General features: G+C 68.7%; 57 protein-coding genes (1 of these 57 cut by a window edge). 27 read left to right on the plus strand and 30 right to left on the minus strand.

Annotated features, from left to right (window positions below):
• Nucleotides 1–81: 81 nt before the first annotated feature.
• From LOZ83_RS19270 to LOZ83_RS19305, 8 genes are all read right to left on the minus strand, one after another.
• Entirely contained in the window at nt 82–1386 is a 1305-nt protein-coding gene (locus tag LOZ83_RS19270; RefSeq protein ID WP_236792235.1) for an MFS transporter, read from the minus strand.
• Nucleotides 1387–1455: 69 nt separating this feature from the next.
• Entirely contained in the window at nt 1456–1947 is a 492-nt protein-coding gene (locus LOZ83_RS19275; protein ID WP_236792236.1) for a (2Fe-2S)-binding protein, read from the minus strand.
• The gene (locus LOZ83_RS19280; RefSeq protein ID WP_236792237.1) at nt 1944–2771 is read right to left on the minus strand and encodes a xanthine dehydrogenase family protein subunit M; all 828 of its coding nucleotides are present in this window, start codon (nt 2769–2771) and stop codon (nt 1944–1946) included. The genes LOZ83_RS19275 and LOZ83_RS19280 overlap by 4 nt, the downstream gene beginning before the upstream one ends.
• The gene (locus LOZ83_RS19285) at nt 2768–4972 is read right to left on the minus strand and encodes a xanthine dehydrogenase family protein molybdopterin-binding subunit (RefSeq protein ID WP_236792238.1); all 2205 of its coding nucleotides are present in this window, start codon (nt 4970–4972) and stop codon (nt 2768–2770) included. The genes LOZ83_RS19280 and LOZ83_RS19285 overlap by 4 nt, the downstream gene beginning before the upstream one ends.
• A 36-nt stretch (nt 4973–5008) precedes the next feature.
• Entirely contained in the window at nt 5009–5815 is an 807-nt protein-coding gene (locus LOZ83_RS19290; RefSeq protein ID WP_236792239.1) for an enoyl-CoA hydratase/isomerase family protein, read from the minus strand.
• Nucleotides 5812–6606, minus strand: a complete 795-nt coding sequence (locus LOZ83_RS19295) for a cyclase family protein (protein ID WP_236792240.1) — start codon at nt 6604–6606, stop codon at nt 5812–5814. The genes LOZ83_RS19290 and LOZ83_RS19295 overlap by 4 nt, the downstream gene beginning before the upstream one ends.
• Before the next feature lie 82 nt (nt 6607–6688).
• Complete coding sequence (locus LOZ83_RS19300) at nt 6689–7705, minus strand: LacI family DNA-binding transcriptional regulator (protein WP_236792241.1); 1017 nt, start codon at nt 7703–7705, stop codon at nt 6689–6691.
• Between the two features lie 63 nt (nt 7706–7768).
• Nucleotides 7769–8695, minus strand: coding sequence for an NADP-dependent oxidoreductase (locus LOZ83_RS19305; RefSeq protein ID WP_236792242.1), 927 nt, complete (start codon nt 8693–8695; stop codon nt 7769–7771).
• A 157-nt stretch (nt 8696–8852) separates the two neighbouring features.
• Between LOZ83_RS19305 and LOZ83_RS19310 the strand changes: the two genes are divergently transcribed.
• Nucleotides 8853–9752 (plus strand): aldo/keto reductase, encoded by a 900-nt coding sequence (locus LOZ83_RS19310; RefSeq protein ID WP_308190278.1) that lies wholly within the window; start codon nt 8853–8855, stop codon nt 9750–9752.
• A gap of 3 nt (nt 9753–9755) precedes the next feature.
• Here the strand turns inward: LOZ83_RS19310 and LOZ83_RS19315 are convergent, their stop codons facing one another.
• On the minus strand, nt 9756–10610 hold the full coding sequence (locus tag LOZ83_RS19315; RefSeq protein ID WP_236792243.1) for a helix-turn-helix domain-containing protein: 855 nt from the start codon (nt 10608–10610) through the stop codon (nt 9756–9758).
• A 108-nt stretch (nt 10611–10718) separates the two neighbouring features.
• Here LOZ83_RS19315 and LOZ83_RS19320 point away from each other — a divergent pair, with 108 nt between their 5' ends.
• From LOZ83_RS19320 to LOZ83_RS19345, 6 genes are all read left to right on the plus strand, one after another.
• A complete protein-coding gene (locus tag LOZ83_RS19320; protein WP_236792244.1) occupies nt 10719–11690 on the plus strand; it encodes a hypothetical protein in 972 nt (323 codons plus the stop codon).
• On the plus strand, nt 11675–12463 hold the full coding sequence (locus LOZ83_RS19325; RefSeq protein ID WP_236792245.1) for an ABC transporter ATP-binding protein: 789 nt from the start codon (nt 11675–11677) through the stop codon (nt 12461–12463). The genes LOZ83_RS19320 and LOZ83_RS19325 overlap by 16 nt, the downstream gene beginning before the upstream one ends.
• Complete coding sequence (locus LOZ83_RS19330) at nt 12438–13307, plus strand: ABC transporter permease (RefSeq protein WP_236792246.1); 870 nt, start codon at nt 12438–12440, stop codon at nt 13305–13307. Before LOZ83_RS19325 ends, LOZ83_RS19330 begins: the two co-directional genes overlap by 26 nt.
• A 69-nt stretch (nt 13308–13376) precedes the next feature.
• Nucleotides 13377–14438 (plus strand): ABC transporter substrate-binding protein, encoded by a 1062-nt coding sequence (locus LOZ83_RS19335; RefSeq protein WP_236792247.1) that lies wholly within the window; start codon nt 13377–13379, stop codon nt 14436–14438.
• Nucleotides 14435–15664 (plus strand): CaiB/BaiF CoA-transferase family protein, encoded by a 1230-nt coding sequence (locus tag LOZ83_RS19340; RefSeq protein ID WP_236792248.1) that lies wholly within the window; start codon nt 14435–14437, stop codon nt 15662–15664. Before LOZ83_RS19335 ends, LOZ83_RS19340 begins: the two co-directional genes overlap by 4 nt.
• Before the next feature lie 12 nt (nt 15665–15676).
• Complete coding sequence (locus tag LOZ83_RS19345) at nt 15677–16285, plus strand: TetR/AcrR family transcriptional regulator (protein ID WP_236792249.1); 609 nt, start codon at nt 15677–15679, stop codon at nt 16283–16285.
• Nucleotides 16286–16402: 117 nt separating this feature from the next.
• On the opposite strand, the gene LOZ83_RS19350 is transcribed toward LOZ83_RS19345, so the two are convergent.
• Genes LOZ83_RS19350 through LOZ83_RS19365 form a run of 4 tightly spaced genes read right to left on the minus strand, consistent with a single transcriptional unit; the run spans nt 16403 to nt 19339 of the window.
• On the minus strand, nt 16403–16663 hold the full coding sequence (locus tag LOZ83_RS19350) for a hypothetical protein (protein WP_236792250.1): 261 nt from the start codon (nt 16661–16663) through the stop codon (nt 16403–16405).
• A 34-nt stretch (nt 16664–16697) separates the two neighbouring features.
• A complete protein-coding gene (locus tag LOZ83_RS19355; protein ID WP_236792251.1) occupies nt 16698–17717 on the minus strand; it encodes an ornithine cyclodeaminase family protein in 1020 nt (339 codons plus the stop codon).
• Nucleotides 17718–17726: 9 nt separating this feature from the next.
• Nucleotides 17727–18641, minus strand: coding sequence for an ABC transporter substrate-binding protein (locus LOZ83_RS19360; RefSeq protein WP_236792252.1), 915 nt, complete (start codon nt 18639–18641; stop codon nt 17727–17729).
• The gene (locus LOZ83_RS19365; protein WP_236792253.1) at nt 18638–19339 is read right to left on the minus strand and encodes a GntR family transcriptional regulator; all 702 of its coding nucleotides are present in this window, start codon (nt 19337–19339) and stop codon (nt 18638–18640) included. The genes LOZ83_RS19360 and LOZ83_RS19365 overlap by 4 nt, the downstream gene beginning before the upstream one ends.
• Before the next feature lie 203 nt (nt 19340–19542).
• On the opposite strand from LOZ83_RS19365, the gene LOZ83_RS19370 reads away from it, so the two are divergent.
• Entirely contained in the window at nt 19543–20982 is a 1440-nt protein-coding gene (locus tag LOZ83_RS19370; RefSeq protein WP_236792254.1) for an MFS transporter, read from the plus strand.
• On the opposite strand, the gene LOZ83_RS19375 is transcribed toward LOZ83_RS19370, so the two are convergent.
• Entirely contained in the window at nt 20950–21807 is an 858-nt protein-coding gene (locus LOZ83_RS19375; RefSeq protein WP_236792255.1) for a LysR family transcriptional regulator, read from the minus strand. The genes LOZ83_RS19370 and LOZ83_RS19375 overlap by 33 nt on opposite strands.
• 93 nt (nt 21808–21900) lie before the next feature.
• Here LOZ83_RS19375 and LOZ83_RS19380 point away from each other — a divergent pair, with 93 nt between their 5' ends.
• A complete protein-coding gene (locus tag LOZ83_RS19380; protein ID WP_236792256.1) occupies nt 21901–22644 on the plus strand; it encodes an SDR family oxidoreductase in 744 nt (247 codons plus the stop codon).
• 60 nt (nt 22645–22704) lie between these two features.
• On the opposite strand, the gene LOZ83_RS19385 is transcribed toward LOZ83_RS19380, so the two are convergent.
• Entirely contained in the window at nt 22705–23418 is a 714-nt protein-coding gene (locus LOZ83_RS19385) for an SDR family oxidoreductase (RefSeq protein ID WP_236792257.1), read from the minus strand.
• 84 nt (nt 23419–23502) lie between these two features.
• Here LOZ83_RS19385 and LOZ83_RS19390 point away from each other — a divergent pair, with 84 nt between their 5' ends.
• Both LOZ83_RS19390 and LOZ83_RS19395 read left to right on the plus strand, forming a co-directional pair.
• Entirely contained in the window at nt 23503–23931 is a 429-nt protein-coding gene (locus tag LOZ83_RS19390; protein ID WP_308190279.1) for a MerR family transcriptional regulator, read from the plus strand.
• 75 nt (nt 23932–24006) lie between these two features.
• The gene (locus LOZ83_RS19395) at nt 24007–24660 is read left to right on the plus strand and encodes a TetR/AcrR family transcriptional regulator (protein WP_236792258.1); all 654 of its coding nucleotides are present in this window, start codon (nt 24007–24009) and stop codon (nt 24658–24660) included.
• Between the two features lie 20 nt (nt 24661–24680).
• On the opposite strand, the gene LOZ83_RS19400 is transcribed toward LOZ83_RS19395, so the two are convergent.
• The 6 genes from LOZ83_RS19400 to LOZ83_RS19425 form a co-directional block, all read right to left on the minus strand.
• Nucleotides 24681–25232 (minus strand): 3-phenylpropionate/cinnamic acid dioxygenase subunit beta, encoded by a 552-nt coding sequence (locus LOZ83_RS19400; protein ID WP_236792259.1) that lies wholly within the window; start codon nt 25230–25232, stop codon nt 24681–24683.
• Between the two features lie 16 nt (nt 25233–25248).
• Complete coding sequence (locus tag LOZ83_RS19405; protein WP_236792260.1) at nt 25249–26613, minus strand: Rieske 2Fe-2S domain-containing protein; 1365 nt, start codon at nt 26611–26613, stop codon at nt 25249–25251.
• A gap of 46 nt (nt 26614–26659) precedes the next feature.
• A complete protein-coding gene (locus LOZ83_RS19410; protein ID WP_236792261.1) occupies nt 26660–27553 on the minus strand; it encodes a VOC family protein in 894 nt (297 codons plus the stop codon).
• 91 nt (nt 27554–27644) lie between these two features.
• On the minus strand, nt 27645–28442 hold the full coding sequence (hcaB, locus tag LOZ83_RS19415) for a 3-(cis-5,6-dihydroxycyclohexa-1,3-dien-1-yl)propanoate dehydrogenase (RefSeq protein ID WP_236792262.1): 798 nt from the start codon (nt 28440–28442) through the stop codon (nt 27645–27647).
• Nucleotides 28442–29302, minus strand: a complete 861-nt coding sequence (locus tag LOZ83_RS19420) for an alpha/beta fold hydrolase (RefSeq protein WP_236792263.1) — start codon at nt 29300–29302, stop codon at nt 28442–28444. The genes hcaB and LOZ83_RS19420 overlap by 1 nt, the downstream gene beginning before the upstream one ends.
• On the minus strand, nt 29299–29622 hold the full coding sequence (locus tag LOZ83_RS19425; RefSeq protein WP_236792264.1) for a non-heme iron oxygenase ferredoxin subunit: 324 nt from the start codon (nt 29620–29622) through the stop codon (nt 29299–29301). Before LOZ83_RS19425 ends, LOZ83_RS19420 begins: the two co-directional genes overlap by 4 nt.
• 188 nt (nt 29623–29810) lie before the next feature.
• Here LOZ83_RS19425 and LOZ83_RS19430 point away from each other — a divergent pair, with 188 nt between their 5' ends.
• A complete protein-coding gene (locus tag LOZ83_RS19430) occupies nt 29811–30560 on the plus strand; it encodes an SDR family NAD(P)-dependent oxidoreductase (protein ID WP_236792265.1) in 750 nt (249 codons plus the stop codon).
• Nucleotides 30561–30591: 31 nt separating this feature from the next.
• On the opposite strand, the gene LOZ83_RS19435 is transcribed toward LOZ83_RS19430, so the two are convergent.
• Nucleotides 30592–31836 carry an FAD-dependent oxidoreductase gene (locus LOZ83_RS19435; protein WP_236792266.1) on the minus strand — a complete coding sequence of 415 codons (1245 nt, stop codon included), beginning with the start codon at nt 31834–31836 and terminating at the stop codon, nt 30592–30594.
• A 155-nt stretch (nt 31837–31991) separates the two neighbouring features.
• Between LOZ83_RS19435 and LOZ83_RS19440 the strand changes: the two genes are divergently transcribed.
• The 10 genes from LOZ83_RS19440 (at nt 31992) to LOZ83_RS19485 (ending at nt 43461) form a co-directional block, all read left to right on the plus strand.
• Nucleotides 31992–32801, plus strand: coding sequence for an IclR family transcriptional regulator (locus tag LOZ83_RS19440; RefSeq protein WP_236792267.1), 810 nt, complete (start codon nt 31992–31994; stop codon nt 32799–32801).
• A gap of 79 nt (nt 32802–32880) precedes the next feature.
• The gene (locus tag LOZ83_RS19445) at nt 32881–33762 is read left to right on the plus strand and encodes an alpha/beta fold hydrolase (protein WP_236792268.1); all 882 of its coding nucleotides are present in this window, start codon (nt 32881–32883) and stop codon (nt 33760–33762) included.
• A gap of 18 nt (nt 33763–33780) precedes the next feature.
• Nucleotides 33781–34578, plus strand: a complete 798-nt coding sequence (locus LOZ83_RS19450; RefSeq protein ID WP_236792269.1) for a 3-ketoacyl-ACP reductase — start codon at nt 33781–33783, stop codon at nt 34576–34578.
• Between the two features lie 29 nt (nt 34579–34607).
• The gene (locus tag LOZ83_RS19455; protein WP_236792270.1) at nt 34608–35459 is read left to right on the plus strand and encodes an alpha/beta fold hydrolase; all 852 of its coding nucleotides are present in this window, start codon (nt 34608–34610) and stop codon (nt 35457–35459) included.
• A 9-nt stretch (nt 35460–35468) separates the two neighbouring features.
• The gene (locus LOZ83_RS19460) at nt 35469–36959 is read left to right on the plus strand and encodes an NAD(P)/FAD-dependent oxidoreductase (RefSeq protein WP_236792271.1); all 1491 of its coding nucleotides are present in this window, start codon (nt 35469–35471) and stop codon (nt 36957–36959) included.
• Between the two features lie 10 nt (nt 36960–36969).
• Nucleotides 36970–38049, plus strand: coding sequence for an alcohol dehydrogenase (locus tag LOZ83_RS19465; RefSeq protein ID WP_236792272.1), 1080 nt, complete (start codon nt 36970–36972; stop codon nt 38047–38049).
• Between the two features lie 104 nt (nt 38050–38153).
• Complete coding sequence (locus LOZ83_RS19470; protein ID WP_236792273.1) at nt 38154–39950, plus strand: NAD(P)/FAD-dependent oxidoreductase; 1797 nt, start codon at nt 38154–38156, stop codon at nt 39948–39950.
• Nucleotides 39947–41095, plus strand: a complete 1149-nt coding sequence (locus LOZ83_RS19475) for a CaiB/BaiF CoA-transferase family protein (protein WP_236792274.1) — start codon at nt 39947–39949, stop codon at nt 41093–41095. Before LOZ83_RS19470 ends, LOZ83_RS19475 begins: the two co-directional genes overlap by 4 nt.
• Entirely contained in the window at nt 41088–42308 is a 1221-nt protein-coding gene (locus tag LOZ83_RS19480; RefSeq protein ID WP_236792275.1) for an acetyl-CoA C-acetyltransferase, read from the plus strand. Before LOZ83_RS19475 ends, LOZ83_RS19480 begins: the two co-directional genes overlap by 8 nt.
• Before the next feature lies 1 nt (nt 42309).
• Nucleotides 42310–43461 carry an acyl-CoA dehydrogenase family protein gene (locus LOZ83_RS19485; RefSeq protein WP_236792276.1) on the plus strand — a complete coding sequence of 384 codons (1152 nt, stop codon included), beginning with the start codon at nt 42310–42312 and terminating at the stop codon, nt 43459–43461.
• A gap of 24 nt (nt 43462–43485) precedes the next feature.
• Here LOZ83_RS19485 and LOZ83_RS40435 read toward each other — a convergent pair whose 3' ends face one another.
• Nucleotides 43486–44715 (minus strand): acyl-CoA dehydrogenase family protein, encoded by a 1230-nt coding sequence (locus LOZ83_RS40435; protein WP_236792277.1) that lies wholly within the window; start codon nt 44713–44715, stop codon nt 43486–43488.
• A 54-nt stretch (nt 44716–44769) separates the two neighbouring features.
• Between LOZ83_RS40435 and LOZ83_RS19495 the strand changes: the two genes are divergently transcribed.
• From LOZ83_RS19495 to LOZ83_RS19510, 4 genes are all read left to right on the plus strand, one after another.
• Nucleotides 44770–45426, plus strand: coding sequence for a TetR/AcrR family transcriptional regulator (locus LOZ83_RS19495; protein ID WP_236792278.1), 657 nt, complete (start codon nt 44770–44772; stop codon nt 45424–45426).
• 66 nt (nt 45427–45492) lie between these two features.
• The gene (locus LOZ83_RS19500) at nt 45493–46083 is read left to right on the plus strand and encodes a TetR/AcrR family transcriptional regulator (RefSeq protein ID WP_236792279.1); all 591 of its coding nucleotides are present in this window, start codon (nt 45493–45495) and stop codon (nt 46081–46083) included.
• Between the two features lie 53 nt (nt 46084–46136).
• Nucleotides 46137–47423, plus strand: a complete 1287-nt coding sequence (locus LOZ83_RS19505; RefSeq protein WP_236792280.1) for a hypothetical protein — start codon at nt 46137–46139, stop codon at nt 47421–47423.
• Between the two features lie 32 nt (nt 47424–47455).
• Nucleotides 47456–48373: an SDR family NAD(P)-dependent oxidoreductase gene (locus LOZ83_RS19510; protein ID WP_236792281.1), complete on the plus strand. Its 918-nt coding sequence runs from the start codon at nt 47456–47458 to the stop codon at nt 48371–48373.
• Between the two features lie 42 nt (nt 48374–48415).
• Here the strand turns inward: LOZ83_RS19510 and LOZ83_RS19515 are convergent, their stop codons facing one another.
• The 7 genes from LOZ83_RS19515 to LOZ83_RS19545 all read right to left on the minus strand — a co-directional run bounded on the left by LOZ83_RS19515 (nt 48416) and on the right by LOZ83_RS19545 (nt 54644).
• The gene (locus LOZ83_RS19515) at nt 48416–48772 is read right to left on the minus strand and encodes a putative quinol monooxygenase (RefSeq protein WP_236792282.1); all 357 of its coding nucleotides are present in this window, start codon (nt 48770–48772) and stop codon (nt 48416–48418) included.
• A 3-nt stretch (nt 48773–48775) separates the two neighbouring features.
• Nucleotides 48776–49864: a VOC family protein gene (locus LOZ83_RS19520; RefSeq protein WP_236792283.1), complete on the minus strand. Its 1089-nt coding sequence runs from the start codon at nt 49862–49864 to the stop codon at nt 48776–48778.
• 126 nt (nt 49865–49990) lie between these two features.
• Nucleotides 49991–51277 carry an LLM class flavin-dependent oxidoreductase gene (locus tag LOZ83_RS19525; protein WP_236792284.1) on the minus strand — a complete coding sequence of 429 codons (1287 nt, stop codon included), beginning with the start codon at nt 51275–51277 and terminating at the stop codon, nt 49991–49993.
• A gap of 34 nt (nt 51278–51311) precedes the next feature.
• Nucleotides 51312–52226: an LLM class F420-dependent oxidoreductase gene (locus tag LOZ83_RS19530; protein WP_236792285.1), complete on the minus strand. Its 915-nt coding sequence runs from the start codon at nt 52224–52226 to the stop codon at nt 51312–51314.
• Nucleotides 52223–52837: a nitroreductase family protein gene (locus LOZ83_RS19535; RefSeq protein WP_236792286.1), complete on the minus strand. Its 615-nt coding sequence runs from the start codon at nt 52835–52837 to the stop codon at nt 52223–52225. The genes LOZ83_RS19530 and LOZ83_RS19535 overlap by 4 nt, the downstream gene beginning before the upstream one ends.
• Before the next feature lie 15 nt (nt 52838–52852).
• Nucleotides 52853–53635, minus strand: coding sequence for a cupin domain-containing protein (locus LOZ83_RS19540; protein WP_236792287.1), 783 nt, complete (start codon nt 53633–53635; stop codon nt 52853–52855).
• Nucleotides 53636–53708: 73 nt separating this feature from the next.
• Nucleotides 53709–54644 (minus strand): TIGR03620 family F420-dependent LLM class oxidoreductase, encoded by a 936-nt coding sequence (locus LOZ83_RS19545; RefSeq protein WP_236792288.1) that lies wholly within the window; start codon nt 54642–54644, stop codon nt 53709–53711.
• 179 nt (nt 54645–54823) lie between these two features.
• Here LOZ83_RS19545 and LOZ83_RS19550 point away from each other — a divergent pair, with 179 nt between their 5' ends.
• Nucleotides 54824–55826 carry the 5' portion of an ABC transporter substrate-binding protein gene (locus LOZ83_RS19550; RefSeq protein ID WP_236792289.1) on the plus strand. The gene runs 266 nt beyond the window's last position, so 1003 of the gene's 1269 nt are visible here — the first part of the coding sequence; its start codon is at nt 54824–54826; its stop codon lies off the right edge, out of view.

A 55826-nucleotide genomic window follows, 5' to 3' on the forward strand; every position in this document is an offset into this window, starting at 1 on the left:
GGGCGTTCCCCAACTGGTCAAACCGGCGGGGTTTACCGGTGGGGCGCCCCCGCGGGGGGGGCCCCCACCACGTGTCCGTCGTCAGGTCAGGTCGCGGCCCTTTGTTTCCGGTGTGAGCAGGGTCGTGACCACGCCGATGGCGACGAGGACGACCATGTACAGCGCGAAGACCCACTGCAGGTGCTTGCTGCTCAGGTAGGTCAGCAGGTACGGCGCGGTGCCGCCGAAGATCGCGACGATGAACGAGTACGGCACACCGATCCCGGACGCACGGACCGCGGTCGGGAACAACTCGGCGAAGTAGGCCGGCATGATCCCGACGAACGCACCCAGGAACAGCAGCGCGATCACCATGATCAGCGCGAGCCGCACCGTGGAGCCGGTGATGCCCAGCAGCAGCGGGAACGACAGCAGCAGGAAGGCCACACCGTAGGTCAGGAACACCGGCTTGCGGCCGAACCTGTCGGAGATCTTGCCCCACATGGGCAGCGTGGCCATGAAAACGAGGTTGGCGAACACGGTGACCCACAGCGCGTGTGAGGCGGGGATTCCGCGGCTGCTTATCGCGTACGTGGAGATACCGATGGCCCAGGTGTAATAGACGACCGTGCTCGCGAGGCTGAAACCGAGGATCCGGAACAGGCTGGCGCGGTTGGCGGCCAGGCCGCGCAACAGGTCGCGTGTGGACCGGCGGGTGCTCGCGTTTTCGTTGTAGGCGTCGGTTTCGGGCAGGGTGCGCCGCAGGTACAGCCCCATCAGGCCGAGCAGGCCGCCGATGAGGAACGGGATCCGCCACGCCCAGTCCTTCACGGTCTGGGCGCCGAGCACGCTGCTCGACCCCGCGCCGATCAGCGAGGCCAGCACGATCCCGGCGGTCACCGAGACGTACAGGCTGCTCGACCACAAGCCGCGCCGGGCGCGCGGGGCGATCTCGGCGATATAGGTGTAGGAGGCGGCGATCTCCCCGCCGTGCGCCAATCCCTGGGCGAGCCGGGCGACCACGAGGATGACGGTGGCGCCCAAGCCGATCTGGCTGTGGGTGGGGGAAATGCCGATCACGAGACTGCCGGCGGCCATCAGCAGCATCGACGTGGTCATGGAGAAGCGGCGCCCGCGGCGGTCGGCGAGCCAGCCGAACACGAAACCACCGATGGGGCGCATGATGAATCCCACGGCGAACACGGCCAAAGTGGACAGTAGGGCGCTGGTGGCGCTGCCGCCGACGAAGAACTTGGCGGCGAAGAACGGGGCGAAGAGGGCGTAGACACTCCAGTCGTACCACTCCAGTGCGTTGCCCACGCCCGCGCCGGCCAGCGTCCGGAAGCGGTGCTCCGAAGGCGCTCCGGCGGTGGTGCCGGACGTTGAATTCTGGCTGGGAGCCGACATTGGCCCTCCTTGGGGTAGGGATTGCCGACCGCGACGGAAGTCGTGGCGGCCTGAGAAAGGGGCGAAGAGTCAGCCGGCGGTCTCGCGCATCAGCCGGCTCGCGCGGCGGACGCCACGCACGAAGTTCTCGTAACCCGTGCAGCGGCACAGGTTTCCACTCAGCGCGTCGCGGATCTGCGCGTCGGTGGGGTCGGGGGTGTGTTCGAGGAGCGTGATGGCGGCGAAGGTCATGCCGGGTAGGCAGAACCCGCACTGGAACGAGTAGCACTCGAGAAACGCTCGTTGCACCGGATGTGGGTGGTCCGGTGTCCCGATGCTTTCCAAGGTCTGGACATCCGCGCCGTGGATCCGGCCGGGAAGCTGCAGACAGGTCTTGACGCTGCGCCCGTCGACGAGGGCCGTGCAGGTTCCACAGTCACCGTTGCGGCACCCGGCTCGCACGCCGGTCACACCGAATTCCTCGCGGAGTACGTCGACGACCGTGGCGTCGGCGTCGACGGTGGCACTGACCTCCTTACCGTTCAACACAAGCGTGAGGGGCAGCTCGGGTAGCTCTGTCATGGCTGGTCTCCTCGCGCTGCCAGTGCCTGCCGGACCGCCCGGCAGGCGATCTCTCCCGCGACCCGCGCCCGGTAACGGGCGTCGGCACGCAGGTCGGACCATCGCCGTTCGGTGGGGATTGCGGAAATCCGCTCGGCGACGGTGTGCTCGGTCCGGTTCGTCTCGGGGAGCGTGATTCGCAGCGGCACGTCCGCCACTCCGCCGATGGTCACCTCGGCCGAACCGGCCGGTGGGAGCACACACGCCGCCGTGACCACCGGCCAGGACGACTCGGCGAACTTGAGCTTGTAGTACCCCGTAGTCCAGCCGGGAGGCGTACTGGGCACGGCGATCTCAGTGAGAAACTCGCCGCGCCGGAGGTCGGCACGTTCGGCGCCGAGGAAGAACTCGTCGACCGGAACTCGCCTGGTCCCGGCGGGCGACCGGAGCAGCATTTCGGCTCGCATCGCGACGAGCACGGCGGGGACGTCGGAGTTGGGGCGTGCCGCGCAGGCGGAGCCGCCCACGGTGCCCTGGTGGCGGATCTGGATGCCGCCGGTGATCCCGGATGCCATCCGGTGCGGCATCGGCAGCCGTTCGGCGACCAGCGCCGACGTGATGAGCTGCTGGTAGCTGACCATCGCGCCGAGCCGGATCACCGTGCCGTCCGGCACGATCTCGTCGAGGCCGAGCCTGCCGAGATCGACCACATGCGCGGTGTTCAGCTCGCCCCGGGTGAGTGCCGGCACGGTGAGGGTGCCGCCGCCGACGATCACCGCGTCGGTCTGGAGGAGACCGGCGGCTTCGTCCGCCGTTGTGGGGTAGGCGACGTGGAAGCGTTTCATGGCTGCCTCCCTCGGGTTTCGAGGAGGTCGAGCACTGTGGGCGGGGTCAACGGGACCGTTGTCACGGCGGCACCCTGCCCTGCCAGGGCGTCGTCCACGGCGTTCGCCACCGCCGCCATCGCACCGCCGACACCGGCCTCACCGGCGCCCTTCGCGCCCAGGAGTGTTCCCGGCGCCGGGGTCTCATGGTGTTCGATGGTGAAGGAGGGCAGGTCGTTGGCGCGGGGGATCAGGTACTCCTTGAACGAGCTGGTGCGCAAGGCGCCGTCGGCGCCGAACTGGCTCGACTCCGACACCGCGAGTCCGATACCCATCGCGATCGCGCCCTGCAACTGTCCTTCGACGAGCACCTCGTCGATGACGCGGCCGCAGTCGTGAACCGCGGTGAGTCCCAGCACCCGCACCACACCCGTGGCCGGGTCCACGCTGACCCGGGCGACATAGGCGCCACTGGAGAAGTAGGGGTAGCTGTGCCGATAGGCGACTGTCTCTTGTGGACTCCGCAACGTTTCCGGCCGGTAGGTCCGGGTGCAGGAAAGGGCTTCCGTCCGTTCGGCGCCTTCCGTTTCGCGCAGCTTCTGGGCGAGGTCCCGGGCCGCGAGGACAACGGCCGCGCCGCCCACCGCGGTACCACGGCTGCTGGCGTTGCCGGTGCCTGGCGGGCAGAGGTCCGTGTCGCCCTGGATCACCGTGACCCGGCCGCGATCGACACCCAATTCGGCAGCCGCGAGACGGGCAAGGCTGGTTTCGTTGCCACCGCCCGGATTCGTGACGCTACTCAGGACCACCACGCGCCCGTCGGGCTCGATGCGGACGGTGGCCGCCTCCGGCACGGCGGCGGTCGGTTGCCGACCATTTAACGGGCCGGACGCGTGGCCGCCGCCTTCAGGGGTGACCTCGACCGCGATCCCGAGCCCGTGCAGCAGGCCGTCCTCGCTGGGACTGACGATGCTCGCTCGCTGCTGCTCGTAGTCCGCCGCGTGCAGGACTTTTGTTAGCAGGGCTGGAAAATCGCCACTGTCCACAAGGTACCCGGACGGCATGCGGTGCGGTAAGGACTCGGTCGTCAGCAGGTTGCGGCGCCGTACCTCGGCGGGATCGAGGCCGACGTGGCGTGCCACCAGGTCCATCGTGCGCTCCATGACCAGCACGGCGGTTTCTTTGCCGTAGCCGCGGCAGGACTGCCAGGGCGGCTGGTGGGTGGCGAGCACCCGGGAGCGGATTTCGACGTTGGGCACGGCGTAGGCGGTCGGCAGCGTGGCCGCCGTGACGTAGGCCTGCCGCCAGCCCGGGGTGGCGCCCTCGGCGCCGACCGGGATCGTGATGTCGTCGCGGAACACCACGACCTGTCCGTCCGCGTCGAATCCGGCCCGCACGTGGTGGACCTGCTCACGCGCGCCGCCCAGCATGGTTTCCGCGCGGGTTTCGATCCACTTGACCGGACGTCGGCACAGCAGGCTCATCAGGCACACCAGCGGTTCCTCGGGCTGCCCGGCCATCTTGATCCCGAAGGCGCCGCCGACCGGCGGGACGACGACGCGGATCGCGGTCTCCGGCATGCCGAGCACCTCGGCCAGTGTGGCGCGCAGCGCGAACGGCTGTTGGTGCGACGCGTGCACCGTCAGCTTGTGCGTGTCCTCGTCCCACGACGCGAGGTAGCCACGGGGTTCCAGCGGCGCACCGGTGCTGCGCGCGATCGGGAACGTGACTTCGAGCTCGTGCGGTGCCGAGGCGAACGCGGCTTCCGGATCGCCGGCCCGGAAATGGTTCTCGGCAAGGACTTCCGGCTCGTCGTCGGGCAGATCCCGGTAGTCGCCCGACACCGCCGCCGCGCCGGCACGAGCCGCCCGTGGACTCTCCGCCACCACGACCGCGATGGGTTCCCCCGGGTAGTGCACTTGGTCGACGGCCACGGCAAACGGATGTCCGCGCCGGGCGCCGATGAGTTCCGGATCGCCCATCGCGTACGGGATCGGCTTCAGATGCGTCGAAGCTTCCCGGCCGTCCAGCACGCGCACCACACCCGCCACGCGCTCCGCCTCCGCCGTGTTCACCTTGGCGAGCCGGGCATGAGCGCGGGTGCTGCGGGCAACAGCCATGTGCAGCAGACCGTCCGGGCGCAGATCGTCCACAAAGGACGCCGTGCCGCCCGCGTAGGCGAACCCGTCGGTCTTGGGCCAGGGCTGGGTGGTGCCGGACATCTGTACTCCTCGTCGAGCCAGGAAAACGCGGGAAGGTCAGCTCGTCTTCATCCGCGCCATCCCTTCCAGCGCCAGGCCGTAGCCGAGCAGGCCGTGGAGGCGCTGGCGGAGGTCCTCGGTGAGCACGGTGCGCGTGTACCGGCGGACGAGGCGTGGCTGGAGGATGAGCACGCGGGCGAGTTCCCGGGCCCGTTCCAGCACGTCACCGGCGGGCAGGACCTCGTTCACCAGCCCGATCGTCTGCGCTTCCGCCGCGGTGAGCTTTTGCCCGGTCAACAGGAAGTAGCGGCCGCGGTTCGCGCCCATCAGCAGCGGCATCACGATGTGCATGCCGTCGCCGGGCACCATCCCGCCGGGAAAATGGGCCGTGTCCTGGAAGTAGGTGTCCTCGGAGGCCAGCACGATGTCGGACACGAGCGGGATTTCCGCGTGCCGCACCGCGGGGCCGTTGATGGCGGCGATGACCGGGGCTTCGATCGACAGCAGGTTGGGCAGCAGGTGCTTGCCTTCCCACTGGATCGGGTCGTAGTGCTCCGGCGTCATCGTGTTGCGGTTCGGGTGCCGGCCCGGCTCGATCGCGGGTCCGCTGAACTGGTCGCCCGTGCCGGTCAGGATGATCACGTCGTTCTCGCGGTCGCGGCCGACCTGCAGGAAGGCGTCCTCGAGTTCGTTGTGCGCCAGCAGGCTCCAGTGCAGCGGGCCGTTCTCGGTGTGGAACCGCATCTCCAGGATGCCGTCCTCGCGCGTCATCTCGATCGTCTCGTACCGGTCGCGGTACTGGTCGAACGCCGACGGCGCGCGGACGAGGTCGGTCATGCTGCGGGCTTCGGTTCCGCTGGTCACTGGTCGTGCTCCGTTTCGTTGTCGTCGAAAATGGCCACCGCACGGGTCCAGCCCGCGGACGCGGCGTGGATCTTGACCGGGAAACAGGCGACGGTGAAGCCGTGCGCGGGCAGCTGGTCGAGGTAACGCAGCTTCTCGATCTGGCAGTACTCGGTCTTGCGGCCCGCCTTGTGGCCTTCCCAGATGATCGAGGCGTCGCGATCCCGCGCGTAGCGCTCGGCCACGTAGCTGAACGGCGCGTCCCAGCTCCACGCGTCGGTGCCCACCACCCGAACGCCCTGGTCGCACAGGTACAGCGTCGCTTCCCGGCCCATACCGCAGCCGCTCTGCGCGTACTCCTGGGTACCGAACCGGGCGCCTGCCGAGGTGTTGACGACCACGATGTCCAGCGGCCGCAACGTGTACTCGATGCGCTTGAGTTCCTGCTCGATATCGCTCGCGGTGACGATGTAGCCGTCGTCGAAATGGCGGAAGTCCAGCTTCACGCCCGGGTTGAGAAACCAGTTCAGCGGCATCTCGTCGATCGTGCGTGGCCGGGAGCCATCCTCCATCATCGAGGAGTAATGCCAGGGAGCGTCCACATGGGTCCCGTTGTGGGTGGACAGATGGACGGTTTCCAGCGCGAACGCTTCGCTGTTGGGCAGTTCCTCCGGCCGCAGGCCCTCGTAGCGGCGCTGCAGCATCGGGACCGTGTCCTGATGGCTGGTGTACTCGATCTGGAACTCGTAACCCGGGGGATCGGCCGGAACGCCGTTCTCCAGGTTCATCGAAATATCGAGGAATCGTGGCATGGCCGCAGTTCATTCCAATCATGCGACAGGCTGGTGAACTCCGACGCTAAGCACTCCGCGATACCGGGTCAAACGTTTGATATCAAATCCGCGCTGGTCCTGCGGTCGAATCCCGGGCGATCAGCTCGGGCGGGTCCGGCACGACGACCCGCCGCGCGGCGCCGCCGGCGGTCAGCACCAGCGCGAGTTCGACCGCTTCCGCGCCGAGGCGTTTCGTGGGCATGGACACCGTGGTGAGGCGTGGTGTCAGGTAGTCGGCCAACTGGTCATTGTGGACGGACAACACGGAGATCTCCCCGGGCACCGCGATGTTTTCGCTGCGTGCCGCGGCCAGCGCGCCGACGCCCATCGGGAAGGTGCCGGCCACCAGTGCCGTGGGGCGCTGCGTCGAGCGCAGGACACGCAACGCGCCCTCGTAGCCCGCCGCGTAGTCCCGGTCGGGCATTTCCACGGTGGTCGCGCGCACGTCGAGCCGCTGCGCGGCGCGCACGAACCCGCGTTCGCGGCGGACCATCGTGTCCAGTGTGCGGGGACCGAAGATGCCGCAGATCGACCGGTGACCGAGCGCGGCCAGGTGCTCCACCGCACACGCCGTGGCGTCGCCGTCACGCAGCACGACGCTGGCGGAGACGCCGCGCACCTGACGGTTGACCAGGACGACGGACCGCGGCAGCTGCCCGGCGAGCCGGCGCAGGGCGGCGTCCTCGATCTGCCCGGAGGCCACGAGCATGGCGTCGACCCGGCCGTGCATGACCATGTCCGTGATGGTCTCGTGCGGGTCGCCGGCAGCATGGGTGCCGAGCACGAGTCCGTAGCCGTGTTGTTTCGCCTGCTCCTCGACGCCCTGCGCGATCGAGGAGTACACCGGGCTGGAGAATCCGGGCAACAGCAGGCCGAGCGTCATCGTGCGGGAACTGCGCAGTCCGCGCGCCGACGCGTCGGCGCGATACCCCACTTCGTCGGCGGCGCGGAGGATCCGCGCCCGCGTGTCCTTCGAGGCGAAGCCGCGTGGATCGTCCCGCAGCACCCGCGAGACGAGGCTGAAGTGCACACCCGCCGCGTCTGCCACGTCACGTAGCGTCGGACGCCGCTGTCCCATGCCGTTTTCCCTCCGCTGTCGAACCCGCCGGTCCTACTGTCGCACTTCGCCGTGCGACCGCGCTCAGGCGACGCGGAGTACGATCTTGCCCCTGGTGCGGCCGGAGTCGATGAGGCTGTGCGCTTCCTGAACGTCGTCGAGGTCGAAGGCCTTCGTGACGACGGGCCGGATCGCTCCGCTGTCGACCAGTTCGGCGATCTCGGCGAGGCGCGGTCCGTTGGAGTCCAGGATGAAGGTCTCCGCCGTGATTCCGAGCTGGCGCGCCTTGTCCGCGTCCGGTGCGCCCGCGACCGTGACGAGGGTCCCGCTCGGGACGACGACGTCGTAGGACCGTTCGAGCGTGTCGCCGCCCACAGTGTCCAGCACGACGTCGGCGAAGCGGCCGCGGGCGGTGAAGTCCTCGTTCCGGTAGTCGATGACTTCGTCGGCTCCGAGCGACTTGGCCAGGTCGATCCCGTCGCCCGAGGCGGTCGCGACCACATGGGCCCCGCGGTGCTTCGCGAGCTGGACGGCCGCCGAGCCGACCCCGCCCGCGGCGGCGTGGATCAGGGCGGTTCCGCCCGGCTTCAGCTCGCCGATCTCGAAGAGTGCCTTCCACGCGGTCAGTGTGACCAGGGGGAGGCTGGCGGCTTGCTCGAGCGTGATGCTGCGCGGTGCCTTGGCGATCTCGCCGGGGTCGACGGCGACGTACTCGGAGTACGTGCCGTCCCGGTCGAGTGCCGGGCGGCCGTACACCACGTCGCCGAGGGAGAGCGAGGTGTCAGACGTGCCGAGGTCGACGACGGTGCCCGCGAAGTCCCAGCCGAGAATCCACGGGAACGGCCGCTCGGAGAACTTGAAAATTCCTTCGCGCACAAGGGAATCGACGGGGTTGACGGCTGCGGTGTGCACGCGGATGAGTACGTCGTTGGCGCCGAGCGAGGGCAGGGGAGTGGACTCCACCTTGAGCACCGAGCCGTCACCGTGCTGGTGGATGCGAACTGCTTTCATGACAGAGTCTTCGTTCCTTTGCGTGTGGGTAGCCGTCGTCAGCGACATTAGGTCGATGCGGACGGACGAGCATGGGTGTGTCGCACCCACTTTCGCGCGCGGAAAAGGCGGAATCATCGTGATAGGAACGTGTTGACAGCACGCGGAAGGGGTGACCATTGTGGACGAACTGGCGAACCGCACCGGGGTTTTCGAGATTGCGGGCAAGAAGGTGCCGAGGCTGGGATTCGGGGCCATGCGCTTGACCGGTCGCGGGATCTGGGGTGAGCCCGCCGACCGCGCGGAGTGTGTCGCGGTCGTGCGCCGGGCCGTCGAACGCGGTGTCCGGTTCATCGACACTGCCGACTCCTACGGACCGTACGTGGCCGAGGAAATCATTCGCGAAGCGATTCATCCGTACCCGGACGAGGTCGTGATCGCGACGAAAGCCGGTCTGACCCGCAACGGGCCGGATGTGATCGATACGCCGGACGGACCGAAGCGGCTCGGGCCGGCGGCGTGGCCGCCCGTGGGCCGGCCGGAGTACCTGCGCCAGCAAGCACTGATGAGCCTGCGCCGGCTCGGACTGGAACAGATCGATCTCTTCCAGTTGCACCGCGTCGATCCCCAGGTGCCACTGGCCGACCAGGTCGGTGAGCTGGCGAAACTGCGGGAGGAAGGCAAAATCGCGGCCATCGGGCTCTCGGAGGTCAGCGTCGCGCAGCTCGCCGAAGCGCGCGCCATCACCGACATCGCGACGGTTCAGAATCGGTACAACGTGGTGGAACGCAAGTCCCGGGACCTGTTGGACGTGTGCGAGCGCGACGGCATCGGGTTCATCCCGTGGGCACCGGTGGCGCAGGGCGGCCTGGACGGGGCGGCGGGCGTGCTGGCGGACGTCGCGCGGGAACACGAAGCCACGGTGGCGCAGGTAGCCATCGCGTGGCTGCTGGCGAGTTCGCCCGTGATGATGCCGATCCCGGGCACCTCGCGGCGCACGCACCTGGACGAAAACCTCGCCGCTGCGGACATCCGGTTGTCGGATGACGATCTCGCTCGGCTGACGGCCGCCGCCTGACGGTCAGGACCGGCGATCGTCCACTGTGGATTCTTCCTGCGCCGCCTCGGCGGCGAGGCGGCGCAGGAGAACGAACGCGTCCTCGGCCGCACTGCCGGGCTCGGCGGTGTACACGGAGAGGTGCTGGCCGGGCGCGCTGGTCACGGCCAGCGCTTCGAAGTGCACGGACAGCTCGCCGACCCGCGGATGGCGGAACCGCTTGTCCTCGTGGGTGCGGGGACGCACTTCGTACCGCGCCCACAGGGTCGCGAACACCGGGCTGTGCGCGCTGATCTCACCGAGCACCGCCTCGATCCGCCGGTCACCGGGGAACCGCGCGGCTGACGCGCGCAGGTTGTTCACCGCGATCTCGGCCGCTTTGTCCCAGTCGGCGTAGAACCGCCGTGCGAACGGATCCAGGAAGATCATCCGCAGCAGGTTGTCGAACCGGGCGAAACCGGAGTACAGCGCTTCGGCCATGGCGTTGGCCGCCAGCACGTCCTGCGCGGACCCGACCACGAACGCCGGCACGTCGCGCATCCCGTTCATCAGCGTGACAAGGTCGCGGCTCACCTCGGTGACCGGCGCCGCCGTCGCACCGGGCACGGGCATGCCCAACCGGAACAGGTGGGCGGCCGCCGCTTCGTCCAGGCGCAGCGCCCGCGCGATCGCCGACAGCACCTGCTCGGACGGATGCCGTTCCCGGCCCTGTTCCAGGCGGACGTAGTAGTCGGTGCTGACACCGGCCAGCAGCGCCACCTCGTCACGGCGGAGTCCCGGCACCCGCCGCGCGCCGTCGTCGGGTAGCCCCGCCACAGCCGGCGTCACCGCGTCACGACGTGCCCTGAGGTAGTCGCCGAACTCGTTACCACTCTCCACGGTTACCACGCTAACCAGGTGGGCAACGGCGAGGAGGGGTGCATCGCACCCTTGCCCGCCGACCTTATTAGCGTTACGTTACTAATGAAACGCTAATAAGGAGCGGACGTGGTTGGTTGCAACGACGCGGGACCACGGTGGAGCCGGCCGGGACCACATGAGGTGGGCACGGCCGAGTTCGACGATTGGACCGTCGCCGACGGGCAGCAGGTGGCTGCCGTCGTGCGATACCCGCATTCACAGGGGGACACCCCGCTGCCGGTGATCGTGCTGTGCCATGGGCTCGGCGGCGACCACCGCGGCTACGGCGGTCTCGGCGCCTACTGGGCGTCGCACGGCTATGCGGTGCTGCATCCGCAGTTCCTCGATTCCCTCGCCATCGCCGGTCCCCGCCTCGGCCTGCCCGTCATGGACGAGCAAGCCTGGCCCCACAACGCATCCGCGCGTGAGCGGATGCACGCGATGCTGTTCGACCCGAAGCACTGGCTGTCCCGCGTGGCCCGAGTGCACGCGGTCCTCGACTCACTGGCCGGGCAGAAACGCGTGCCTGCCCGGCTCCGGGCCGACGGGGTGCTCGTCGCCGGACATTCGTTCGGCGCCTACACGGCCCAACTCCTGCTCGGCACGCGACTGTTCGACGTCGGACTGGACCACGAGCGCTTCGCGCATCCGGCCGTCGCGGGTGGAATCCTGTTGTCACCGCAGGGAAGTGGGGACCGTGGACTCACCGCTCGGTCCTGGGACGACGTCACCGCACCCGTGCTGACCGTCACGGCCACGCACGACATCGGCGCCCGGGGTGAGGGTCTGGAGTGGCGGCGAGAGGTGTTCGACCGGGCGCCGGCACGCCTCAAACATCTCGCGGTCGTCCGCGGCGGCGACCACCAGCTCGGCGGAATTCCCCGGCCTGACAACGAAAACCAGGCCGATGCCCCAGTGCGCGCCGCGATCGCGGCCGTGACCACCGCGTTCGCCCACCACGCGCTCGGCGACCGGGCGGCGGGGGAGTGGCTGGCGAGCGGTCCTTTCCCGACGATCCTCGACCACGCCCACCAGGAGGCCGCATGTCCGACATCATGATCAAGGGGACCGGCGTCGAGCGGACGTTCGTCGCCCGGGGCCACACGGTGCACGCGCTCGGCCCGGTCGACCTGGCCGTCGAACGGGGCGAGTTCGTCGCCATCGTCGGCCCGTCCGGGTGTGGCAAGTCGACCCTGCTGCGCATCGTCGCGGGCCTGGCCGCACCCACGGCGGGCGAGCTCGTCATCGACCGGGCCGATCCGCAGGCTCCACTGTGTTCGATGGTGTTCCAGGACTACGGGATCTTTCCCTGGAAGACCGTGCTCGCGAACGTCCGGCTGCCGCTGGACATCGCCGGTGTCTCCCGTGGCCGGGCGAACGAGGTCGCGCGTGACTGGATCGACCGGGCAGGCGTCGCCGGCTTCGAATCCGCTTACCCGGCAACGCTTTCCGGCGGTATGCGGCAGCGGGTGGCACTGGCGCGGGCGTTCGTCGCCAACCCCGAGGTCCTCCTGATGGACGAGCCGTTCGCGGCGCTGGACGCCCAGCTGCGCCTTGTCCTGCAACAGGAGTTGCTGCGGGTGTGGGAAGCGCATCGCCGCACGGTCCTGTTCGTCACCCATTCCATCGACGAAGCGTTACTGCTCGCCGACCGCGTCGTCGTGATGTCCTCCCGGCCGGGCCGCATCCTCGACGACATCACGGTTCCGTTCGCCCGGCCGCGGACGCGGTCCGCGCGCTCGGCGGCCGAGTTCGGCGCGCTCGAAGACCACATCTGGCGGCTCCTGAAGGGTGAGGTGGAAGAACGTGAGCACGCTCATGACGTCGCATGACCAGCTGGACCGCCGCGACCTCGTGCGGCGGGTCCCCGGTCCCGCCGAGCGGGCGCCGCAGCGCTACGCCCGCCGCCGCCGTGCCGTGACCGTCACCCTCGCCTGGGCGACACCGGTGCTGCTGATCGTGGTGTGGGAGCTGGCCGCGCGGTTCGGCACGCTCGACACCCGGTTCTTCCCCGCGCCGAGCGTCATCTGGCAGGCGGGTGTGCAGTCCATTCAGGACGGTGCGATGACCGGCGCGGTCGTCGACACGGTTCGCAAGCTGCTGATCGGCTACGGGATCGGCGCGGTCGCCGGGGTGGCCCTGGGTGTCCTGCTCGGTCTGTCGTGGATCGCCAGGGCGGCCCTCGAACACACCCTGGTCGCGCTGTACACGCTGCCCAAGCTCGCGCTCTTCCCGGTGTTCCTGCTCATCTTCGGGCTCGGTTCGATGCCGCAGATCGTGCTCGTCGCGGTTTCGGTGTTCTTCATCGTCGTGCTGGCCTCGACGACCGCGGTCATCTCGGTCGAGCAGGGTTACCGCGACGCGGCGGCCGTGCTCGGCGCGAAACGCACGCAGCTGCTGCGGCATGTCATCATTCCGGCCGCCCTGCCCGCCATCGCGACCGCGATCCGGTTGACCGCGGGCATCGCGATCCTCGTGATCGTCGGCATCGAGATGGTGTCCGGTGACAGCGGGCTCGGTTACCTGATCTTCCAGCGATCCCAGGTGTTCGACCCCGGCACGATGTATGCCGGCGTGATCATCGCCGGCCTGATCGGCGTGGCCTTCACCGGCCTCGTCAGCTTCGCGATGAAGTTCGCGATCCCCCAGCAGCGACCGCGGCTGCGCCGGTCCTGAATCTTCTTGTCACGGTCAGGAGAAAGCATGTTCGGAAAATCTCGTGCACGGGCGATAGGTGCCGCTGTCATGGCGGCCGGGCTGGCCTTCACGAGCGCTTGCGCCCCGTCCGCACAGCAAACACAGGCCACCGACGCGAAGCAGGTATCCGTCCTGCCCGCGGGCGTGACCCTGTCCGGCAAGCCGGACACGCCGGCGCCCAAACCGCTTGCCCAGCACGCGTCGCTGAAGGTCGGTATTCCGTCCAAATTGGAGCTCGAGGCGCCCGCGCTTCTGGCGCAGACCTACGGCGAGTTCGCCAAGGAGAATCTCGACGTCACCTTCGTCACCGACACGGTGCCGAACCTGCTCACCTTGCTGGGGCAGGACAAGATCGACGTCGTCTACGCGGGCGCGCAGGCCCTGGTGTTCAACGCACTTCGCCACGGCGTGCCGATCCGCTGGGTCTCCGGCGTCGCATCGTCCTCTCCGGACAGTGGCATCTACATGAGCACGAAGTACGGCACGTCGGCGGCCGACTTCAACCCGGCGGTGTTGAAGGGCAAGAACATCGGGGTCAACCCCGGCGGCCTGGCGGCTCCTTCGGAGTACGGGCTCTACGAGCTGATCACGAAGGGCGGGCTGAATCCGAGCGACGTGCGGATGACCCCGTTCAACGACATCTCCGCGATGACGCAGGCCCTCAACAACGGATCGCTCGACGGCGCCACCCTCGGCGCACCGTTCACCGCCAGCCTCAAACCGGGCGTGGCGTTCCAAGCCGAAGCCGGTTACCCGACGAGCATCCAGATCGCCGGTTACTTCGCGACCACGCAACTGCTGGGCGCGCACCGGGACGCGGGCGTCGCGTTCTTCCGGGCGCTGCAACGCACTGTGAACACCTACCTCAGCGGCGACTACCACCAGAACGCCGACGTGATGGCCAAGATGGCACAGCAATTGGGCACGAGCGTCGACAAGCTCCGGGTGGCGGCGTCGGTTCCGTTCGACTTCAACGTCCCCGCACAGTCCGTGGACAGCCTGCAGCAGATGTACCAGTCGGTGCCGGGGACCCTGCAGGTCGGTAGCCCGGTCAAGCCCGGCGAACTGATCGACCTGTCACTCGTCATCGATGCGGCACAAGGAAAATGACAGCCGGCCCAGGCGAACCCGACGCGACCAAGGAGGACCACCACACGATGAGCGACGCGCTGGCCGGTATCAGGGTGCTCGACGCCGCGACCGTCCTCGCGGGCCCGGTCTCGGCGACGATCCTCGGTGACTTCGGTGCCGACGTCGTCAAGATCGAGGACCCGAAGGTGGGCGACTTCACCCGCAGCGGCGGCCGATCAGCCGCCTGGTTGCAGGAGGGGCGCAACAAGAAGTCTGTCGCCCTGGACCTGCGGACGCCGGAGGGCCAGGCCCTGCTGCACCGGTTGGTGCCGCATTTCGACGTGGTCGTCACGAACTTCCGACCGCCGACCCTCGAGCGCTACCGGATGCTGCCCGAGCACCTGCAGCCGCTCAACCCGAGGGCGGTGCTGCTCTATCTGACCGGATTCGGCTTGACCGGGCCCTATCGTGACCGGGGCGCGTTCGACCGGATCGCCAGCGCGTACAGCGGCCTGACCTATGTCACGGGCGAGCCGGAACGGCCGCCCGTGCGCAGCGGGTACTCGGTCATCGACTACATGAGCGCGTACCTGGCGGCCTTCTCGGTGGTGGCCGCACTGCGCCACCGCGATCTCCGGTCGGGCTCGGGGCAGGTCATCGATCTGGCCCTGTACGAAGCCGCGTTGCGGTCCAGTGAGGACTCGGTCACCGCGTTCGGTCTCGACGGGCAGGTCCGGGAGCGGCTGGGCAACAAGAACCCGGCCATCGTGCCCGCGTCGGATTTCGTGACCGTCGACGGCAGGCGGGTTTCCTTGCACGCCGGCACCGATTCGCTGTTCCGGCGCCTGGCCGCCGTGATGAACCAGCCGGAACTGGCCGCGGATTCCCGTTTCGCGGACCGGGCCGCGCGGATCCGGCACCAGGACGAGCTGTACCCGATCATCGGTTCGTGGGTCGGCCGGCTGACCGCCGACGAGGTCGTCAAACTGCTGAGCGACGCCGACATCCCGGCCTCGCCGATCATGAGTGTCGCGGACCTGGTGAACGACCCGCACTGCAAGGACCGCGGTTCGATCGTCACCGTTCCCGACGCGGAGTTCGGCGAGGTCCCGATGGTCGCTCCGCTGCCGCGGTTGAGTGCCACGCCGGGAACCGTGCGCTGGGCCGGCACCACGCTGGGCGCGCATACCGACGAGGTGCTCGGTGGTCTGCTCGGTCTGTCCACGAGCGACCTCGATTCCCTGCGCGAACAAGGCGTGGTGTGAAGGATGGATGACATGAACGACACCGCCGGGCAAGCGGCGCAGGGCCGGCGGTCGCGGGACCGGGCTCGCACCGAGGCCGACCTGCTCCAGACGACCTTCGACCTGCTCCAGCGGGACGGCATCTTCGCCGGGCTCAACCTGCAGGAGGTGGCCGAGCGGTCCGGGGTGAACCGCGGCCAGATCTACCAGTACTTCGGCGACCGGCGGTCGCTGTTGAGGGCGGCGGTCGCCCACCGGGCGCGCGAGTGGGCGGCCGGGGCGCAACGGCATTGGGAAAAATCGTTTCTCGGCCGCCGCAAGGCCATGTTCCGCAGTGCGCTGGCCAACCCCGCGTCCACTCTGGTGGAGGCGCTGCTCGCCATCGACGGCGATCCCGACTACCACCCGTTGCCGGAGATCGAGAAGACGAAAGCCGCGCTGGAACGGGATCAGCACACCGGCGCCCTCCCGCCCGGCTCAGACGCGATCGCGATGCACGCGTTCATGGTGGCGGCCTACAAGGGTTACCTCATCTTCCGGGAAGCGCTCGCCCGCGACCTCGACCTGCCGGTCGACCAACTCGACGCGCGCGTGCTGGCGATCCACGACCAGGCGCTGGAAGCGATGGCACGGGAAGACTGAGTATCGGGGTTCAACCGTCCGAAGTGGACATGCTGGGCACGGCACCGAGGACTATTCGGCCACGGGCGGTAGCGGGAGTAGCCGGCGCGGATCGCTGGTGGCGAGGCAATGTCGTGATCAACGGGCCGAGATGTACTGGGGCGTGACGCCCTCCGGGATTCGCCAGCAGTGCCAGCCCGGCAGCGCAGCGAGGGTGCGCCACTGCCGCAGCGCCCCGAGCACGTACAGGCACACGTGATCAGCACTGGCGGTGAGCCCGAGCGTGCCCGGCCCGAGCGCGCCCAGTACGCGCGGCGGTTGCACGGTGCTGCCGAACACGAGCCGCGGACATCGTCCACGAACCACCGGCGGCCAGCGCGAGTCCACCCGCGCCAGCAAGCTGCTCAGTGTGATCTCGTACCCCGCCGACCGCTCAACCGGCGAACGCGCGTGGCGATGGTGCTACGCCGGTCAGGTCCACGGGCGTGCCGAGGCCTTGGGCGCGCGCGGTGTCGAGGACGAGGCGCGCGGCGGCCATGTCCTGGATGGCGAGGCCGACCGAGTTGAACAGCGTGATCTCGGTGTCGTTGGTACGGCCGGGTTTGCTGCCGCGCACGACGTCTCCGAGTTCGGTGGTCAGGTCATCCGTGGTGAGATCGCCAGCGGCGAGGGGAACCATGATGGCCCCGGACTCGTGCGTCGCCGTGTGCAGGCTGTCGATGATCAGGCGTGCACGGGTGACGGCGTCGGTGTCGATTTCCCGGTGATCGGGCCTCGGTGGTGCGCCGACGGCGTTGACGTGGAGTCCGTCGGGGAACCAGGCGCCCCGCACGATCGGAGTGCGTGCCGGCGTCACGGTACAGACGATGTCCGCACGACGGACGGCGTCATGCGGCGTCGTGGCGATGTCGATGCGCAACCCGGGTTCAGTCATCTCCTCGGCGAAGCGGGCCGCGGTGGCGTGGTGGCGGCTCCAGACGATGACGTGGTCGATGGGGCGGACCCGGCGTAGCGCGCTGAGGTGCGCGCGGGCCTGCGGGCCGGCGCCGACGAGCCCGAGGAGGTGGCTGTCGGACCGGGCCAGATGGCGGGTGGCGACGGCGGAAGTGGCGGCGGTGCGGTGCCGGGTGATGGCGGCGCCGTCGAGGAATGCCTCGCACGTGCCGGTATGGGGGTCGGCCAGGACGATGGCCGACTGCTGGACCGGACGGCCGGCGGCGGAATTGGCGGGGACATCGGCGAGCAGCTTCACACCGGCTGTGTGATTGAGGGCCGCGGTCATGGGAACGAGCACGGCGGTGGAGCCGGGTACGTGGGCGGGCGTGCGCGCGGGCTGGGTCGCGGTGCCCGCGGCCAGGTCGGCGTGCGCGGTCTCGACGGCGTCGATGATCTCCTCGGGGGAGATCATCGAGAGCGCGGCGGTGATGTCGGCGTGGGTCAGGATCAGGACCACGTCCCGCTCCTAGTGAACGACGGCGGCGTCGGCGGGGCGAGGGTCGACGAGATCGGCGAAATCAATGGGACCGTCGATGAGATGCTCCTCCGCGATCATGTCCTGCCATTCCTCGTAGGAGTCGCGGTCGATGCGGATGTCGGCCCACAGACCGGTTCCTCGCAAATCGTCGACGACGTCGATCAGCAGTCCCGTGTCGAGCGCGGGCCATTCCTTCCGTAGCAACGTTTTCGCCTCGCGGGCCGGGTTCTCGGCCAGCCACTGGCAGGCACGGACAAGCGCCCTGCAGAACGCCCACGGCAGCCGGTTCTCGTCGTCGAGGCGGCTGGGGCTGGTGTAGTAGACGCTGTTGGGCATCAACCCGAGGGAGTCGACGCGCAGGGCGATGTGCCCGCGCCCGCCGCGCTCCAGCACGGTGGCGTTCACAACGTCGGTGATGAGCACGTCGCCCAGACCGCCGCAGAACAGTTCGGTGAGGACCCCGCCTGACAGGTCGCGGATGAAGCGGACCTCGGCCGGGTCGACGCCGGCGCGACGCAGCAGCCCCGCGGTGTGGATGTAGTAGGCGGCGCTCCCGGCGCCAGGGGCGAGCACGGTCTTGCCGGCAAGGTCCGCCAAGCCGAAGTCACGAACGGGCTCCCTGGTCACGAATGCCTTGGGGTTACGGGCATTGAGCGCCGCGAACGCCCGGTATTCACGGCCGCGGCCGTGATACATCGCGGGCACCCAGATGCCGCCGAGGGCGACGTGCGCACGACCCTCGTCGAGGTCGTCGAGCACACCGGTCCAGGGCTCGGGTGCCCAGCGCCGGAAGTCCAGCCCTTCGTCGGCGAAGTAGCCGTGGTCGGCGGCGATGTACTCGGGCAGGTAGTTGGGCCAGTGCGAGGTGGCCGTCACGGCGAAGGGTCGCGGCGTGCCTGTCATGCGAGGTCCTCTTGGTTCGGCTCGGCTCCGGCGGGCAGCACGCCTGCCAAGGATGCCAAGGACGGGCGGCGGCCACGTTCGACATGGGCGAACGCCAGTGACGCGGCGAGTTCGACCTCGCCGTTGCGGATCGCGTCGTACAGCTCGTGGTGCTCGCTGCACAGGACACCCGGATCGCGATCGGAGGTCAGTCGGAACAACCACCGCACCCGGGCGTTGATCGGCGCCATCATCGACTGGAGCAGGCGGTTCGCCGACAGTCGCACGATCGCTTCGTGGAAAGCCGAGTTGGCCGCCGCGATCTCGCTCTTCGAGCCGTCCGCAGTGGCGAGTTCGGCGCGGGCCAATGCCGGTTCCAGGGCCGCCGTCGCCGACGAATGTGGCTGCTGACTCGCCAGCCGTGCGGCCAGCACCTCCAGGCTCGTCCGCACATTGAACAGCTCGTCGATGTCGCGCAAGGTCAGCCGTGTGACCACCGCGCCCCGTCGCGGCAGGGTGGTGATCAGTCCCTCGGCCTCGAGCTGGGGGAGTGCCTCCCGGATCGGGATGCGCGAAACCCCCAGGCGCTCGGACAGTTCCCGCTCGAGCAACCGGCTTCCGGGCGGGAAATCCCCGTCGATGATTCCGTCGCGCAGGTACTCGTACACCTTGCGGGCCCGTGGCTGATCGTCGTCGCCCGCCGCCTCAGAAACCATCATGGCATACAAGATAACCCAGGGTGCTGAGATTGCCCAGTCTCACCGGTTGGCGAACCATGGCTCGTCCGACCACTTCGACCTGGCGATTTACTCGTTCGCAACCCGAAGTCCGACTGTCTTACCTCGCTTTAACACGTCAGCCCTGGTGATCAGAAAGAGCAGGTTGGTATACCAAAAGCCTCACCGTTCGACGGAGGTCATTCATGGATCGCACGGAACCAGCGAACGAAGCAGCACTGTCCAAAGTGGAGACGGTCCACTCACCTGGCGGCGGCCTCGCGGGCGCGCTCGACCGCATCGGGTTCACCAGGGCCCACGCCGGCGTGGTGGCGCTGGTCCTCGCGGGAATGTTCTTCGACGCGCTCGAGCAGGACGCCACCGGCGCGATCGGGGAGGGCCTCAAAGCCAGCTTCGGCATGGACACCGGTCAGCTCGCCCTGCTCAACACGGTCACCACGATCGGCGGTCTGGTGGGGCGCCTGGTCACCGGTTACCTCGCCGACCGCAAGGGCCGGCGCTTCGCCCTCAGCCTGAACCTGCTGCTCTACACCCTGGGCGGGATCCTGAGCGCGATCGCGCCGAACGCGGAGATCCTGCACCTGAGCCGGTTCATCGTCGGAGTCGGGCTGGGCGGGGAATTCACCGTCGGACTCGCCCTGCTCGCGGAAATAGTCGCCACCCGCTACCGCGGCACCGTGTCCGCGTCGCTCAACATCGGTTCCGGCGGGGTCGGCAACTTCGTCGCTTTCGGGCTGTTCCTGCTGGTCCTCGGACCGCTCAACGACGCACTCGGCGGAACCTCGCTGAGCTGGCGCTGGCTGTTCGTCCTGCTGGCACTGCCCGCGGTCCTGGTGGTGGTCTTCCGTCGCTACCTACCCGAATCGCCACGGTTCCTGCTCGCCCAAGGTCGCGTCGACGAAGCCAACACCGCGCTCACCGTCCTGGCGTCGGGCAGGCTCAGCCGGCGCCCGGCCGAGGTCACGCCCTATCTGTCCACAGAGGATATTCCTGACGCCGCGGGTGACCGTGTCCGGCTCACCGAGCTCGTCACCCGCATTTCCTTGCGCCGCACCGCCGCCATCGGAATCGCGTCCTGGATGTCGTTCGGCGCGCAGGTCACGCTGCTCGTCCTGATGCCCTCGATCCTCGTCGCGCAGGGATACAGCGTCACGAGCAGCCTGGCCTTCACGATGGTGATGAACTTCGGCAGCCTGCTCGGCGCCTGCGCGTCGGCCTACCTCGCCGGGCGTGCTCCACGCAAAACCGTTGTCGTCTCCGCCGCGATTCTGGGCTGCGCCGCCGCCGTCGCCTTCGCGCTCTTCGCCCACGGGGTCGCCTTGATTCTCGTCCTCGGCGCGACCTTCCAGTTCTTCGCCTTGCTGCTCAATACCACGCTGGCCGCGTGGTCCCCGGAGTTGTACCCGACCCGGGTGCGCGCCCTGGGCACGTCGGTCGTCAACGGCATCGGCAACGTCTCAGGCGCTGTCATGCCCCTGCTCGCCGTCGCCCTGTTCGCCGCGGGCGGCATCGTCGGTGTCTTCGTCATGCTCGCCGTCATGTACGTCGCGCTCGCCGCATCAGCCGTGTGGGCGCCCGAAACCCACGACCGCTCACTCGAAGAACTCAACCCGGAACACCGATGAGGTCACGGCGATCTCGTGGAGGGCGCCCGCCAGCGGGTTGGGGTCGCCGGCGCGGGTGGCGAGCACGACCTGGCACGGGTCGATGCCCTCGACGGGCACTGTCGTGAGGTCCGGGCGCAGCGTGCTGCGCCGATCGCCGGCGGGCAGGATGGCGATGGCGCGGCCGTCGGCGATGACTTCGAGCTTGTCCTCGAAGCTGCCGTCGAGGACCGATTCGAGTGGCCCGCTCCAGATCGTGGGAGAGCTGGTGCAGGCGACGAGAGGCTCGTCGGCGAGGTCGTCGAGCGTGACGGATTCCTTGCCGGCGAAGCGATGCGACATCGGCACCACCAGAACCCTCGGCTCGTCGTAGAGGACGGTCACGCGCAGCTGGTCCGCCGGGAACGGTAGCGGCCGCCGGGCCACGAGCGCGTCCACCCGGAGCTCGGGCAGTGCGTGGGTGTCCTGCCAGGTCAGGTGGCGAGTGCTGACGTGGGCATCAGGATACCGGCGGCGTAGTTCCCGCACCGCCGCCGTGATCACCAGGTCCGCGACATAGCCGACCGTGATCTCCCGCTGAGGCGCGGCGGAGCGCGCGGTGAGCTCCGCCTGGCGCGCGGCGTGCAGCAGCATCCGTGCCTGCGGGAGAAATGCCCGGCCGGCTTCGGTGAGATGGCTGCCCTGCGGGGTGCGGTCGAACAGCCGCACACCGAGCTCGTGTTCCAGACGCTGGATCTGGCGGCTGAGCGACGGCTGGGCGAGATGCAGGGCGGCTGCCGCGCGCCCGAAGTTCAGGTGCTCCGCGACCACGGCGAAGTACCGCACCAGCCGCAAGTCCAAGTCCACGCACAGCGAGTCTACTCGTCATGCGTTTGCGGTATGACGACGTGCGGAACAGGTCTTGGACGGTGCGCCGGCAGGTGTTCTTCACTGGAGGTCATGGGCGAGTACGAAGGTAAGAATGTCGTGATCACGGGTGGCAGCAGCGGTGTCGGTCTGGCCACGGCGAAATTGTTCGCCGGTGGTGGAGCGCGGGTTCTGATCAGTGGTCGCACCCGGGCCACGCTCGATTCCGCTCACGAACAGCTTGGTGAGAGCGCGGTGACCGTCCTCGGCGACGTGGCGTCACTGTCCGATGTGGACGCACTCGCCGGCCGGGCGAAGGCGGAGTTCGGCCTTGTGGACGCCCTGTTCGTGAACGCCGGCGTGACCCGGTCCGTGTCCTTCGAAGCGATGTCCGAGCAGGTGTACGACGAGCTGTTCGCGATCAACGCCAAGGGCGCCTACTTCACCGTGCAGAAGTTCCTGCCGTTGCTGCGCGACGGCAGCGGCGTCGTGCTCACCACCTCGGTCGCGAACGTCAAAGGGATGCCGACGGTCAGTGCGTACGCGGCCAGCAAAGCGGCGTTGCGCTCCATGACCCGTAGCCTGGCTCGGGAGTTGCTGCCGCGGCGGATCCGGGTCAACGCGATCAGCCCCGGTCCTATCGACACCGGCATCCTGGAGAGGTCGATGCCGAGGGACGCGGCCGAGCAGACCAGGGCACAGATGACGGCGAACAACCCCATGCTGCGGTTCGGCGACTCCGGCGAGGTCGCGAAGGCGGTGGCGTTCCTGGCTTTCCACGCCACCTACACCACGGGCGCCGAGTTCCCCGTGGACGGCGGTGCCTCCCAGTTGTGATGCTCACGCCGCAGTAATGGGACGGGCCGCGCGACGGGCGGTCGCGTGGCCCGTTGAGCGTCAGTTCGTCAGCGACTGGGCGTAGAACTCCGCGGGATCCGTCGCGAGCGAGGATTTCACGAAGCGGCTCGCATCGTCGATCAGGACCTCGACCGCGCCCGACTGGACGCCGTCCAGGCTGGCTCGCGCGACCTCGATCGGATCGATCTTCGGGACGTCGTAGCCGGCCATGATGTCGGTGTCCGCCGCGCCCAGATGCACGGCCTGCACCAGGGTCTTCTGGCCGGCGAGATCGAGGCGCAGCACGTTGGTCAGGCTCCACTCGGCCGCCTTGGCGGTGCAGTAGGCGCCCGCGGCGTTGTTGGCCATCCACGACAGGACCGAGAGGATGTTCACGACCGCGCCTCCGCCGTTGGCGGCGAGAACCGGCGCGAACGCACGGGTCACGGCCAAGGTGCCGAAGAAATGCGTGTCGTGTTCGAGCCGGATCTGCTCCAGGTCGCCCGTCAGAAGGTTCGCGTGCGTCGCGACGCCGGCGTTGTTGACCAGCAGCGTGACATCGGAGGCCGCGGCGGCGGCGTTCGCCACCGACTGCGCGTCCAGCAGATCGAGGTGCAGTGGCACCACCCGCGGGTCGGACGCTTCGATCAGCTCGGGACGCCGTGCCGTGGCATAGACCTTCGCGGCTCCTCGCGTGAGCAGTTCGTCGACGAACCGGCGGCCGATGCCGCGATTCGCGCCGGTGACGAGTGCGATCGAGCCAGTGACATCCATGGGTTTCCTTTCAGGGCGGTATCCAGGTGCTCGCTGGTAGGCTAAAACCTGACGTTGACGTCAAGGGCAAGGTGACGTCGGGTGATGGTGACCGACACGACATCGGAGGACGGGCGGATGCGAATCGGGGAGCTGGCCAGCAAGGCGAACGTGAGCACCCGCGCGCTGCGCTACTACGAGGAGCAGGGGATCCTCACTGCCGAGCGCACACCGAGTGGCCAGCGGGAGTACGGGGATTCGGCGGTCGATCGGGTGCGGCTGATCCAGCATTTCTACGCCGCCGGGCTCGGCAGCCGCACCATCGCCGCCATCCTGCCGTGCATCGATGCCGGGCACGCGGAACCCGAGATCGTCGAACGCCTCCGCGTCGAACGCGCGCTCATCACCGAGAGCATCGCGCAACTGGAGGAAACCCGGCGGAATCTCGATCGCGTGATCGAGCACGCCGTCCATCCGGATCCGCACCATTGCGACGCGTCTCGCGCATCGCTGACGGTCGAGCACGCATTCTGAGGTCTTCGGAATTCTGCCGAATTCCCGCGTACAATGGAAAAACTGCCCCAGGGGCAGCGTTGATCTGGAGGACGGATGACGGCGGCGGCACCGCGACGCGCGACGCGTAAGGACGCGCGGCGGAACTACGACCAGATCGTCGCGGCGGCGGCGGACGCGATCGCCGTCCACGGCGCGGACGCCTCGCTCGAGGAGATCGCGAGGCAGGCCGGCGTCGGTTCGGCGACGCTGTACCGGCACTTCGCGACGCGGTACGAGCTGCTCGAAGCCGTGTTCCACGGCCGTGTCGTGCGTCTGGTCGAGGAATCGCGCGAGCTGGCCGACAATGTCGATCCCGCCTCGGCATTGTTTGCCTGGTTGCGGTCGGTCGGCGCTTACGTAGCCGCGACCAGGGGCCTGGCCGAGTCGCTGATGCTGGGGCGCCAGCAGCGCCCGCCGTTCGACGCGGCCAGCTGCTACGACATCCTCGCCGAACGCGGCGCCGAATTGGTGGACCGCGCGCATGCCGCCGGCGTGATCCGGCCCGAGGTGACCATCGTCGACCTCATGATGTTCTTGTACGCGCTGTCGCTCGCGGTGGAGCAGGGCACGGACGGATCGGACATCGTGGACCGGTTGCTGCTGCTGGCCTCGAACGGCATCTTCGAGCCGGACACCCTGCCCGCCACGAAACCCGTGAGGCGGAAGAAGGCAGCCCGGAAGCCCGCGGCGAAGAACGCCGCGGGCTGAATGGTCCACACCGGACACGATCAGAAGAAGTTGCTCAAGTTCTGCGACAGCAACACGGTCTGCTCCAGGAAGATGTAACGCCGCGCGATCCGGAAGCCGTCGTCGGTGCGGCGCAGGACATCCTCCCGCCGGCCGATCCATTGGTCCTCTTCGGACTTGAGCCGCGTCCGGTACAGCAGGAAATTCGTCTCGGCCGTCAGTTCGGTGCCGGTGTCCTCGATGATCCGGACGTTGGTCACCAGGTGCCGGGTCCGCGACGGCGGGTCCTCGGCCCAGGCCGTGCCGGTGGCGAGCTTGGCGACCCGGCCCGACAGGATCTGCTTGTCGTCGTCGAAGAACGCCATCTCGCCGGGTTTGGTGAACTCGCGGGACAGTTCCCGCCGGGACATGGTCCGCCGGATCGGCATGAAGTAATGCGTGTCGTCCGTGAACAGCGCGAGCCACTGGTCGTAGCTGTGGCTGTCCAGCAGCGCCGCCTCGTCGGTGTAGAACTCCTCGACCTCGTACTGCCGGTACATCCTGGCCAGTTTCGCCGGGTCGATGGCGGCCTCGGTGTCGGTGTGCGTGCTCATCTCGATCAGCCCTCGCTCAGATGGATTCACCGGGTTTGGTGTTGCGCCGCAACTCGTCCCAGCTCGGGCGCTTGAGCCATTCCTTCCACACCAGATAGGTCCACAGCTGCGCGTGCTCGTTGACCGGGGCTTCGATCTTGGCGAGGCCGTCGTCCTGGACGATCTTTCCCCGTCCCAGCCCCATCTTCAGCAACTGCGGCACGTTCCGCGCCTCGCCACCGCGGGTCTGCGCCATGCTCTGCGACCAGTTCTCGCCGTCTTCCTGCTCCAGGAAACCCGCCGGCCCGAACGAATGGATCTGCCTGCCCAGGTGCGCTTTCTGTGCCTCCGCACTGTCTGCGCGGTTGCGGAAGCTGAACCACCAGATCTCGGTGGTGTCGACGGTCCGCGGCACCCGCAGGCTCAACTGCCCGTCGAAGGTGATCCAGCTGTTCGGGAAGACGTGCGGGTGGCCACCGATCTGGAGCCCGAGGGGGCCGAGTGCGGCCGCTGTCTCGGGCCGGTCGTGCCATTCGAAGATGGACATGTACTCCGGTGGCAGCGCCGACATGACCGCGGACCAGGACGGGCCGGAGATCGCATGGCCGTATTCGGCCAGCAGCACGATCGTGTCGGTGTCCGTGCGCAACCGTTGCACCCCGAGGTTCTTGCCCTCCGGGGTCATCGCCCCGCCGGAGTCCAATGTGTCCGGTGAGCTCGGCACCATGCCGACCGCCTGCGCGGAGATGTGCGTGATCTGCGGGTGGTAGAAGTCGAAGGTGTTGTCCGCCGGGAACTTCCAGTTGGTCTTGAGCACGAACTTCTGGATCCCCGGCACGACCTCCATGTCGCCGCGCTGGGCGACCAGGTCGAGGCTGAGCCGGCCGGTGCGGCCGAGGAACTCGTGCAGCGGCGGCGCCTCGGGGTCCATCGTGGCGAAGACGAATCCCTGGTAGGTGTCCAGTTGCGCCACGCGCCGCAGCGGATGCTTCGACTTGTCCAGCTCGTCGTGGTAGAAGTCCTTGAGCCCCGGGACGCCGACCAGTTCACCGGCGAGGTCGAACGTCCACCCGTGATAGGTGCACATGAAGTTCTTGACGTTGCCCTCGTCCGCGCGGCACACGGCGTTCCCGCGGTGGCTGCACGTGTTGATCAGTGCCTTGATACCGCCGTCGCGCTGCCGCACCACGAGCACGTTGTCGCGGCCCATCGGCGCTTCGAAGAAGTCGCCCCGTTTCGGGATCTGGCTTTCGTGACACAGGAACAGCCAGGCGCGCCCGAAAATGTGCTCCATCTCGAGATCGAAGATCTCTTCGTCGCTGAAGATGCGGCGGTCCAGTTCGCCGGTCTCCACGTTGACGAGCTCGTCGAGCCGGTCGACGACGCTCCGCGATGCCGTCATGGCCTCTCCTCTCTCTCTGCCGAATCTGGTTACCGGCCAGGCGGTTTCAGTCCTGGTCGAACTCGTGGCCCCAGTAGGCCGCCGCGTCGTAGGTGACGACCGACCAGTTGTCGTCGTCGATGAGCAGGCCCTGCGTCCCGTACTCGACCCCGAAGCCGGACGGTGAATGCATGTAGAACGACAGCATCTTGTCGTTGGTGTGCCGGCCGAGCGTGGCCAGCTTCTGGATCTTCTGCGCGTGCACCTTGTCCAGCGCGCGCCCGACCGTGTCGACGTCGGCGACCTCGATCATGAAGTGGTTGATCTCGGTCTTCGTGTCCGCGCCGGGCCGGTTCGGTGCCACCGCGAGGGAATGGTGTCGCGGGTTCACGTGCAGGAAGGTCAGCACCAGGCCCGGGATCGGCACGATGTAGTCACTGATCTTGAAGCCGAGCACGTCGCGGTAGAAGGCGATCGCGGTGTCGGGATCCGCGCAGGTGACCACCACGTGCCCGAGCCCGAGGTCGCGGCCGTCCGGTGTGGTGGTGACGAACGTGGCGCCGGTCGGCGACACGAACGGAAGCTTCGGAGCCGTTGCGCCGTAATGGAATTCGAGCGTGACCCCAGCCGGGTCGGTACAGCTGACCAGCCGGCGCACCCCGCGCAGTTCGGCGAGTGCGGCGTCCTCCTTGTGTGCGACGCCGGCCGCGTCCAGAGTGCGGACCACAGCGTCGAGTTCGTCCGGGCCCGCGACCTCCCAGCCGACATAGGTCAACTCGTCCTCGCCGGCGGTCAGCGCGAGCCGGTACCGCCGTTCGTCCATACGTAGCAACAAGGTCGGTGTGCCGTCGCTGTCGGTGTGCTCGGCCTGCATACCGAGGATGTCCGTCGCGTAGTGCTCCCAAGCGCCGAGATCACGCACGCCCAGGCCCAGGTAACCGAGCGCGTGCACGTTTCCCATGAGCTCTCCGTCCTCTTGTCCGGTTGGTTCTCGTGGTCAGTATCTGTGCGCCGCCGGCAGCCGAATAGAGAAGCGTTCCGGCTGGCAGAAATTACGCCGAAGGTGCCGGGCGTTGCGGCGTTCCCACCGAGCTCAGGTCGAACACCGTGCCGGTGACCGTCCGCGACGCTGTGGGTGAAGCGAGCAGGAGGTAGGCACCGACATAGTCGGCGGGCTCGATCTCTATTTCCAGTGCGGAAAAGCGTTTCTGATATTCCCCGATCGGCATGTCGCCGATCGAATTCCGTTCGAGTCCGAGCGCACCCGGGCCACGCAGATCGGTGGCCATGCCGCCGGGAGCGACCCCGTTGACCCGGATTTCCGGCGCGAGCTCGAACGCGAGCTGGCGCACGACACCGACCCCGGCGTGTTTGGACGCCGTGTACAACGGACCGCCGCCCATCGGAAAGAACGACGCGTTGGACAACGTGAAGATCATGCTGCCGCGCGTGGACCGGAGTGCGTCGACCGAAGCGCGGGCGCCGAGTAGATACGCCTTGACGTTGACCGCGAACAATTCGTCGAACGCGGGTCCGAGTTCGTCGGGGTCGATGTCCGTGAGCGGCTTGCCGAAATCCCACAGTCCGGCATTGCCGATGAACACGTCGAGCTTCCCGAACGCCGCGATCGCGGACTCGACCGCTTTCGCATTGTCGCGTGCGGACGTGACATCTCCGGCCACGCACGGGACATCGGGTCCCAGGTCCTTGGTGACCTGCGCGAGCTTCTCGGGTGACCGATCGAGAATCGCGACGCGCGCGCCCTCTTCGAGGAAACGCTCCGCCAGCGCCCGGCCGAGACCCGATCCACCGCCCGTGATCAGTACGGCGCGGCCGTCCAGCGAGCCCATCACGTGCTCACGAGGAAATCGCGGACGAGCCGGTTGAACTCGTCGGCGTGTTCGAGCTGCGCCCAATGTCCGCACCGGTTGAGCAGCACCAGGCGCGAATCGGGAATCATCGCGAGCGCCCGCATGCTGACCTCGTAGTGGACGGTCCGGTCGTCATGACCGTGGATCAGCAGCATCGGCACGTCGCACTCCGGGAGTTTGGCGGCCGCCTGGAGGAACGCTTCGCCGCCGACCTGGGCGCGGGCCAGGTCCAGCCAGTTCTTCAGGTGTTCGGGATGTTCGAGCGCGGCTTGTGAGCGTTGCGCGGCCAGCTCGTCCGTGGCGAACGACGGGTCGAAACACATGACCTGGACCAGCCGCTTGAAGTTCTCCGCCGACGGATCCTCGTACGTCTCGCCCAGGACCCGCAGTCCCTCGGAAAGCCCGCCCGGGGCGAGCACGCTGGGACCCCACACGCCCGAGCCCATCGTGACCACATGCGACACTCGCTCGCGGTGACCGGTCGCCATCATGAAGGCGATCCCACCGCCCATCGAGTTGCCCACAAAGGCGGCCCGCTCGATCTCGAGCGCGTCCATCAGCTGCCGCGTCGCCGCCGCCTGATCGCGCCCGGTCGTGAGATTCTGTTCGCTCGATTCACCCCAGCCCGGCATGGTCACCGCGATGACCCGGAAATCGCGGGCGAGAACCGGGATATTGGGTGCGAAGTTCGACCAGCCGGTCGCACCGGGGCCGGTGCCGTGAATGAGGAATACGGGGTGACCCGCACCCGCTTCGTTGATCTGGATCCGGTAGTCCGGTGTCTCCACGATGCGCTGGGTGTTTTCGTAGGTCAGCACCGGATCGGTGGTCGCCGTCATGCCGATTCTCCTGATTCCGGAACGTCCACCATGACGTCGTCACCGGTGATCCGTACCTGGTATGCGCAGACCGGCCGGGTCGCGGGCGGGCTCAGCACGGCCCCCGTCCGGATCGAGAACTTGGCGAAATGCCAGGCACATTCGACGATGTCGCCGTCGACATAGCCGTCGGCCAGTGACGACTCGTCGTGGGTACAGGTGTCGGCGAGTGCGAAGAACTCACGGTCGACATTGAACACCGCGACCGGTGGCTCCCACTCCGTTTGCATCGCCTCGCCGTCATCGACATCCGTCCGGCCGCACGCCCGTCGCCACGCCATTGCTTACCTGTTCCCTTCTTCGATGCCCGTCTGCCCGGTCTACCCCGGCGCGCGACCGCGGAGCAACGGTACGGTTCTGCCTGCTGGAAAAACGGCCGGTCCGTGCCGGCCCCTCGCCATTCGATGTACCGTATCTTATACGCGGAGTTGCGCCGGGCGCCCGATCGAACTCGATGGAGGCCATGACAATGTCGTCGGATGAACCACGGATCGCGCTGATCACCGGGGCTGGCTCGGGTCTCGGGGCGGCGGCCGCCGATCGGCTCGCCGAGGACGGTCACCTGATCGTGGCGGCCGACCTCGATCCGGCCGCCGCGCAGAAGACCGCGGACCGCGTGCTCGCCGCCGGCGGGCGTGCCGAGTGCGGGCAGGTCGACGTCTCCGATGCCGGCGCTGTCGCCGATCTGGTGCGGGGCATCGGCGAGCGGCACGGCCGCCTCGACATCGTCGTGTGCAGCGCGGGCATTTCGCATCGCCCGGGACCGACCGCCGAACTCGACCCGGAGATCTGGCAGCGCGTCCTCGCCGTCAACCTGACGGGCACTTTCCTGACCTGCCGGGCCGCGGTGCCTTTGATGCTGCGCAACGAATACGGGCGCATCGTGCTGCTGAGTTCGATCGCGGGCAAGGAGGGCAACGCCGGCCACGCGGCGTACTCGGCTTCGAAGGGCGGGGTCATCGCGTTCGCCAAGGCGCTCGGCAAGGAACTCGCGACGACCGGCGTGCTGGTGAACGCCGTCGCGCCGGCGGTGATCGAGACACCCATGGTGACCCGGGGCAACCAGGATCTGGTCCGCGCGATGGCGGCGAAGATACCGATGAACCGCCTCGGCCGGGCCGACGAGGTCGCCGAACTCATTGCCTGGCTGGGCTCCGACGCCTGCTCGTTCTCGACTGGCGCGGTCTACGACATCTCCGGCGGGCGCGCGACCTACTGATCGTGTCGCATGTGGACGGTGCTCGCGGCGCTCAGGCGGGTTTGGGCACGCCCTTGGCCAGCTGCGCGAGATTGGCCGAGGGGTCGGCCAGAACGTCCGCCGGCACCACGGCGGTGCGCTCGATGAGCCTGCGGGCGGCGGCGACTTCGCGTGGCGAATCGAGTCCGAGGGTGGCGATCACGCGCTCGTCACGGAGCCAGAAAGCGAGGAAACGTTCAGGGGTCGCACCGGCTCGCAGCACGAGCGTGTCGGTGGGCCGGGGACGGCCGAACAATTGGTACGTCAAGCCGAATTGATCCGACCACGCATAAGGGGTGGCGGTGAATTCGGCCGGTCTGCCCGCCATGGAGGCGCCCACGGCGGCGCCGTGACGCATCGCGGTGTCCCAGTGCTCGATCCGTCCGGGTTCGGCCAGTGCCGGATGCGGCTGGCTGGCGACGTCCCCGGCGGCCCAGATCCACGGGTTGCTGGAGGCGCCGAACCGGTCGACCACGATGCCGTGCCGGTCGGTGCGGAGCCCGGACATGATGGCGAGGTCGTCGCGCGGTGCTACGCCGATCCCGACGACGGCGGCCGCCGCCGGGAGCCGGCGGCCGTCGTCGAGCAGCACCGATTCCAGCCTGCCGGTGCCGGCGAATTCGCGCACCGTGCGACCGAGGTGAAAAGGTGTTCCGTGCCCGGCGTGTAAATCGTGCACGAGGTGGCCGATCGAGGTGCCGACCGCATGCACCAGAGGCCGCGGTGCCAGCTCCACGACGGTCACGTCCAGCCCGTGTTCGCGGGCCTGTGCCGCCAGTTCGAGGCCGATGAATCCGGCACCGATGATGACCAGCGGCCCGCCCCCGCCGAGCTGCCGGTTCAAGATCGCGGCGTCGGCGGCGTCGCGGAGCGAGAGGACACCCTCTAGGCGGGCGCCGGCAATGTTCAGGCGCCGCGCCCGGACGCCGCTGGCGAGCAGAACTTGATCGGCGATGAGCGGCGGGCTGCCGTCGTCGAGATGGACACGCCGCCTGGTGGTGTCGAGCGCGCGCACCCGTACGCCGAGCCGGAGTTCGAGGGAATGGTCGGCATAAGTCTGTTCGTCGATGATCGGTTTGAGCTTGAACTCGGAGATGCCGAGTAACGATTTGGACAGTGGGGGACGTTCGTACGGCAGGTTCGGATCGGCGTCGATCATGGTGATCGCACCGTCGTAATCGGCCTGACGCATGGCCAGGGCGGCCGACACGCCGGCCGCGCTCGCCCCGATGATGACCGTGTGCTCGTGGGTACGCACGGCGGGGAGTATGCGGCCGGGCGCGCGACGGCGGCAATCTTGTTGTTCCGCGAGGCAGAAACGACGGCCTCTAGAAAACGGGGGAGCCCTCCGTTACTCTTCGTCGATACCGTCCCCGAGACTCGTCGGGACGGGCGAAGTACACGGGAGGCACCGTGGCCCTACAAACGCGCAGCCGCGAAAACGGAACCGGCCCGGTCGAGGTGTCAGCCGGGGCCGGTTTGGACAGTTCCGCCGGCAAGGCGCTGGCTCTGCTCGACGCGTTTCGCGACGGGGGCGCGGTAGTGGGGGTGTCGGACCTGGCCGACCGGGCCGGGATGGCGAAGTCCACGGCGCACCGCTTGCTCGTGGTGCTGATCGAGCGCGGCTACGTGCGGCGGGTGAACGGGAAATACGCGCTCTCCTCGTGGGTGTTCGAACTCGGCAACCAGGTGCCGATCGCCCGCACCAACGGGTTGCGGGACCGCGCGATTCCGTACATGACCGAACTCTTCGCGCGTACCCGCACCACCGTCCACCTGGCTGTCCTGCGCGGCACCGACATTCTCTACGTCGACAAGCTCTACGGTCACGACTCGGTGCACGCCGCCACCACCATCGGTGCCCGCCGCCCCGCGCACGCCACCGGCCTCGGCAAGGCGATGCTCGCCTTCGCCTCGAACGAGGACCTGCACCGGAACCTCTCCGTGCGCTACCGGCGTTTCACCGCGTACACCGTCGCGACCCCCGGCAACATGGCGCAGATCCTCCGCCGCGTCCGTGAGGAAGGCTGTGCGACCGACCACGAGGAGTCGTTTCTCGGCATCTCGTGCCTCGCCGCGCCGATTCTCGATCCCCGTACCCACCATGCCGTGGCGGCCCTTTCCCTGACCGCGGGTACCGGCACCGGCAACGCCGCGCTCCTGCGGCACAAGAACCTCCTGCTCGGCACCGCGCAGACGCTCTCGGCCCAGCTCGCCGGCTGAGCCTGGACCCAGATTTTCAAACCCGAATAGTTTCGAATGGGAGTTGAATCTTGCCCGGGACACCCCGTATCGTCGGCTTGTGACCGACAACGTCGTGGTGCGGGCGAACGGTATCGACATCTGCTACGAGTCGCTGGGCGACCCGGGCGATCCGGCCCTGCTGCTGATCATGGGCATGGGTACGCAGCTCAACGGGTGGGAGATGGAGTTCGTCTCCCTGTTCGTCGACCGCGGCTTCCGTGTGGTGCGGTTCGACAACCGGGACACCGGCCGTTCGACCTGGTTCGGCGACGCCGTGCCCGACCTGCCCGCCGCGCGCGCCGGCGACGTGAACGCGGCGGTGTATTCGCTGGCGGACATGGCCGATGACGCCGCCGGACTGCTCGACGCGCTGGGCATCGAGCGGGCGCATGTCGCGGGCGCGTCGATGGGCGGGCAGATCGCCCAGACACTGGCCATCCGGCATCCCGGACGCGTGCTGTCGCTCGCGTCGATCATGTCCACCACCGGCGATCGCACCGTGGGGCGTGCGCTGCCGGAGGCACTCGCCGCCATCGTCGCGCGGGCTCCCGACACCCGCGAAGAGACGATCGCCGCGGCGCTCGAGCGGGGCCGGGTCCTTGCCGGCGGCGGATTCCCGTTCGACGCCGAGCTCGCCCGCGTGCGCGCGGAACGTGCCTACGACCGCGCGAACAATCCGCTCGGGAAGGTACGCCAGCAGGCCGCGCTGCTCACCGGTGGGGACCGGACCGCCGCGCTGCGCGAGCTTCGCGTGCCTGCCGTCGTCATCCACGGCACCGCCGACCCGCTCGTCACGGTCAGCGGCGGCGAAGCCACCGCGGCCGCGATTCCGGGTGCCGAGCTGGTGCTCATCGAGGGCATGGGGCACGAGTTCCCGGCCGGCGCGCGGGCCCGGATCGTCGACGCGATCGCCGTGAACGCGGCTCGCGTGCACGCCTGAAAAACAAAGGGAGCAATGGTGCGATCCCCAGCAACTGAAGAGGTGCGGCGCGTCGCCGTCGTCACGGGCGGCAGCCGGGGCCTCGGCCTGGCCGGCGTGCGCGCCTTGGCCGCGGAGGGTTTCGATGTCGCGGTCTGCGATCTGGACGAGCCGGAAGAGGGTTCCCGCGGTCTGGCGAAGGAACTGTCCGAGTTCGGGGTGCGATCGCTGTACCGCACGATGGACATCTCCGATCTCGGTGCGCATGCCGCCTTTCTCGACGACGTCGAGCGTGAGCTCGGCCCGGTCGACTGCCTGCTCGACAACGCGGGTATTCCGGATCGCCCGCTCACCGACATCCTCGACGTGCAACCGTCCACATTCGACAGATCCGTCGAGGTGAACCTCCGCGGCACGTTCTTCCTCACCCAGGCCGTCGCACGGCGCATGCTCGCGCGGGCCGACGCGCCCTGCCGCCGGTCGATCATCGTGATCAGCTCGGTCGCGGCCGAGATCCCGTCGCTCAGCCGGTCGCAGTACTGCCTGACGAAGGCGTCGTTGTCGATGCTCGTCAAGCTGTTCGCGCTGCGGCTCGGGCAGCACGGGATCGACGTGCACGAGATCCGGCCCGGTTTCATGCGCACCTCGATGACCGCGTCCGCCGGTGGTGACCGGATGGCGGCCGCCATCGAGGCCGGCCGGGTGGCGATTCCCCGGTGGGGCGAGCCGGAGGACGTCGGCGCGGCGGTGGCCACGCTGGCGAGCGGCCGGCTGCCCTATCTCACCGGCCAGCCCCTGTGGATCGCCGGTGGCCTCAACATCCAGCGCGCGCTCTGACGCGCACCACTTTTCGAGGAGTGCCAACGATGAACTCCAGCGACGACCGGCGCACCGGATCGGTGGCCGCGGGGGCGGTCGACGTCGGTTTCGTCGACGCCGGTACGGACGAACCGGGCCGGTGCCCGATCGTCCTGCTGCCCGGGACCGGCGGCCGGCCCGCCACGCACTACGCGTTCCTGCTGCCGATGCTCGCCGCGCGGCATCGCGTGGTCGGCGTCGACTTCGCCCCGATTCCCGAAGACGCCGGTGAACTCGGCGTCGACGATCTCGTCGAGCAGGTGGTGGCCGTGCTCGAACACGTCCTGCCCGGCCGCCGCGTGCTGCTCGTCGGGTACTCCCTCGGCGCGGTCGTCGCCACGGCGCTGGCCGCGCGACGGCCCGATCTGGTGGACAGCCTGGCCCTGGTGGCCGGGTGGCTGACCACCGACGTGCACCAGCAGTTGCGCAGCTCGGTCTGGCACGCCCTGCGGGCCGAGGACTCGAAGGCGTTGCGCGACTACATGACCTACTGCGCGTTCAGCCAGCCCTACCTGCTGGCCCGCACCGCGCTCGAACTGGAGCTGCTGCCGACCCGGTTCGAGCTGGACGAGCGGCTCGACCAGCACATGGACCTCAACCGGCGGGTGGATATCGCCGGTCTCGCCCAGCACGTGGCGGCCCCGACGCTCGTCGTCGGGTGCACCCACGACCAGATGGTCCCGGTACGGCACAGCAAGCTGCTGTTCGGCGCGATCACCGGCGCGCGCTACACCGAAATCGCCTCCGGTCACGGCGTGCTGCTGGAACGCCCCGCCGAGGTGTACCGGCTCATCGAGTCGTTCGCCGCCGACCCCCACCATCATCCGGCGGGCAGCATCCTGCCCGCCCCGGCGCCCTGAGGAGCAGCCATGTCCACACCAGAGCACGACGACCCGCTGACCGACGTCGAGACGATCGTCGTCGGCGCCGGCTTCGCGGGCGTGGGGCTGGGTATCCAGCTGGTCCGGGCCGGCCGTACGTCGTTCGTCATCCTGGAACGCGCCGATGACGTCGGCGGTACCTGGCGCGACAACACCTACCCGGGCGTCGCCTGTGACGTGCCGTCGCACCTGTACTCGTTTTCCTTTCACCCCAAGGCGGACTGGTCGCGCGTCTTTTCGCCCGGCGCCGAGATCTGGCAGTACCTGCGCGACGCCGCGCGGGACGAAGGCGTCCTGCCGCACGTCCGGCTCGGCGCCGACATGCGGACGTGCCGGTGGGATCCGCAGGCGCGGCGCTGGATCGTGCACACGTCGTCCGGGACGTACACCGGCCGGTTCCTCGTGCTCGCGGCCGGGCACCTCGCCGACGAGAAACTGCCTGACATCCCCGGGGTCGAGTCCTTCCCCGGCGACCTGTTCCACTCCGCGCGATGGCGGCACGACCGCCCGCTCGCGGGGAAACGGGTGGGCGTAGTGGGTTCCGGGGCATCGGCGATCCAGATCGTGCCGTCCATTGTGGACGACGTCAGCGAGCTGGTGATCTTCCAGCGGTCGGCCCCGTGGCTCATGCCGCGCCGCGACCGCGCGTATTCCGACGCCGAGAAGCGCATGTTCCAGCGCGATCCCGCGAGCCGGGTTTCGGTGCGCACGGAGTGGTTCTGGAACCTGGAGTTCAACTACGCGGCCCGGCGCCGGCTCGAGCCGTTCTTTTCCGGCGCGAAGGCTGTCGCGAGGGCGCATCTCGCGAGCCAGGTGCCCGATCCGGATCTGCGGCACAAGCTCACGCCGGACTACGAGCTGGGCTGCAAGCGAGTCCTCATCTCGAGTGATTTCTATCCGGCGGTGGCCAAGGACAACGTCACCCTGGAGCCGTCCGCACTGTCCCGAGTGGACGGAAGCAGCGCGATCAGCGCCGCCGGCAACTCCTACGAACTCGACACGCTGGTGTTCGCGACCGGCTTCGAGGCGGCCGACCCGCCGTTCGCGGCGAACGTGTACGGCAAGGACGGCCGCTCGCTCGCCGAGCACTGGGCGGGTGGCATGCACGCCCTGCAGTCCGCCGGCGTTCCCGGTTTTCCCAACATGTTCATCATCAACGGGCCGAACACGGGCCTCGGGCACAACTCGGTCGTGTACATGATCGAGTCGCAGCTGCGGTACGTGCTCGGCGCGATGGACTACGCCGATCAGCACGCGCTGGCGACGCTCGAACCCGATGCCGGGGCGGAACGGACCTACCTGGCCGAGGTGCGTCAGCGCAGCGAGGGGACGGTGTGGCTCGAGGGCGGTTGCCGGAGCTGGTACGTGGACCCGGGATCGGGCGAGCTGACCATCATCTGGCCCGACTTCGCACACGTCTTCCGTGACCGGAACTCGGTGTTCGAACCGTCCGGTTACGCCGTCACCGGCGCGTACTGAGGAGCTTCCGATGAAAGCGTTCGCCGTCGTCACCGCCGACGACCCCACGATCACGGAGATCGAACTGCCCGACGTGGCACCCGAGGCCGGCGAGGTGGTGCTGCGGGTGCTGCACTCCGGCGTGTGCCACACCGATGTCCACTTGCGACTCGGCTACTACGACCTCGGCAGCGCGGGCCGGATGCGCCTCGTGGAACGGGGTTTCAGCTACCCGCTCGTACCCGGGCACGAGATCGTCGGCGAGGTCGTCGCCGCCGGGCCGGATGCCCGCGGTGTCGCGATCGGGGACGTGCGGCTGGTCTATCCGTGGATCGGTTGCGGTGCCTGTCATCGCTGCGCCGCCGGGGACGACAACCTGTGCCTGCGCGGCCGGGTGCTGGGCGTGAACAAGCACGGTGGTTACGCCGAAACGGTCCGCGTGCCGGACGCGAAGTACCTCGTGGAGCTCGGGGGACTGGACCCGGCGTCCGCGGCGCCGCTCGCCTGCTCCGGGCTGACCGCGATGGCCGCCGCGAACAAGGTTCTGCCGTTGCCGCCGGACACCCCGGTCGTGGTGATCGGCGCCGGCGGGGTGGGGCTGAACGTGGTGGCCGTGCTCGCCGCACGAGGGCACGCGGCGATCTGTGCCGCCGACGTGAACCCGGACAATCTGGCGCTCGCCAAGGAACTCGGTGCGACGTCGACGGTGCTGCTCGGCGGGGACGATGACATCGCCGCCGTAACGGGTGCCACGGGCGGCCCGGTCGAAGCGGTGATCGACCTCGTGAACAGTTCGTCGACCGCGCAACTGGGGATCGGCCTGCTGACCAAGGCGGGCCTGCTCGTGCAAGTGGGGCTCTTCGGCGGTGAATTCACCGTTCCGACCCCGCTGATGCCCCTGCGCGCGCTGCGGCTCGAAGGTGCCTTCACGGGAACACTGGCCGAACTGCGAGATGTCGTCGAGCTGGCCGCGGACGGCCGCCTTCGCGCGGCGCCGGTTCTGCCGGGCGTACTCGATCGCGACGGCGTCAGCGACTCATTGGACCGCCTGGCGAATGGCGGCGTTCCGGGCCGCATTGTGCTGTCCGCGTCACAGCCGGAATCCTTGTGAGCTGCGGGAGCGCCGTGCTAATTTCAAATCTCTATTGAAACTGTTCGAGCTTGAAAACTGACCGGACGGCCCCGAGCTGTGCGGGACCGGCGAAAGGATCTCTGGTGGGCGAGTCAGTTCCCAGTGTCCGGCCCTTCGACCCCGACGCCTTGCGCGAGAAGTACCGCGCCGAGCGGGAAAAGCGGTTACGTGCCGAAGGGTCGGCGCAGTATCGCCAGGTGACTCACGAGCTGGCGCACTACGTCGACGATCCGTACCTGCCGCGCGTCGAGCGCGAGCCGGTGCGCGACGAGGTCGAGGTCGCCGTCATCGGCGGTGGTTTCGGCGGGCTCCTGGTCGCCGGCCGGTTGCGGGCCGCCGGTGTGCAGAGCCTGCGGGTCGTCGAGCAGGGTGGCGATTTCGGCGGTACCTGGTACTGGAACCGCTATCCCGGCGCCGCGTGCGACACTGAGGCCTACATCTATCTGCCGCTGCTCGAAGAGGTCGGCTACATCCCGACGGAGAAATACGTCAAGGGCCCGGAGATCTACGAGCACGCCCGGCGGATCGCCCGGCATTTCGACCTCTACCGTGAGGCCCTGCTGCAGACGCGCGTCACGGATGTGAGCTACAGCGACGTCGAGCAGCGCTGGACGATCGAGACCGACCGCGGCGACCGTTTCCAGGCCCGGTTCGTCGTCATGACGGCCGGCTCGATGGTGAAACCGAAACTCCCTGGTGTCCCCGGTATCGAGAACTTCAAGGGCCATTCGTTCCACACCACGCGCTGGGACTACGACTACACCGGCGGCGACAGCACCGGAGGGATGACGGGCCTCGCCGACAAGCGGGTCGGCATCATCGGCACCGGGGCGACCGGGATCCAGGCGATCCCGCACCTCGGGGCGAGCGCCGGGCGGCTGTTCGTGTTCCAGCGCACGCCGTCCGCGGTCAACGTGCGGAACAACCGGCCGACCGATCCCGAGTGGGCCGCCTCGCTGCAACCCGGCTGGCAGCGGGAACGGATGGAGAACTTCTCGACCTACGTGGCCGGCGGTGACGCTGAGACAGATCTGGTCAACGACGGCTGGACGGCGATCTACCGGCTGCGCGCTCTGTCCGGCGGCGTGCTGGACGAGCTGGCCGACTTCCAGAAGATGGAGGAGATCCGGGCCAGGGTCGAATCGATCGTCGAGGACCCGGTTGTGGCCGACGCGCTCAAACCTTGGTACCGCGCGCTGTGCAAGCGCCCGACGTTCCACGACGAGTACCTCGACACGTTCAACCGTCCCAACGTGACACTCGTCGACAGCGATGGCAGAGGCGTCGAACGGATCACCGAGAACGCCGTGGTCGTGAACGGCGTCGAGTACGAAGTGGACTGCCTCATCTTCGCCAGCGGCTTCGCGGTCGCCGCGCCGTTCGCGTCGCGACTCGGGTACGACGTGTGCGGCCGCGACGGGCTGGCGCTGAGCGAAAAGTTCAAAACCGGACTGTCCACATTGCACGGAATGCAGACGAACGGGTTCCCGAACTTCTTCATCGTCGCGATGAACCAGGTCGGGATCAGCTCGAACCAGACGCATGTGCTGGACGCCCAGAGCCGGCACATCGCCGGGGTCATCGCCGAGACCCGCCGCCGTGGTGCGGCGACGGTGGAGGCCACCGTGGCCGCCGAGCAGGAGTGGGTGGAGACCGTCTATCAGGCGTCGCGGGCGAACGCGGCCTTCCTCGAATCGTGCACGCCCGGCTACTACAACAACGAGGGCCAGCCGAACGTCGAACGGTTCCGGCGCAACGGCGCCTACTCGCCCGGTATCGTCGCGTTCGATCACCTCATCGAAGCGTGGCGGGCCGACGGGAAATGGGAAGGCCTGGCCTTCGACTCGGTGACCGCCGACGCCGTCGAGGCCGTCGAATGAGCGGGCCGCTCGACGGGATCGTCGTCGCCGACTTCTCGCGTATCGTCGCCGGACCCTATTGCACGATGCTGCTCGGCGACCTGGGCGCCGATGTGATCAAAGTGGAGGGTCCGCACGGCGAGGACACCCGGGCGTTCATGCCGCCGGCGCGGGACGGGGTCAGCACGTACTACCTGTCGATCAACCGCAACAAGCGGTCCATCGCGCTCGACCTCGCCGACCCGGCGGATCTCGCTGTGGCACACGAACTGTCGGCCAGGGCCGACGTCTTCGTGCACAACTTCAAGCCGGGCGGGATCGAGCGGTTCGCCCTCGGCTACTCCGACGTCGCCGCGCGCAATCCCGGCTCGATCTATTGCGCCATCAGCGGTTTCGGCACCCGCGCGGGTGCCGCCCTGCCCGGCTACGACCTGGTCGTGCAGGCGGCGTCCGGGCTCATGCACCTCACCGGCGACCCGGCCGGGCCACCGCAGCGCGCCGGGATAGCGGCGTTCGACGTGATGACCGGACTGCACGCCGCCATCGGCATCCTGGCCGCGCTGAACGAACGCGAACGCAGCGGCCGCGGGCAGCTGGTCGAGACCAATCTGCTGTCCGCCGCGCTGAGCTCGATGATCAACCAGACCTCGGCGTACGTGGCCGGGGGAGTGGTGCCGCAGCCGATGGGCAACGGGCATCTGAGCCTGTTTCCGTACGACCCGATGGCCACCGGCGACGGCGATCTCGTCGTGATCGCCGGGAACAACGCCCAGTTCCGGGTGCTGTGCGCGGAACTGGGCGTGCCCGGACTCGCCGACGATCCGCGCTTCGCCACCGTGTCCGCGCGCAACGCTCATCGCGAGGAGTTGCGGCCACTGCTGCTGGCCGAGCTGAAGCGCAAGTCCGCGGCCGAGTGGTTCGCCCAGTTGACCAAGGCCGGCCTGCCGTGCGGGCCGATCAACGACGTCCGCGGCGGGGTCGAATTCGCCGAGGAGCTCGGCCTGGAGCCGGTCGCGATGGCCGGTGGGGTACCGACCGTCCGCAATCCGCTGGCGTTTTCCCGGACCCCGGTTCGCTACGACTACGCGCCGCCTCCGGTCGACGGGTCCGGCGCGGAGATCCGCGAGTGGCTCCGCGCGCGTGCCGGGGAGGCGGACCATGCGTGACGCCGTCATCTGCGAACCGCTGCGGACGCCGATCGGCCGGTTCGGCGGGGTGCTCGCCGGGGTCGGCGCGGAGCGGCTGGCGTCGGTCGTCATCGCGGGCCTGCTCGAGCGGACCGGGCTGCCCGCCGACGCGATCGACGATGTCGTGTTCGGACAGTGCTATCCCAGTGGTGAGGCGCCGGCGATCGGCCGGGTCGCCGCGCTGGACGCCGGATTGCCGGTCACCGTCGGCGGGATGCAGATGGACCGGCGGTGTGGTTCCGGGCTGCAGGCCGTGTGTCACGCCGCCATGCAGGTGCAGACCGGGGTGTCCGGCCTGGTGCTCGCCGGCGGTGCGGAAAGCATGAGCCGGGCCGAGTTCTACACCGACGCGATCCGCTTCGGCCCGCGAGGCGACGGGGTCACCTTGCACGACCGGCTCGCCCGGGCGCGGCTGACCGCGGGCGGCGAGCATCACCCGGTGCCCGGCGGCATGCTGGAGACCGCAGAGAACCTCCGCCGCGAGTACGGCATCGGCCGCGTGGAGCAGGACGAATTGGCGCTGCGATCCCATCAGCGCGCGGTGGCCGCGCAGCGGTCCGGCGTGTTCGCCGAGGAGATCGTGCCGGTGCCGGTGCCGGTGACCGACCGGCGCGGCAGCACCACGATGGTCGACACCGACGAACATCCGCGCCCGGACTCGTCGCTGGAATCACTGGCCCGCCTGCGCCCGGTCCGGTCCGCGGTCGACCCGGAGGCCACCGTGACCGCGGGCAATGCCAGCGGCCAGAACGACGCGGCGGCCGTCTGCGTGGTGACCACGCCGGAACGCGCGGCGGAGCTGGGGCTGCGGCCGCTCGCCCGGCTCGTGTCGTGGGCGAGCGCCGGTGTCGAGCCGGCGCGGATGGGGATCGGGCCGGTGCCCGCGACCGAGAAAGCGCTTTCCCGCGCCGGGGTCACGCTGGCCGACGTCGATCTCATCGAGCTCAACGAGGCCTTCGCCGCGCAGGTACTGGCCGTGACGCGCGAGTGGAAGCTGACCTGCGACGACTGGGAGCGGGTGAACGTGCACGGTTCGGGGATCTCGCTCGGCCATCCGGTCGGCGCGACCGGCGTTCGCATGCTCGCCACGATGCTGCGCGAACTGGACCGCCGTGACGGCCGGTACGCACTGGAAACGATGTGCATCGGCGGCGGGCAGGGGCTCTCGGCGTTGTTCGAGCGGGTCGCGTGACGTGGCCGAGGTACCCATCGACGACATCCTCGCCACCGTCCGGAGCCTGGTCCGCGACCGCGTCGTGCCGGCCGAGACGGAAATCGAAGAGACCGACGCGATTCCCGGCGACCTGCGCCGGATGGCGAAGGAAATGGGGCTCTTCGGCTTCACGATCGACGAAAAGTACGGCGGTCTCGGGCTTTCCGTGGTCGACGAGGCGCGCCTGGTGATGGAACTGGGCTACACGTCGCCGGCCTTCCGCTCGATGTTCGGCACCAACAACGGCATCGCGGGACACGTGTTGCTCCTCGGCGCCACCGAAAAGCAGCGGGCCGAGTACCTGCCCAAACTCGCGTCGGGGGAGTGGACCGCGTCGTTCGCCCTGACCGAGCCCGAAGCCGGTTCGGACCCGAGTTCGATCCGCACCACCGCGCGCCGCACCGGCGACGGCTGGGTGATCGACGGCGGCAAGCGGTTCATCACGAACGCGCCGCTGGCCGACGTGTTCTTCGTGTTCGCCCGGACCGGGGACGATGCCGGCGGGATCTCGACGTTCCTGGTCGAACGCGACACGCCCGGGGTCACGGTCGGCCCGAAGGACCACAAGATGGGCCAGGCCGGGGCCTGGACGGCCGACGTCGGGTTCGACGGGGTGCGGGTCCGGCCGGACGCGCTGATCGGGGAGGAGCCGGGGCACGGCCTTTCCGTCGCGATGCGCTGCCTCGCGCACGGCCGGATCCACATCGGAGCCCTGTGCGTCGGGCTGGCCGAACGGCTGGTCGACGAGTCGGTCGCCTACGCGACGACGCGCACCCAGTCGGGCCGGCCGATCGCGGACTTCCAGCTCGTGCAAGGGCTCATCGCCGACTCCTACACCGACTATCTCGCCGCGCACGGAGTCGTGATGGAGGCGGCGCGCCGCTACGAGGCCGGGACGGACGTGCGGATCGCGCCGTCGGCGGCGAAGTACTTCGCCAGCGAAGCGGTCTTCCGCGTCGCGGACCGCGCGGTGCAGATCCACGGCGGTTCGGGCTACATGCGCGGCAACGCGGTGGAGCGGCTGTTCCGCGACGCGCGCCTGTTCCGGCTTTACGAAGGCACCAGCCAGATCCAGCAAGTGATCATCGCGCGCGAACTCAGCCGCGCGGCACAGCGACGGCGGCACCCCTGACGGCCGCCGTCGCCGAGTCGTGGCTCAGTTGCCGCCCGGTCCGGTGAAGCGGATCGGGCGGCCGAGCGCGCCGACGCCCAGGGTCTGCTGCAACTGGTCGGTCTTCCACGCCATGACCACGCCGCCGAGGAGGTCGCGGAAGATCCGCTCCAGCGGCCGGTCCGTGACGAACCCGTGCGCGCCGCACGTCTTCATCGCGCCCATCGCCACCTCTTCGGTCATCCGGCGCAGGTGGAACAGGGTGCGGACCAGGTCGCGGGTCAGCTCGTGCTCGTCGTCGTAGCTGTCGATGCGCGAGATCATGTCGTAGAGCAGCGCGCGCCCGGTGCCGAGCCAGTGGTCCATGTTCCCGATGGCCGTGTGCGCCCAGGCTTCGTCCGCGTGGAAGGTCTGGGCTGCCGGGTTGAAGGTGCCTTCCGCCATGTAGCCGTAGCGGTGCTGGACGTGGTCGAGGGTGAAGTCGAAGGCCGCGCGGGCCGCACCCAGCCAGATACCGGCGACGCCGAACGCGACAATGGCCGAGTCGGTCACCTTCCGCTGCGCCTTCAGCGAGTCCAGCGGAGTGACCAGGCAGTCGGCCCGCGGCACCCGGAGCCCGGCGCACTCGATGTCGTTGCTGCCGGTCGCCCGCATCCCCATCGCGCTCCAGTTGCGGTGGTTGATCAGCCCCGGCTCGCCGGAGCGGGCGATCGTCATCGCGAACAGCTCCTGCCCGTCCTCGGCGCTGCCGTCGATCACCCCGCCGACCATCACGTACGCGGCCGCGTCGCTCATCGAACCGAAACCGGCGCGCCCGGAGAACACGAGATCGTCACCGTCCGCGCGGCAGTGCAGCCGGGCGGTCCGCGCGTCGAGCGAGCCGCTCGGCACGGAGAACGCGCCGCAGGTGACCGCTTCGTGGGCGCGGATCGCGGCGAAGGCCTCGTCGCGTCGCGGGAACGACGGCATCTGGCCGAGCGATCGCGCGCCGCCCCAGTGCATGTTGAGTGCCACCGCCGTCGAGGGATCGCGGTAACCGAGCGTCTCGGTCACCCGGACGATCAGGTCGAGGCCGGGGCCGGTCTCGCCGTGCGCGGGGTCCACGACCATCCCGGTGACGCCGAGTTCCTGGAGCGTGCGGACGTTCTCGATCGAGAGCTGCCCCAGCCGGTCCGCTTCGGCGGTGCGCTTGATGTAGTCGGGTTGGTCGACGCGTTCGCGCAGCCGGGCGACGAAGACATCTGGCTCGACGGTCCTGACCGTATCGTTCGACACGGAAGCTCCTGAATTGGCTAGACTGTAAGTCTGATGGAAAGTAGTCAAAATCTAATGCCCACCGAAAAGCCCGTCAAGCGCCCGTATCGGTCGGACGTGCGTGAGCAGCAAGCGCGCGAGCGCCGCCTCGCCGTGATCGCGGCAGCCGGGAGGCTGTTCGCCGAACGGGGCTACGGGGCCACCTCGGTCGATGTCATCGCCGCGGAGGCCGGCGTCGCGCGCGCGACGGTGTTCGCCGCGGTCGGCGGAAAGCCCGCGCTGATGCGAGCGGCCTACGAGCTGGCGGTCGCGGGCGGGAACGAAGAGATCCCGAAGGCTCGCGAGACCTGGTTCGCGCAGCTGGCCGCGGCGCGTTCGGGGGCGGGAGTGCTGCGCGCGTACGCGGCTGTACTCGCCGAGGTGTACGAGCGGCTCGCGCCGGTCTACGAGTCCCTGCGCATCGCCGCCGGGACCGACGCCGAACTGGTCGAGCTGCTCGACGAGATCGACCAGGCGCGGCTCGCCGGTGCCGCCAACATCGTCGCGGCCGTCCGGCGGCACGGCGGGTTGCGGCCAGGACTGTCCGCCGGGGACGCGGCGGACAGCCTGTGGGCGGTCGGTGACCCCGGGCTCTTCCACCGGCTCGTCGTCGCCCGTCAGTGGGACGTCGCGCGATACCGGACGTGGCTGGCCGGAGTGCTGTGCCGCGAGCTGCTGGGCGGCGACGCTTGAGCGCTTGCCGTACCACGGAACGCGCCGCCCGTATGATTACGGCGCGACCGGACGGATTGGCAGGCGATGACGAAAATTCGAAGCAAGCAACAGCTGATCGACGCCGCGGCGAAAGTGTTCGCGGAAAAGGGCTACGAGGCGGCCCGGATCGAGGACATCGCGGCGGAGCTCGGGGTACTTCAGGGTAGCGTCTATTACCACATCGACAGCAAGGCCGGCTTGCTCAGGCTCGTGCAGCGTTCCCGTTTCCGGGAGATGATGACGCAGATCGAGGACATCGCGAACGGCACCGAGCCCCCGCGCGACAAGCTCAAGAAGGCGATCCGCGCCCAGCTGCGCTACATCGAGCGCTACCTCCCCGAATCGTCGCACTGGTTCACCAACCCGCCCGATCCGCGCAAGACCCAGGAAGAGACCGAGGAGTTCCGCTCGGCGATGCAGCGGCACCGGGAGAACTGGAAAGCGATCATCCGGGCGGGCATTCGCAGCGGTGACATCCGCCGCAACGTGGACCCGTCGGTCGCGGTGCTGTCGATCCTCGGCATGACCAACTACGTCGCGCGGTGGTATCGCGAGGGTTCGCGGCGTTCGATCGAGCAGATCGCCAACCAGCAGTTCGACATGATCTGGGCGGGAATGTCCACTCGGGAGGACTGACGCCTGCGGTATTCTCGAATCGTATTCGAATCGAGAATGCGGGGAGAATGCCCATGCGGGAAGCTGTCGAGGACCTGCTGGCCGATCCGGCGTCGCCCGACGCGCAGACCCGCGCGCAGCGGGCGATCTGGGCGGAACGGGACCGGAGGTATCCGGTGCCGGCCTGCCCGTTCACCGCGGAGGAGCTGAAAGCCATCGCGGTCGCCGGACGGCGCGTCGCCTATCTGCCGCCCGAACTCGCGGGCCGAGGCGGGCCGTCGCGGCTCGGACGGATTTTCCCGGCCATGAACAGCGATCCCGTGACCGAAGGCATGTCGTTCGCGAACGACGCCGACGCCGGGGGATGGTTCGACTACGACGCCACCGCCGACCCGCCCTATTCGGATCTCGATGAGCCGGACCTGCTGGCGGCGCTCGAACGCGGGCAGCGGCGCCTGCTGACGCTGAACCAGTATGTCGTCGCGGCCCAGGACACCAAGTTGTTCACCGGTCGCTACCTGGACGAGCGGCGGTCGTGGGTCCGGCTCGGCACGCGGGTGGACGGCCGGTTGATCGCGGCCCGGTTCGACGGGGCGGAAATGGCGGAGGGACTGGGCGACGAGGAACCGGTCGACGGCTCGCTGCTCGTCGCCTACGACGTCCAGGCAGGGGATCGCGGACCGGTGCTCGGTGCCCGCAGTGGTTCGCTGCGACCGCCACTGGGCACACCGGACGCCGCGACCGAGCGCGCGCGAATCGCCGATCTCTATGTCCGGGCCGGATTTCCCGGGGCATTGGGCATGCCGGCCGGCGAGTACACCGCTTCGCTGCCCTTGATCGTGCCCGCGCCGCCGGACTACCGCGGCCTTTTCGACGTGCCGCTGATCGTCGAGACCCGGATTCCCTGGCGGGAGCAGGCGATCCTGCTGGGCATCGCGTTGTCGAGCGGTACGCGGCGGACCGAGTACGAGCCGCACGACTGCGCGTCCGCGCCACAGCGAGCACCCTATTCGGCGTGGTTCACCGGGTGGGGGCAACGGTTTCCGGAGCCGATCGCGCCGGACGCCGCTCGTGCGCGGCTGCGGCGGGACGCCGAGGCCGGTGGGTCACTGCCGGAACTGATCGCGATGCTGGCGGCCCATCCCGAATTCAGCGCGACCGGCCGGTTCTTCGAGGCGATCGGCGCCGTCGCCCAGGACATGGTGAACCCCGGCCTGGCGGGCGAAGGCACGCACCTGCGCACGCCATGCGTGTTCCATTGGCGCGGGCGCCCGGAGATCGGGGCGAACCTGCACCCGACGGCATTCTCCGTTTTCCGGCCGCTGGTCCGGGGGTCCCGGACAAATTCAAATGCGAGTTGACTTTGCCGAGAAGCCGCCGGTAGCATCCAGAAATGCCTGAGGACTATTTCCACACGCTGCTGTCCGCGAAGGTCGACGCCGGCGAGGCGAGCCAGGAATACTGGTGGGACGAATCGCGGATTCCTTTGGCCAGTATCGACAAACGCGTCACGGAGCTGCTCGATCTGACCGGCAAGCGTGCGGTCATCACCGGCGGCGCCGGGATCAACCTCGGGCAGGCCTGCGTCAACCGGCTGGCCGGGCTCGGCGCCGACGTCGCGGTGGTCGACCTCAGCCCCGAGGTCGCCGCGAGCTCCGGGCACCAGCGGCACGCGGCCCCGCCCGACGCGACTCAGATCGCCAAGGCGGCGGCCGAGAAGTGGGGCGCCAAGGTCGTTCCCATCCACGGTGACGTCACCGACTGGGACGGCGTCAATCGTGCCATGGCGGAGGCAGCCGACCAGCTCGGCGGAATCGACATCCTCGTCAACAACGCGGCCGACACCGCGGTCGGCGACTTCGCCGGATTCACCCGCGAGGACATCGACCGTACGGCCAAGGGCACCCTGCTCGGGCCCATCTACTGCAGCCGGGTGGCGCTGGACTACATGCTGCCGCAAGGGGATGGGCGCATCATCAACATCGGCAGTGAGGCCGGAATGTCGGCGATGCCGTTGCTGACGCTCTACGGCACGATGAAGGGCGGGCTGGCGACGTTCACCCGCTTCCTCGGCAAGGAGGTCGCGCGGCACGGCGTGCGTGTCCTCGGTGTCAACGCGGGTTCCATGTGGGGGCCGGGCCGCCCGCTGACCGATGACGTCCCGCAGACCCTCTATCCCCGCGCCCGCACCGGCATCCAGCGCTACGAGCTGCCGGAGGAGGTCGCCAACATGGTGGCGTTCCTGGCCTCGGACGCGTCGAGCGCGATGGCGGGTGTCATGATCGACATGGGCGGCGGCATGTCGGTCTAGCGATGGTGTGGAATGTGTCTCCGCCGCCGCGGAGACACATTCTCAGCTGTTCGCCGAATCGTCGACCGGCACCCATTTGCCATCGCGCGTCATGAAATACTGCTGGTCGTGGAATTCGGCGCCGTCCTTGCCGGTGACCCGGGCGCCCCAGTCGAGCAGATGCGCATAGGGGATCTCGCGATTGCTCTCGGCCTCCCAATGCGCGTCATAGGTCACTTTGTCGGCCCAGTGCTCGAGTATCGCGAAATTCGTCGGAGTCGTGGTCGACTGCATCAGCTCGTACTGCAGGCACCCGGGCTCGGCATTCACGAGCTCGTACGTGCCGACCCACTCTTCGCGGAGAGCTTCTTCGTTACCGGGGTTGACGTGGATGTTGACCACGACCCGTATCCCTGCCATCGCCTACGCCTCCTGGCCGTCGAAGACCGCTGATCCGATCCGGTAGTACGGACCTTTTCCTTCCATTGTGGTGAGATCGACAGACGGGTCGAGCCCGAAACACTCCACCGCCAGACCACCCAGTCGCTTCCTGGTGTCGAGGTAGTAGAACTCGGCGATGCCGCCGCCGAGCGTGCCGCTCATGCACACGTCGACGCCCGTTGCCGTCAGCCACGAGCGCAGTGTCAGCCAGTGTTCATGGCCGGCCAGCCCGACCAGGTTCAGGTGATGAATACCCTCGCCGACCACATTGAGGAAGTTCTCCTTGTAGTCCGACGGCCCCAGCGTCGGCTGAACGATCTCGAAACCCAGGGCACTGTCGAAGGGCGTCGTCGCCGCGAAGTATTCGTGCTCGACCGGCCGTCCGTCGAAGGTCGGGTTCTCCAGCGATCCTTCCTCCGTGCGCCAGTTCTGGACGGACCATTCCGGGACGCCGAAGACACGGGTGTAGGACTCGGTGCGTGCCACCATGTCACGAACCACGACACCGAAATGCTGGATCCCGTTCGGCACGGGCAGCGGCCCCACCCCGGCAGGTCTGGCGTAAGTGCCGGCGAGGTCCAGTTCTTCGTCGGCGGGCAGCGTTACGGTTCCACCGGCGAGCGGGCGGATGATCTGGATGTAGAACCCGCCCAGCAGCGAACGCGTGTCGACTTCGACGACCGAACCGACGCCGTCGAGGTCGTATTCTTGCGCGACCGGAGCGTTGAGCGAGGCAAGGGCCGCGATCGCTCCGTCGGCTGCCGCATCGTCCATGGTGAACGCCAGATGGTGAATTCCCTGCCCGTTGGTCGCCTGGAAGTCCTTGTAGGTACTTCGTCCCTCAGCCGGCTCGATGAGCCAGAACGTGCTTCCCCATGGTGCCGTGCCCACGGCCACGCGCCCGCCGAAGGTGGTGCGCTCGCCCCGCACCACCGCACGGGTGAGCAACGGTTCGGTGTGCGCAATGTGCCAGATGTTGATGTCGAAAAGTTCGGCGTAGCCACGCGCGATCGTTTCGATGTCCCGAACGACAAGCCCGACGTGGTGCAGCGGTGCGGAAATCGCGGGCATAGCACTCCTGACATGTTCAGCGGACGAACCCGGTCCGGCGCCTCCAGTCAAAACGCGAACTTATCCACCGGGTCACGCTGTGGCAAAGCGCTGAGTTCCATGGTGCGGAAACCCGCGGCAAGCTCGTCACTCGTCGAGACGCATCGCGAGCCGTTTCATCCGGGCGAAGTCGCGCAGCTGCGCGCGCACCTCGGGCGGGGCGGCTTCGGGATCCACATCCGGCCTGGTGCGGCCGTATGCCTCGACGCTCTGAACCGGCGAGGCGGAACGCTTTTCCCGGCGCCGCAAAGCTTGCTCGGCGAAGGGTGCCAGCGCCGCACGGCGTTTCCGGGCCCGTTCCCGTTCGCGGGCCCGGAATTCGGGCAGCACCTCGTCGGCGAACAGCTGAAGCGAGCCGGTGATCTCCTCGTGCGTGAGCCTGCCCGCCTGATGGACGAACACGGCCTGGTCGACTCCCGCTTCCTCGTAGGCCCTGAGTCGTTCGGCCAGTTCCGCTGGCGTACCGACGGCGTGGCTGCCACGCACCGGCAGCGGCCCGCCCAGCTCGTCGCGCACCGTTTGTGAGCGGGCCCAGATGTCGGTGTGCCCGGGAATGTGCCGGCCGTAGGTGTAGTAATGGCGCACGGCATAGGTGAGGAAACCGAATGCCTCGGCGCCGCGTTCGGCCGCCACCGCCGCGTCGCGGTCGCAGTGAAACGGGCTCAACATGGCGACGGCGGGATTCACCGTGTGCCCGATCGGTGTGCACTCGCGTTTGAAGGTTTCGTAGTACTCGGCGACGACGCGGCGTGCTTCGTCCGGATCGTAAAAGCCGTGCGTCAACGCGCCGACCCCGAGCCGGGCACACGCCTGCACGCTCGCCTCGTCCGAGCATGCCATCCACAGTGGCGGATGCGGGCGCTGAACGGGCTTGGGCACGATGTTCCGGGGCGGCACGGTCACATGGGGCCCGGTGTGACCGGGATAGGGCTCCAGCGCCAGCATGTCGGCGACCTGTTCGATCGCCTCCATCGTCATGGCCCGGCGTTCCTCCGCCGGGATGCCGAAGCCTTCCAGTTCGATCCGCGATTTCGAATCGCCGATCCCGAAATCGACCCGGCCACCGGAGACCAGGTCGAGGGTGGCGATCCGTTCGGCCACCCGCACCGGGTGGTTGTAGGCGGGCGGCATGAGGACGATGCCGTGCCCCAGCCGGATCCGGGTGGTCCGCTGGCTGGCGGCGGCGAGCAGCACCTCCGGTGCCGAGGAGTGCGAGTACTCCTCCAGGAAGTGCTGCTCGACCGCCCACGCGTGGTCGAAGCCGGCCCGGTCGGCGAGCTCCATCTGTGCCAGTGCCTCGGAAAACAGCGTCGCCTCGGCCCCGTCGGCCCACGGCCGGGGGAGCTGCAAACCGAACTGGAGGCCGAACTTCACAACGCCACCGTGACGCGCACATCGACGGTGACGCTCACAGGCCCGCCATCTCGTGCACTCGCTCGACGGCACGCAGCGTGTCCGCGGCGCTCGGCGGATCACCGGCCAGGCCCGCCATCCCGACCTCCGGCCACCGCTCCATCGGCACCGGCTCGCCAGGATGGTTGTACAGCAACACGATGAGGCGGTCGGCCCCCGCGTCCTGGTAGGCGCGCTGGATCGCGGGGCTCGCGTCACGCACACCGACGGAGATCTCGATCTCGCCGGGGTCACGCCCGATGCGTTTGCATTCCTCGCCGATCGCGCGCCGCGCGTCCGCGAGTTGCTCGGGGGACACGCCCATCGCGAGCCAGCCGTCGCCCCACGCAGCGATCCGCCGGTAGCTGCGCTCGGACGCCATCGCACCCATGATGACCGGCGGGTGCGGGCTCTGCACCGGCCGCGGATCGCAGATCATTTCGGGGAACTCGAGCAGCTCGCCCTTGTACGACGCGGAACCGTCCGTCCACAGTGCCCGCATCGCCTCGATCGTTTCGCGGGTGTAGCGCCACGGTGTCGCGGCGTGCGGGTTCAGCAGGCCGGTCACTTCGGGCAGCCAGCCCGTGCCGATGCCGAACAGCATGCGGCCGCCGGAAAAGTTGTCCAGCGTGCTGACCGCCTTCGCCAGCACCAGCGGGTGGTGCTCGGGGACGAGGCAGACGCCAGTGCCGACCTTCAGCGACTTCGTGGTCGCGGCCATGAAGCTCAGCAGCACGAACGGGTCGGCCATCTGCCCGTAGACCGAAGGGATGGCCCCGCCGGTCATCGGATAGGGCGTCTGAGGGTTGGCCGGCAGCACGGTGTGCTCGGGGGCCCAGAACGACTCGAATCCGCCGTCCTCCAACGCTTTCGCGAGGGTCACCGCGTCGACGGTATAGCCGGTGACGAAGAACTGGACGCCGATCTTCACATTTTTCCCCAGCGGTCGCGGTAGATCACTTCGGACACCGGCTGCCGCGTCACGGGGCCGTAGCGCCCCTCCGGGAAGCCGATCGGGATGGTCGCACCCAGCTCGACCGTGGCGGGAATGCCGAAATGTTCGCGCACCGCCGGTTCGTTCGCGAGGTGGTTGGTCGTCATCGCCGCGCCGAGGCCCATGCCCCGTGCGGCCAGTAACAGGTTCTGCGTCGCGGTGAACACCGAGGACCACATGTAGTGCGGGTCCGGTTTCTCCGCCGAGGGAAAGGCGTTTTCCACCGCGGTCAGGATGAACGCCGGGATCTTGTCGAACTCCAGCACGAAGCGCCGGTACATCCGCTGGTTCCGCGCGGCCAGTGAGTGGTCGTCGTCGGCCGGTGGCCCGTCGCCGAGCGTCGGCGCGAGCGCCGTGGCCAGCATGTCACGAAACCAGCGCCGGTCGCCGGGGTCGGTGACGATGATGAATCGCCACAGCTGGGAATTCCCCGCGCTCGCGGCGCGCGTGGCGTAGTACACCAGCCGCTCGAGCATTTCGTCCGGAACGGGGTCGGGTTTGAGCCGCCGGATCGACCGGCAGGTCTCCATCGCCTCGAAGAGGTCCACTCTGGTCCTTTCCGCTCACGCCCATTGATGGTCGTCGGGCAACCTGATCGCCGCGAACCGCGTTTCGCCATGAGTGCGGCTGCGATGCCCCTGCCCGTGGTCGTCGCGCACCAGGCACACGTCGCCGGCATGCAGCACCCGCTTGCCGCCGGATCCGCCGACTTCGAGTTCGAACCCGCCGCTCAGCACGAACACCAGGCTGGGCGAGGGCTCGGTGTGCCAGTCCCCGAACGAGCCGGGGGACAGGCACATCCAGGACAGCGCCAGCGCGTCCTGACCGGGCGAGTCGCCCGGCGTGGCCGGGAACAGCCGGTCGAGGTCGCGCAGGTTCGCCCGGTCGTCGGCCACGTACATCTCGGCGATCGTCGGCGCGTTTCGCGGGCCACGCCGCGCTTCCAGCAGTTCCGGCATCACCGAGCCCGCCTGCCACTCGCCGGTCACCTCGACTTCGATCAGCCGGGTCTCGCCGACGAAACGGGCGGTCAGGTCCTGCTCGCCGGTGGCGTCGACCAGAACGACATCGCCCGGGCGGGCCACGGCGCGCATGTCCGGTGCGTCGATCCGCACCGCCCCGGACACGACGAGCAGCAGCCGGCGCGGACTGTCCACAAGCGACTCGCTGGTGCCGTCGGCATACCGGTGTGTCCGCACGGGACCGATGGCCCCGGCCAGTCGCGGGTCGGGCGCCGCGGCCTGCTCTTCCTCGGTGGCGGTGGCGCCGAAATGCAGGAACGGCAGTGTCAGCGCCGCGATCCGGGACTTTCCGGCGCCGTCACGACTGAGTCGGAAGCCGGTCATCGTGGAGCTCCTTCCGGAGTGATGATATCTGACGTACGGTACAGCGATGGCAGGCGGAAGTCACGCCACAGCGTCACCGGGCGAGCTCGGTGATCGCGGGCGCCAGCCATTCCAATTGCTCGACACCGCTGCCGTAGTCGCCGGTCATCGGAGTCAGCATGACGTGGTCGGCCCCGGCCGCGAGATGCTCCTGGACCTTCGCCGTGATCGCGTCCCGGCCACCGTGCGCGATGATGGCGTCCACGACGTGGCCGGCCCCGGCGGCGACATCCTCGGCCGGGTAGCCGAGGCGGACGAGGTTCGCGGCATACGGCGAATCCGGCCTGCCGAAACTGGCCGCGGCCAATCGCCGCGCCGTCTCCCGCGCCCGCTGCTTGTCGGCGTCGGGGACGACCGGCAACCCGATGACGAGCAGCTTGCCCGCGCCCAGCGTGGCCCGCGCCGCGGCGGTGTACTCGGCGGGGACGACGGTCGGCTGCGCGCCGTCCGCGATCTCACCGGCCAGTTTCAGCATCTTGGGCCCGTTGGCCGCGATGATGCGCGGGTAGGCGGCATCGGCCTCGGACGCCGTCATCCGCTCGAGGTACTCGCGGAGGCGGGCGAGCGGCCGATCGTAGGTGTGGCCGAGCATTTCGGCGTGGAACGGGTAACCGGGTCCCAGTCCCAGCACGAACCGGCCGGGGAACGCGTCGGCGAGCAGCGCGCTCGCGCCGTGCGCGGTTTCGGCGGGCCGGGCCCACATGTTCGCGACGGAGGTGCCGAACGTCATCCGCTCGGTCGCCCCGAGCAGGACGGCCAGCTCGACGAGACCGTCCTTTCCGCCGATGCCTTCGCCGTTCCAGGCCGCCTTGTAGCCGGCGCGTTCGAGGCGGCGTACGGCATCCACCTGCATGGCCATCGGGAATCGCTTCATGGCGCCGACGGTGGGCAGGTGGAATCCCACCGGACCGATCGAGGACCGCGCGGATCGCACGCGGTCGCCACCGGCTGGGTCGCTGCTCTGTGTCATCGGATCACTTCCCGGTTCACCGTGTTTCCCATAGATTTTTTTGAATAGCATTCGATTAAGTTCCGGTCACGATTCTATGCGTGATTGAATCTGCTGTGTCATCGTGCCACACACCAAACGCCGACGGCACGCGGCTCCGCCGCAGCGAATACCGCCGGTGCAACGAAAGGTGAGACATGATGCGTTCAGCATCTGTGCTCGGACTGCTCGCGACGGGTGCGCTCGTGGTCGCGGCCTGTGTCGGCTGTGGCAGTGGTTCGGGTGACTCGGCCCAGGCGGGCGCGACGAGTCAAGCGCCGGCCGCCGCCCGGAGCGGGACGAAGTTCGACCCGGCCAAGCCCGCGGTCACCGTCGGGTTCCACAACATGGAGGGTGGCGCGATCTCGGTCCCCGACGTCCGGGCCGGGTTCGAGGCCGGGATGGACTACGTGAACTCCGAACTCGGCGGCATCAACGGCGGCGAGATGAAGGCGGTCAGCTGCAAGACCGACGGCTCGCCGGAATCCTCGGTCAACTGCGCCAACCAGTTCGTGCAGAAGAACGTCGTCCTCGCGACCTCGGGTGTCGACTTCGGCGCCGACAGCATGCTCCCCGTGCTGAAGTCGGCGGGTCTCGCCGAGATGGGCATGGTCGCGCTGGCCCCGGCCATGGACCAGGCGGTCGGCGACGCGTGGTTCGCCGCGTTCTCCGCTCGTGAGGCCTACGCGGCCGACGTCGTGGAGCAGCACAACCTCGGCGCGAAGTCGCTCGCCGTGGCCATGGTGGACACCGCGGCCACGCGGTCCAACTACGACAACATCATCGCGCCCGCGGCGGCGAAACTCGGGATGACCGCGAAGGTGTTCTACTACCCGACGCAGGCCGACTGGACCTCGCTCGCCGCGACGATCGCGGCGACGAACCCGGACGCGGTCACGCTGTGGACCACCGGCGCGGACGCCCTCGCCGCGGTTCCCGCGCTGCGCTCCGTGGGCTTCAACGGCACCATCAACGCGGGCTCCAACAACGAGATCATCCCCAGGCTGGACGCGAGCGTATTGCAGAACGTCAACTTCACCTCGACCTTCTACAGCACGGATTTCGCCAGCGTCCCGCCGAAGGTGAAGCAGGATCTCGACGCGTTCAGCTACTACATCAAGAAGGACGGGCCGAACGTGCAGGCGATGGCGCAGGCCCAGCAGG

The sequence above is a fragment of the Amycolatopsis sp. GM8 genome (genome assembly GCF_021653975.1).
Classification (GTDB): Bacteria; Actinomycetota; Actinomycetes; order Mycobacteriales; family Pseudonocardiaceae; genus Amycolatopsis_E.

What these genes read in the sequence shown, in the direction of transcription:
- LOZ83_RS19270 (WP_236792235.1), bottom strand. Translation starts at nt 1,386, where the DNA reads ATGTCGGCTCCCAGCCAGAATTCAACGTCCGGCACCACCGCCGGAGCG.
- LOZ83_RS19275 (WP_236792236.1), bottom strand. Translation starts at nt 1,947, where the DNA reads ATGACAGAGCTACCCGAGCTGCCCCTCACGCTTGTGTTGAACGGTAAG.
- LOZ83_RS19280 (WP_236792237.1), bottom strand. Translation starts at nt 2,771, where the DNA reads ATGAAACGCTTCCACGTCGCCTACCCCACAACGGCGGACGAAGCCGCC.
- LOZ83_RS19285 (WP_236792238.1), bottom strand. Translation starts at nt 4,972, where the DNA reads ATGTCCGGCACCACCCAGCCCTGGCCCAAGACCGACGGGTTCGCCTAC.
- LOZ83_RS19295 (WP_236792240.1), bottom strand. Translation starts at nt 6,606, where the DNA reads ATGCCACGATTCCTCGATATTTCGATGAACCTGGAGAACGGCGTTCCG.
- LOZ83_RS19300 (WP_236792241.1), bottom strand. Translation starts at nt 7,705, where the DNA reads ATGGGACAGCGGCGTCCGACGCTACGTGACGTGGCAGACGCGGCGGGT.
- LOZ83_RS19305 (WP_236792242.1), bottom strand. Translation starts at nt 8,695, where the DNA reads ATGAAAGCAGTTCGCATCCACCAGCACGGTGACGGCTCGGTGCTCAAG.
- LOZ83_RS19325 (WP_236792245.1), top strand. Translation starts at nt 11,675, where the DNA reads ATGTCCGACATCATGATCAAGGGGACCGGCGTCGAGCGGACGTTCGTC.
- LOZ83_RS19335 (WP_236792247.1), top strand. Translation starts at nt 13,377, where the DNA reads ATGGCGGCCGGGCTGGCCTTCACGAGCGCTTGCGCCCCGTCCGCACAG.
- LOZ83_RS19340 (WP_236792248.1), top strand. Translation starts at nt 14,435, where the DNA reads ATGACAGCCGGCCCAGGCGAACCCGACGCGACCAAGGAGGACCACCAC.
- LOZ83_RS19345 (WP_236792249.1), top strand. Translation starts at nt 15,677, where the DNA reads ATGAACGACACCGCCGGGCAAGCGGCGCAGGGCCGGCGGTCGCGGGAC.
- LOZ83_RS19360 (WP_236792252.1), bottom strand. Translation starts at nt 18,641, where the DNA reads ATGACAGGCACGCCGCGACCCTTCGCCGTGACGGCCACCTCGCACTGG.
- LOZ83_RS19365 (WP_236792253.1), bottom strand. Translation starts at nt 19,339, where the DNA reads ATGATGGTTTCTGAGGCGGCGGGCGACGACGATCAGCCACGGGCCCGC.
- LOZ83_RS19370 (WP_236792254.1), top strand. Translation starts at nt 19,543, where the DNA reads ATGGATCGCACGGAACCAGCGAACGAAGCAGCACTGTCCAAAGTGGAG.
- LOZ83_RS19380 (WP_236792256.1), top strand. Translation starts at nt 21,901, where the DNA reads ATGGGCGAGTACGAAGGTAAGAATGTCGTGATCACGGGTGGCAGCAGC.
- LOZ83_RS19385 (WP_236792257.1), bottom strand. Translation starts at nt 23,418, where the DNA reads ATGGATGTCACTGGCTCGATCGCACTCGTCACCGGCGCGAATCGCGGC.
- LOZ83_RS19390 (WP_308190279.1), top strand. Translation starts at nt 23,503, where the DNA reads ATGGTGACCGACACGACATCGGAGGACGGGCGGATGCGAATCGGGGAG.
- LOZ83_RS19395 (WP_236792258.1), top strand. Translation starts at nt 24,007, where the DNA reads ATGACGGCGGCGGCACCGCGACGCGCGACGCGTAAGGACGCGCGGCGG.
- LOZ83_RS19400 (WP_236792259.1), bottom strand. Translation starts at nt 25,232, where the DNA reads ATGAGCACGCACACCGACACCGAGGCCGCCATCGACCCGGCGAAACTG.
- LOZ83_RS19405 (WP_236792260.1), bottom strand. Translation starts at nt 26,613, where the DNA reads ATGACGGCATCGCGGAGCGTCGTCGACCGGCTCGACGAGCTCGTCAAC.
- LOZ83_RS19410 (WP_236792261.1), bottom strand. Translation starts at nt 27,553, where the DNA reads ATGGGAAACGTGCACGCGCTCGGTTACCTGGGCCTGGGCGTGCGTGAT.
- hcaB (WP_236792262.1), bottom strand. Translation starts at nt 28,442, where the DNA reads ATGGGCTCGCTGGACGGCCGCGCCGTACTGATCACGGGCGGTGGATCG.
- LOZ83_RS19420 (WP_236792263.1), bottom strand. Translation starts at nt 29,302, where the DNA reads ATGACGGCGACCACCGATCCGGTGCTGACCTACGAAAACACCCAGCGC.
- LOZ83_RS19425 (WP_236792264.1), bottom strand. Translation starts at nt 29,622, where the DNA reads ATGGCGTGGCGACGGGCGTGCGGCCGGACGGATGTCGATGACGGCGAG.
- LOZ83_RS19430 (WP_236792265.1), top strand. Translation starts at nt 29,811, where the DNA reads ATGTCGTCGGATGAACCACGGATCGCGCTGATCACCGGGGCTGGCTCG.
- LOZ83_RS19455 (WP_236792270.1), top strand. Translation starts at nt 34,608, where the DNA reads ATGAACTCCAGCGACGACCGGCGCACCGGATCGGTGGCCGCGGGGGCG.
- LOZ83_RS19460 (WP_236792271.1), top strand. Translation starts at nt 35,469, where the DNA reads ATGTCCACACCAGAGCACGACGACCCGCTGACCGACGTCGAGACGATC.
- LOZ83_RS19465 (WP_236792272.1), top strand. Translation starts at nt 36,970, where the DNA reads ATGAAAGCGTTCGCCGTCGTCACCGCCGACGACCCCACGATCACGGAG.
- LOZ83_RS19475 (WP_236792274.1), top strand. Translation starts at nt 39,947, where the DNA reads ATGAGCGGGCCGCTCGACGGGATCGTCGTCGCCGACTTCTCGCGTATC.
- LOZ83_RS19480 (WP_236792275.1), top strand. Translation starts at nt 41,088, where the DNA reads ATGCGTGACGCCGTCATCTGCGAACCGCTGCGGACGCCGATCGGCCGG.
- LOZ83_RS19495 (WP_236792278.1), top strand. Translation starts at nt 44,770, where the DNA reads ATGCCCACCGAAAAGCCCGTCAAGCGCCCGTATCGGTCGGACGTGCGT.
- LOZ83_RS19500 (WP_236792279.1), top strand. Translation starts at nt 45,493, where the DNA reads ATGACGAAAATTCGAAGCAAGCAACAGCTGATCGACGCCGCGGCGAAA.
- LOZ83_RS19505 (WP_236792280.1), top strand. Translation starts at nt 46,137, where the DNA reads ATGCGGGAAGCTGTCGAGGACCTGCTGGCCGATCCGGCGTCGCCCGAC.
- LOZ83_RS19510 (WP_236792281.1), top strand. Translation starts at nt 47,456, where the DNA reads ATGCCTGAGGACTATTTCCACACGCTGCTGTCCGCGAAGGTCGACGCC.
- LOZ83_RS19515 (WP_236792282.1), bottom strand. Translation starts at nt 48,772, where the DNA reads ATGGCAGGGATACGGGTCGTGGTCAACATCCACGTCAACCCCGGTAAC.
- LOZ83_RS19520 (WP_236792283.1), bottom strand. Translation starts at nt 49,864, where the DNA reads ATGCCCGCGATTTCCGCACCGCTGCACCACGTCGGGCTTGTCGTTCGG.
- LOZ83_RS19540 (WP_236792287.1), bottom strand. Translation starts at nt 53,635, where the DNA reads ATGACCGGCTTCCGACTCAGTCGTGACGGCGCCGGAAAGTCCCGGATC.
- LOZ83_RS19545 (WP_236792288.1), bottom strand. Translation starts at nt 54,644, where the DNA reads ATGACACAGAGCAGCGACCCAGCCGGTGGCGACCGCGTGCGATCCGCG.